Origin of the sequence: Pusillimonas caeni (assembly GCF_003545815.1) — a bacterium.
GTDB lineage: Bacteria > Pseudomonadota > Gammaproteobacteria > Burkholderiales > Burkholderiaceae_B > Pusillimonas > Pusillimonas caeni.
Genome location: NZ_PDUW01000001.1, coordinates 54595 through 111446, shown reverse-complemented (window position 1 = coordinate 111446; position 56852 = coordinate 54595). Strand labels below are relative to the sequence as shown.

The 56852-nt window shown below is 63.4% G+C and carries 52 protein-coding genes, 1 tRNA gene and 1 pseudogene (2 of these 54 only partly in view); 38 read left to right on the top strand and 16 right to left on the bottom strand.

What is annotated here, in order from left to right; translation table 11 throughout:
* The 6 genes and pseudogenes from murJ to CSC67_RS21700 all read left to right on the top strand — a co-directional run.
* Positions 1–145 carry the 3' end of a murein biosynthesis integral membrane protein MurJ gene (murJ, locus tag CSC67_RS00545; protein WP_118992573.1) on the top strand. 1190 nt of this gene lie to the left of the window's left edge, so the window shows 145 of its 1335 coding nt (coding positions 1191–1335); its start codon lies beyond the left edge, outside the window; the stop codon is at positions 143–145.
* A 55-nt stretch (positions 146–200) separates the two neighbouring features.
* The gene (locus CSC67_RS00540) at positions 201–1295 is read left to right on the top strand and encodes a glycosyltransferase family 4 protein (RefSeq protein WP_118992572.1); all 1095 of its coding nucleotides are present in this window, start codon (positions 201–203) and stop codon (positions 1293–1295) included.
* Positions 1296–1339: 44 nt separating this feature from the next.
* Positions 1340–3253 (top strand): asparagine synthase (glutamine-hydrolyzing), encoded by a 1914-nt coding sequence (gene asnB, locus CSC67_RS00535; RefSeq protein ID WP_118992571.1) that lies wholly within the window; start codon positions 1340–1342, stop codon positions 3251–3253.
* On the top strand, positions 3250–4353 hold the full coding sequence (locus tag CSC67_RS00530; RefSeq protein ID WP_118993145.1) for a glycosyltransferase family 4 protein: 1104 nt from the start codon (positions 3250–3252) through the stop codon (positions 4351–4353). The genes asnB and CSC67_RS00530 overlap by 4 nt, the downstream gene beginning before the upstream one ends.
* Before the next feature lie 9 nt (positions 4354–4362).
* Positions 4363–5400: pseudogene (locus CSC67_RS21705) on the top strand (glycosyltransferase); the annotation flags it as partial.
* A 135-nt stretch (positions 5401–5535) separates the two neighbouring features.
* Positions 5536–6768: a glycosyltransferase family 4 protein gene (locus CSC67_RS21700; protein ID WP_342447666.1), complete on the top strand. Its 1233-nt coding sequence runs from the start codon at positions 5536–5538 to the stop codon at positions 6766–6768.
* Positions 6769–6884: 116 nt separating this feature from the next.
* On the opposite strand, the gene CSC67_RS00520 is transcribed toward CSC67_RS21700, so the two are convergent.
* Complete coding sequence (locus CSC67_RS00520; RefSeq protein ID WP_118992569.1) at positions 6885–8270, bottom strand: phosphomannomutase/phosphoglucomutase; 1386 nt, start codon at positions 8268–8270, stop codon at positions 6885–6887.
* Positions 8271–8420: 150 nt separating this feature from the next.
* On the opposite strand from CSC67_RS00520, the gene CSC67_RS00515 reads away from it, so the two are divergent.
* Positions 8421–9884, top strand: a complete 1464-nt coding sequence (locus CSC67_RS00515; RefSeq protein WP_118992568.1) for an FAD-binding oxidoreductase — start codon at positions 8421–8423, stop codon at positions 9882–9884.
* Here CSC67_RS00515 and fahA read toward each other — a convergent pair.
* From fahA to CSC67_RS00490, 5 genes are all read right to left on the bottom strand, one after another.
* Positions 9830–11143 carry a fumarylacetoacetase gene (fahA, locus tag CSC67_RS00510; protein ID WP_118992567.1) on the bottom strand — a complete coding sequence of 438 codons (1314 nt, stop codon included), beginning with the start codon at positions 11141–11143 and terminating at the stop codon, positions 9830–9832. The two genes, CSC67_RS00515 and fahA, sit on opposite strands and share 55 nt — an antisense overlap.
* A gap of 58 nt (positions 11144–11201) precedes the next feature.
* Positions 11202–12503: a homogentisate 1,2-dioxygenase gene (gene hmgA / locus CSC67_RS00505; protein ID WP_118992566.1), complete on the bottom strand. Its 1302-nt coding sequence runs from the start codon at positions 12501–12503 to the stop codon at positions 11202–11204.
* Positions 12504–12580: 77 nt separating this feature from the next.
* Positions 12581–13726 carry an ABC transporter substrate-binding protein gene (locus tag CSC67_RS00500; protein ID WP_118992565.1) on the bottom strand — a complete coding sequence of 382 codons (1146 nt, stop codon included), beginning with the start codon at positions 13724–13726 and terminating at the stop codon, positions 12581–12583.
* Positions 13727–13799: 73 nt separating this feature from the next.
* Positions 13800–14858 carry an aromatic ring-hydroxylating dioxygenase subunit alpha gene (locus CSC67_RS00495; protein WP_118992564.1) on the bottom strand — a complete coding sequence of 353 codons (1059 nt, stop codon included), beginning with the start codon at positions 14856–14858 and terminating at the stop codon, positions 13800–13802.
* Positions 14842–15903, bottom strand: a complete 1062-nt coding sequence (locus CSC67_RS00490; RefSeq protein ID WP_118992563.1) for an aromatic ring-hydroxylating dioxygenase subunit alpha — start codon at positions 15901–15903, stop codon at positions 14842–14844. Before CSC67_RS00490 ends, CSC67_RS00495 begins: the two co-directional genes overlap by 17 nt.
* 123 nt (positions 15904–16026) lie before the next feature.
* Between CSC67_RS00490 and CSC67_RS00485 the strand changes: the two genes are divergently transcribed.
* Positions 16027–16872, top strand: coding sequence for an IclR family transcriptional regulator (locus tag CSC67_RS00485; protein WP_167752698.1), 846 nt, complete (start codon positions 16027–16029; stop codon positions 16870–16872).
* Positions 16873–16918: 46 nt separating this feature from the next.
* On the opposite strand, the gene mutM is transcribed toward CSC67_RS00485, so the two are convergent.
* Positions 16919–17746 carry a bifunctional DNA-formamidopyrimidine glycosylase/DNA-(apurinic or apyrimidinic site) lyase gene (gene mutM, locus CSC67_RS00480; RefSeq protein WP_118992561.1) on the bottom strand — a complete coding sequence of 276 codons (828 nt, stop codon included), beginning with the start codon at positions 17744–17746 and terminating at the stop codon, positions 16919–16921.
* A gap of 85 nt (positions 17747–17831) precedes the next feature.
* On the opposite strand from mutM, the gene CSC67_RS00475 reads away from it, so the two are divergent.
* The 22 genes from CSC67_RS00475 (at position 17832) to CSC67_RS00375 (ending at position 40249) form a co-directional block, all read left to right on the top strand.
* Positions 17832–19595: a tetratricopeptide repeat protein gene (locus CSC67_RS00475; protein WP_245220077.1), complete on the top strand. Its 1764-nt coding sequence runs from the start codon at positions 17832–17834 to the stop codon at positions 19593–19595.
* Complete coding sequence (gene lolB, locus CSC67_RS00470; RefSeq protein WP_118992559.1) at positions 19595–20182, top strand: lipoprotein insertase outer membrane protein LolB; 588 nt, start codon at positions 19595–19597, stop codon at positions 20180–20182. Before CSC67_RS00475 ends, lolB begins: the two co-directional genes overlap by 1 nt.
* 7 nt (positions 20183–20189) lie before the next feature.
* Positions 20190–21128 (top strand): 4-(cytidine 5'-diphospho)-2-C-methyl-D-erythritol kinase, encoded by a 939-nt coding sequence (ispE, locus tag CSC67_RS00465; RefSeq protein WP_118992558.1) that lies wholly within the window; start codon positions 20190–20192, stop codon positions 21126–21128.
* A gap of 1 nt (position 21129) precedes the next feature.
* A tRNA-Gln gene (locus CSC67_RS00460) sits at positions 21130–21206 on the top strand.
* A gap of 115 nt (positions 21207–21321) precedes the next feature.
* A complete protein-coding gene (locus CSC67_RS00455; RefSeq protein ID WP_167752697.1) occupies positions 21322–22272 on the top strand; it encodes a ribose-phosphate pyrophosphokinase in 951 nt (316 codons plus the stop codon).
* Between the two features lie 105 nt (positions 22273–22377).
* Positions 22378–23010, top strand: coding sequence for a 50S ribosomal protein L25/general stress protein Ctc (locus CSC67_RS00450; protein WP_118992556.1), 633 nt, complete (start codon positions 22378–22380; stop codon positions 23008–23010).
* A gap of 178 nt (positions 23011–23188) precedes the next feature.
* Positions 23189–23794: an aminoacyl-tRNA hydrolase gene (gene pth / locus CSC67_RS00445; RefSeq protein WP_118992555.1), complete on the top strand. Its 606-nt coding sequence runs from the start codon at positions 23189–23191 to the stop codon at positions 23792–23794.
* Entirely contained in the window at positions 23794–24567 is a 774-nt protein-coding gene (locus tag CSC67_RS00440) for a CPBP family glutamic-type intramembrane protease (RefSeq protein WP_118992554.1), read from the top strand. Before pth ends, CSC67_RS00440 begins: the two co-directional genes overlap by 1 nt.
* Before the next feature lie 53 nt (positions 24568–24620).
* Positions 24621–25712, top strand: coding sequence for a redox-regulated ATPase YchF (ychF, locus tag CSC67_RS00435; protein WP_118992553.1), 1092 nt, complete (start codon positions 24621–24623; stop codon positions 25710–25712).
* 232 nt (positions 25713–25944) lie between these two features.
* Positions 25945–28335, top strand: a complete 2391-nt coding sequence (gene hsdR / locus CSC67_RS00430; protein ID WP_118992552.1) for an EcoAI/FtnUII family type I restriction enzme subunit R — start codon at positions 25945–25947, stop codon at positions 28333–28335.
* A gap of 25 nt (positions 28336–28360) precedes the next feature.
* Positions 28361–29836, top strand: a complete 1476-nt coding sequence (locus CSC67_RS00425) for a type I restriction-modification system subunit M (protein WP_118992551.1) — start codon at positions 28361–28363, stop codon at positions 29834–29836.
* A complete protein-coding gene (locus CSC67_RS00420; RefSeq protein WP_118992550.1) occupies positions 29833–30873 on the top strand; it encodes a PDDEXK nuclease domain-containing protein in 1041 nt (346 codons plus the stop codon). Before CSC67_RS00425 ends, CSC67_RS00420 begins: the two co-directional genes overlap by 4 nt.
* Positions 30866–33244 (top strand): restriction endonuclease subunit S, encoded by a 2379-nt coding sequence (locus tag CSC67_RS00415; RefSeq protein WP_118992549.1) that lies wholly within the window; start codon positions 30866–30868, stop codon positions 33242–33244. Before CSC67_RS00420 ends, CSC67_RS00415 begins: the two co-directional genes overlap by 8 nt.
* Positions 33245–33349: 105 nt before the next feature.
* On the top strand, positions 33350–34306 hold the full coding sequence (locus CSC67_RS00410) for a COG2958 family protein (protein ID WP_118992548.1): 957 nt from the start codon (positions 33350–33352) through the stop codon (positions 34304–34306).
* A gap of 12 nt (positions 34307–34318) precedes the next feature.
* On the top strand, positions 34319–34687 hold the full coding sequence (locus tag CSC67_RS00405; protein WP_118992547.1) for a hypothetical protein: 369 nt from the start codon (positions 34319–34321) through the stop codon (positions 34685–34687).
* A gap of 26 nt (positions 34688–34713) precedes the next feature.
* Positions 34714–34992, top strand: a complete 279-nt coding sequence (locus tag CSC67_RS00400; protein WP_135227412.1) for a hypothetical protein — start codon at positions 34714–34716, stop codon at positions 34990–34992.
* Complete coding sequence (locus CSC67_RS21430; RefSeq protein WP_209304244.1) at positions 34985–35428, top strand: RNA-directed DNA polymerase; 444 nt, start codon at positions 34985–34987, stop codon at positions 35426–35428. The genes CSC67_RS00400 and CSC67_RS21430 overlap by 8 nt, the downstream gene beginning before the upstream one ends.
* 49 nt (positions 35429–35477) lie before the next feature.
* Positions 35478–35642, top strand: coding sequence for a hypothetical protein (locus tag CSC67_RS21425; RefSeq protein ID WP_209304243.1), 165 nt, complete (start codon positions 35478–35480; stop codon positions 35640–35642).
* A 731-nt stretch (positions 35643–36373) separates the two neighbouring features.
* Positions 36374–37351, top strand: coding sequence for a TRAP transporter substrate-binding protein DctP (gene dctP / locus CSC67_RS00390; protein WP_118992545.1), 978 nt, complete (start codon positions 36374–36376; stop codon positions 37349–37351).
* Positions 37352–37366: 15 nt separating this feature from the next.
* Complete coding sequence (locus CSC67_RS00385) at positions 37367–37900, top strand: TRAP transporter small permease (RefSeq protein ID WP_118992544.1); 534 nt, start codon at positions 37367–37369, stop codon at positions 37898–37900.
* 15 nt (positions 37901–37915) lie between these two features.
* Positions 37916–39229 carry a TRAP transporter large permease gene (locus CSC67_RS00380; RefSeq protein ID WP_118992543.1) on the top strand — a complete coding sequence of 438 codons (1314 nt, stop codon included), beginning with the start codon at positions 37916–37918 and terminating at the stop codon, positions 39227–39229.
* Positions 39230–39307: 78 nt separating this feature from the next.
* On the top strand, positions 39308–40249 hold the full coding sequence (locus tag CSC67_RS00375) for a complex I NDUFA9 subunit family protein (RefSeq protein WP_118992542.1): 942 nt from the start codon (positions 39308–39310) through the stop codon (positions 40247–40249).
* A 24-nt stretch (positions 40250–40273) separates the two neighbouring features.
* On the opposite strand, the gene CSC67_RS00370 is transcribed toward CSC67_RS00375, so the two are convergent.
* The 4 genes from CSC67_RS00370 to CSC67_RS00355 all read right to left on the bottom strand — a co-directional run bounded on the left by CSC67_RS00370 (position 40274) and on the right by CSC67_RS00355 (position 44544).
* Positions 40274–41710 carry an NAD(P)(+) transhydrogenase (Re/Si-specific) subunit beta gene (locus CSC67_RS00370; RefSeq protein WP_118992541.1) on the bottom strand — a complete coding sequence of 479 codons (1437 nt, stop codon included), beginning with the start codon at positions 41708–41710 and terminating at the stop codon, positions 40274–40276.
* Positions 41707–42018, bottom strand: coding sequence for an NAD(P) transhydrogenase subunit alpha part 2 (locus CSC67_RS00365; RefSeq protein WP_017523956.1), 312 nt, complete (start codon positions 42016–42018; stop codon positions 41707–41709). Before CSC67_RS00365 ends, CSC67_RS00370 begins: the two co-directional genes overlap by 4 nt.
* On the bottom strand, positions 42018–43136 hold the full coding sequence (locus CSC67_RS00360) for a Re/Si-specific NAD(P)(+) transhydrogenase subunit alpha (RefSeq protein ID WP_118992540.1): 1119 nt from the start codon (positions 43134–43136) through the stop codon (positions 42018–42020). Before CSC67_RS00360 ends, CSC67_RS00365 begins: the two co-directional genes overlap by 1 nt.
* Before the next feature lie 124 nt (positions 43137–43260).
* Positions 43261–44544 carry a bifunctional O-acetylhomoserine aminocarboxypropyltransferase/cysteine synthase gene (locus CSC67_RS00355; protein WP_118992539.1) on the bottom strand — a complete coding sequence of 428 codons (1284 nt, stop codon included), beginning with the start codon at positions 44542–44544 and terminating at the stop codon, positions 43261–43263.
* Between the two features lie 288 nt (positions 44545–44832).
* Here CSC67_RS00355 and CSC67_RS00350 point away from each other — a divergent pair, with 288 nt between their 5' ends.
* The gene (locus CSC67_RS00350) at positions 44833–47478 is read left to right on the top strand and encodes an AsmA family protein (RefSeq protein ID WP_167752696.1); all 2646 of its coding nucleotides are present in this window, start codon (positions 44833–44835) and stop codon (positions 47476–47478) included.
* A gap of 70 nt (positions 47479–47548) precedes the next feature.
* Here the strand turns inward: CSC67_RS00350 and CSC67_RS00345 are convergent, their stop codons facing one another.
* The 3 genes from CSC67_RS00345 to CSC67_RS00335 form a co-directional block, all read right to left on the bottom strand.
* Entirely contained in the window at positions 47549–47803 is a 255-nt protein-coding gene (locus CSC67_RS00345; RefSeq protein ID WP_118992537.1) for a YfhL family 4Fe-4S dicluster ferredoxin, read from the bottom strand.
* Positions 47804–47871: 68 nt separating this feature from the next.
* Positions 47872–48375 carry a pantetheine-phosphate adenylyltransferase gene (gene coaD, locus CSC67_RS00340; RefSeq protein WP_118992536.1) on the bottom strand — a complete coding sequence of 168 codons (504 nt, stop codon included), beginning with the start codon at positions 48373–48375 and terminating at the stop codon, positions 47872–47874.
* Positions 48372–48995 carry an RsmD family RNA methyltransferase gene (locus CSC67_RS00335; protein ID WP_118992535.1) on the bottom strand — a complete coding sequence of 208 codons (624 nt, stop codon included), beginning with the start codon at positions 48993–48995 and terminating at the stop codon, positions 48372–48374. Before CSC67_RS00335 ends, coaD begins: the two co-directional genes overlap by 4 nt.
* Positions 48996–49048: 53 nt before the next feature.
* On the opposite strand from CSC67_RS00335, the gene ftsY reads away from it, so the two are divergent.
* The gene (gene ftsY, locus CSC67_RS00330) at positions 49049–50434 is read left to right on the top strand and encodes a signal recognition particle-docking protein FtsY (RefSeq protein WP_118992534.1); all 1386 of its coding nucleotides are present in this window, start codon (positions 49049–49051) and stop codon (positions 50432–50434) included.
* Between the two features lie 15 nt (positions 50435–50449).
* Here ftsY and CSC67_RS00325 read toward each other — a convergent pair whose 3' ends face one another.
* Positions 50450–52033 carry a CYTH and CHAD domain-containing protein gene (locus CSC67_RS00325; protein WP_118992533.1) on the bottom strand — a complete coding sequence of 528 codons (1584 nt, stop codon included), beginning with the start codon at positions 52031–52033 and terminating at the stop codon, positions 50450–50452.
* A 241-nt stretch (positions 52034–52274) separates the two neighbouring features.
* On the opposite strand from CSC67_RS00325, the gene ribBA reads away from it, so the two are divergent.
* From ribBA to CSC67_RS00295, 6 genes are read left to right on the top strand one after another with little or no spacing between them, the layout of a single operon-like run.
* Positions 52275–53438: a bifunctional 3,4-dihydroxy-2-butanone-4-phosphate synthase/GTP cyclohydrolase II gene (gene ribBA, locus CSC67_RS00320; protein WP_118992532.1), complete on the top strand. Its 1164-nt coding sequence runs from the start codon at positions 52275–52277 to the stop codon at positions 53436–53438.
* A gap of 12 nt (positions 53439–53450) precedes the next feature.
* A complete protein-coding gene (gene ribH / locus CSC67_RS00315) occupies positions 53451–53981 on the top strand; it encodes a 6,7-dimethyl-8-ribityllumazine synthase (protein WP_118992531.1) in 531 nt (176 codons plus the stop codon).
* Positions 53935–54459: a transcription antitermination factor NusB gene (nusB, locus tag CSC67_RS00310; RefSeq protein WP_425337622.1), complete on the top strand. Its 525-nt coding sequence runs from the start codon at positions 53935–53937 to the stop codon at positions 54457–54459. The genes ribH and nusB overlap by 47 nt, the downstream gene beginning before the upstream one ends.
* Before the next feature lie 42 nt (positions 54460–54501).
* Positions 54502–55458: a thiamine-phosphate kinase gene (thiL, locus tag CSC67_RS00305; RefSeq protein WP_118992529.1), complete on the top strand. Its 957-nt coding sequence runs from the start codon at positions 54502–54504 to the stop codon at positions 55456–55458.
* A 12-nt stretch (positions 55459–55470) separates the two neighbouring features.
* Positions 55471–55986: a phosphatidylglycerophosphatase A family protein gene (locus CSC67_RS00300; RefSeq protein ID WP_118992528.1), complete on the top strand. Its 516-nt coding sequence runs from the start codon at positions 55471–55473 to the stop codon at positions 55984–55986.
* Positions 55983–56483, top strand: coding sequence for a CinA family protein (locus tag CSC67_RS00295; protein ID WP_118992527.1), 501 nt, complete (start codon positions 55983–55985; stop codon positions 56481–56483). Before CSC67_RS00300 ends, CSC67_RS00295 begins: the two co-directional genes overlap by 4 nt.
* Before the next feature lie 88 nt (positions 56484–56571).
* Here CSC67_RS00295 and pyrF read toward each other — a convergent pair whose 3' ends face one another.
* Positions 56572–56852, bottom strand: the 3' end of a protein-coding gene (pyrF, locus tag CSC67_RS00290; protein ID WP_118992526.1) for an orotidine-5'-phosphate decarboxylase. Its footprint extends 547 nt past the window's final position; 281 of the gene's 828 nt are visible here — the last part of the coding sequence; its start codon lies beyond the right edge, outside the window; its stop codon occupies positions 56572–56574.

Genomic DNA, 56852 nt, shown 5'->3' with positions numbered 1-56852 from the left:
CGGCAATTTCGCGATCAAGGCCGTCATGAATCAGGTGCTTGCGCCGGTCATGGGCACTGCGGGCATCATGCTCGCAACCAGTTGCATGTACGCCTTGTCGTACAGTTGTTATGTCTTCGTCGCGCTGCGCTCGCCCGCGCGCTGAGCCCGTTCATCAAAGGTTTCAATTGTCCCGCTCTTCCGTACGTTCTTTTCACCTGATGATAGTCATCCACTCGCTGAGCGGCGGCGGCGCCGAGCGTGTGGCGGTGGACCTGGCGGCCTACTGGGTCGACCGGGGTTTTCGTGTTTCGCTCGTGACCCAGGCCGATGCAACGAGCGATGTCTATGACGTCGACACGCGCGTCAAGCGCATCGTGATGGGCACGGCCGGCGAAAGCAGGGGAGCGCTGGCCGGCGGCCTGGCCAATCTGCACCGCGTCTGGAAATTGCGCAGGCTGATCAGGCGCGAGAAGCCGTCCGTGGTGCTGGGCATGATGACGACGTCCTCCGTATTGGCCGTGATGGCCGCCCGTGGACTGCCTTGCCGCGTGATCGCGACCGAGCACACCCATCCTCCGGCCCAGACGATAGCGCCCATGTGGCAGCGGCTGCGTCGGTGGGCCTATCCAAAGGCGGCGCGCGTGGTCGCGCTGACGTCCGGCACCGCCGCATGGATAGAAGAACATGTGCCGGGCTCCCGCCTCAGCGTGATACCCAATGCCGTGCGCTGGCCCATGCCGGTCGAAGAGCCGATGGTGGAGCCCCCGGCGCGCTACGGCAGGCGCAGGCTGCTGGCGGTGGGCCGCTTGCATGAGCACAAGGGCTTCGATCTGTTGATCGACGCATTTTCCCAGTTGGCCGGATACTTTCCCAACTGGGACCTGGTGATCCTGGGCGAAGGAGACTGCCGCGACGCGCTGCAGGCGCAGATCGAAGCGGCCGGCCTAGAACAGCGTGTTTCCATGCCGGGCCGCGTGGGCAATGTCGGCCAGTGGTATGTCGAATCCGACCTGTACGTGCTCAGCTCCCGCGTCGAGGGCCTTTCGAATACCTTGCTGGAGTCGATGGCCAGCGGTCTGGCGCCGGTGGCGTTCGATTGCGAAACGGGACCGCGCGAAATCGTGCGGCATGGCATAGACGGCGTGCTGGTCGATCCGCCGGAGGACGTGGAAGCCCTGGCCGCGCATCTGTCCGACATGATGGGAAATGAAGAAAAGCGGCGCTCCTGCGCCCGGCGTGCCGTCGACGTGCTCGACCGCTTCTCGACCGCGCGGGTCATGGCATTGTGGGAAGAAGTGTTTCGCGCCCGTTGAGCGTGTTGCGCGTGGCATGGAAAAATGGCAAATAGGCGATAGACATGTGCGGAATCCTTGGGGCCTGGGGCCCGATGCCGGAAAAGCGAGCCGCGATCGGCAGCGGCTGCGATCGCATGCGCCACCGGGGGCCGGACAGCAACGGCTTCTGGGAGGATGAGGCAGCGCAGATCGCCCTTGGGCATGTGAGGCTGGCCATTCTCGACCTCACCGAGGCCGGACATCAACCCATGGTGTCCCACGACGGCAGAAACGTCCTGACGCTGAACGGCGAAATCTATAACCATCAGGACCTGCGCCGCCGCCTCGAGCGCGAAGGGCATATGCCGGCCTGGCGGGGACACTCGGATACGGAGACGCTGGTCGAGGCCGTTTCGGCCTGGGGAATGGAAAGGGCCTTGCAAGAGACGGTGGGCATGTTCGCCCTGGCGCTCTGGGACCGCCATGACCGCAGCCTGTACCTGGCGCGTGACCGCTTCGGCGAGAAACCCCTGTATTACGGCTATGCCGAAGACGCCTTCGTGTTCGGTTCCGAACTCAAGGCCATGGCCGGCCTGCCCGGCTTCGACCGCCGCATCGAACCGCAGGCGCTGGCGCTGCTGATGCATCACAACTACATTGCCGCGCCTTTCAGCATCTACGCGGCGATGCGCAAATTGATGCCGGGCACGTGGCTGCGCCTGGATGGAGACTTGCTGGCGTCGAAGGCGCTGCCGCAGCCCCGGGCGTATTGGTCCGCCGAAGCCGTGGCGCTGGAGGCGGCGGCCGATCCCTTGGAATTCGGCTCGGATGCCGAGGCCATCGACGCCCTGGAGCGGGTGATGAGCACGGCGGTGCAAGGGCAGATGCTGTCCGATGTGCCGTTGGGCGCCTTCTTGTCCGGCGGCATCGATTCTTCCACCATCGTGGCCCTGATGCAGGCGCGAGGGGGCGGGCAGGTCAATACCTTCTCGATCGGATTCGATGTGGCCGCTTTCAACGAAGCCGAGCATGCCAAGGCGGTGGCCGCGCACCTGGGCACGCGCCATCACGAACTTTATCTGTCGGCCCAGGATGCGCTCGAGGCCGTGCCCGCGGTGGCGGGCATATACGACGAACCCTTTGCCGACTCCTCGCAGATTCCGACGATATTGCTGGCGCGCATGGCGCGCCGCGACGTCACGGTGGCGCTGTCCGGCGACGGCGGCGACGAACTGATGGGCGGGTATTCGCGCTATGTCCGGGCCGCCGCGTGGTGGGCGCGGCGCGAGAAGCTGCCGCAGGCATTGCGGGGGCCCCTTGCCCTGGGCGCGCGCGCCATGGGCGGCGCCGCGCCCCTGGGCGCCATGCGCGAGCAGGCCGGCAAGCTTGCGCGGGTTCTGCGGGCCGAGCACAGCGGGCGCTTCTACAGGCAGTTCGTGTCGTACTGGAAGCGGCCTGAAGAGGTCGTGATCGGGGCAAGCCTGCCGCCAGGGCCCTTCGATCAGGCGTCCGAGCTGAAGTTCTTGGATCACATGACCTGGCTGGACACCGTCGGCTATCTGCCCGACGACATTCTGGTCAAGGTGGACCGGGCCGCCATGTCCGTCAGTCTTGAAACCCGCGTGCCCTTGCTCGACCATCGCGTCTATGAATTCGCGCGCCGCCTGCCGTGGCACTACAAGAACCGCGACGGCCAGGGAAAATGGCTGCTGCGCCAGCTCTTGTACCGCCATGTGCCGCGCGATCTGGTCGACCGGCCCAAGAAGGGGTTCGGCGTGCCGCTTGGCCTCTGGCTGCGAGGCCCCCTGAAAGACTGGGCCTATGCGATGCTCGAGCCCGAGCGGCTGAAGGCGCAAGGCCTGTTCCATGCGCGGCCCATTCTGCAGAAATGGCGCGAGCATCAATCGGGGCGCCGCGACTGGAGTCCGCACCTGTGGGGCGTCCTGATGGCGCAGGCCTGGCTGGACGAGTCCGAATCGTGGGGGCGCGGGCCATGAAGATCCTGTTCCTCGTCAGCTCTTTGAACACCGGGGGCGCCGAGCGGGTCGCCACCACATTGGCCAGCGCCTGGGCCAGGCGCGGCGACGACGTAACGCTGGTGTCCACTTTCCCTCGGCGCGGCACGTGTTTTTATCCGCTCGACGCGGGCGTCAAGCTGGTGTGGATCGCCGACCGCCTGAACGGCGCCGGCCATCCGCTGCGCGTCACGGCAGCCAAGCTGCGCATTCTGCGCAAGATGATGGTGGACGAAGCGCCCGACGTCGTGATCTCTTTTCTGACCAACGTCAATGTCATGGCGCTGCTTGCGCATCGGGGGCTGAAAGTGCCCATCATCGTCTGCGAGCGCACCAACCCGGCGGCGGCGAGCAATAGCGGAGCGGTATTGCGCGTGCTGCGCCGGCTGACATATCCGCGGGCCGACGTCGTCACAGTGCAGACGGAATCCAGCGTCGAACCGTTCCGGCGCATGGTGCCCGGCATACGCCGGCTGGAGGTCGTCTCCAATCCGCTGCCGCCCGAGCTGCTCGAGCGGCCGCTTCGCCCCATGGTTTCGGTGGGACGCAAGCGCTTGACGGCCATGGGCAGGCTGGTGCCCGCCAAGCAGTTCGATCTCCTGATCGAAGCATTTTCGCTGTTGGCGCCCCAGCATCCGGACTGGGACTTGGTAATCTGGGGCGATGGGCCGATGCGCGATGCCCTGGTGCGCCAAGTGGCGGGCCTGGGCCTGGATGATCGCATCTCCCTGCCGGGCCGCAGCGATGCGCCCTGGGACGAGCTCTCGAAGGCGGACGCCTTTGCCCTGACCTCGGCGGTGGAGGGCTTTCCCAACGTGCTGCTCGAAGCCATGGCCCTGGGCTTGCCCTGCATCGCCTTCGACTGCCCCAGCGGCCCCGCCGAAATGACCCGGCAGGGCGAGGATGCGCTGCTTGTCCCCGTGGGCGACACCGCCGCCCTGTGCAAAGGCCTGGAGCGCCTGATGCGGGAGCCCGCGCTGCGCGCCGACCTGGCGCGGCGAGGCGCGGAGTCGGTCAGGAAGCGCTATGCTCTGCCGCAGGTGCTCGAACGCTGGGACGACATCATGAAGCAGGCTGAATAAAGGACGCTCATGGCAGACGCTCAATTGCACGTCGTACACATTATTTCGGGGCTGGGACAGGGCGGGGCCGAGACCGTGCTGCATCGCCTGGCGACCGCGCCGGAACAGACGACCCGGCATACCGTGGTGTCGATGGGCGACGAAGGTGTTTTCGGACCCAGGCTGCGTGCGGCCGGCATACGGGTGGTGACGCTGGACATGCCCGCAGGCCGGCTGACCTGGCGCGGATTGCGGCGGCTGCATCGCTTTCTGCGCGCCGAGCGGCCCGACGTGGTGCAGACCTGGATGTATCACGCCGACCTCATCGGCGGCATCGTCGCGCGATGGGCGGGCATCCGCGCCGTGTCCTGGGGCATACGCAATTCGGGCGCCAATCTCGAAAAAAGCAGTCGGCTGACCCACCTCATCGCCTGGGCCTGCGCACGGCTCTCGGGCCTGGTGCCCGCCGGCATCATCGCCTGCGCTCAGGACGCCGCGGTCCGCCACCAGGCGCGCGGCTATCGGGCCGACCGCATGGCGGTGATCCCCAACGGCTACGACCTGTCGCGATGGGTGCCCCGGCCGGGCGCCCGCGAGAGGCTTCGGCGCGAGTGGGGCATTGCGGAAGAGGTACCGCTGATCGGCAGCGTCGCGCGCTGGAATCCCCTCAAGGACCACGCCAACCTGCTGGAGGGATTCGCGGCATGCGCGCGTTCAGCGCCGCATGCGCGCTGCGTCCTGGTGGGCCACGGGCTGACGCCGGACAACGAGGCGCTGATGGCCCTCATCGACCGCTGGAACCTGCGCGACAAGGTCATTCTGCTGGGCCGCCGGGACGACGTGCCGGACGTCATGGCGGCGCTGGACCTGCATGTGCTTTCCAGTTGCGCCGAAGGGTTTCCCAATGTCGTGGCCGAGGCCATGGCCGCGGGCGTGGCCTGCGTCGTCACCGACGTGGGCGATGCGGCGCGCATCGTGGGGGACTTCGGCTGGGTGGCGCCGCCCCAGGACGGCGCCGCGCTGGGGCGGGCCATGGAAGCGGCCCTGCGCGAACGGGGCACGCCGGCCATGGCGGAGCGCCTGCGGCAGGGCAGGGAGCGCGTCGAGTGCCTGTACAGCCTGCCGGCCATGGTCTCGGCCTACGAAGCCAATTGGCGGCAGTTGGCCGCGCGGCGCCGGACGGCGCCGTCCGTCGCGGCCGGCATGGCTCGATCGGACCAGGCGCTCGATGCGGGAACCGGCTCGGGACCGGCGACGCGCTCGGCCTCGGACGCGCGCCGCCTGCTGTATGTGGTCAACAATCCCGCCTTCTTCCTCTCGCACCGCCTGCCCATCGCGCTGGCCGCCCGGGACGCCGGCTACGAAGTGCACGTGGCGACGATGGCGGGGGCGGCCTCGGCCGACATTGTCTCGCATGGCCTTCATCATCACGAGATTCCCATGTCGCGCAGCGGCAAGAATCCGCTGCAAGAGTGCGCTACCCTGTTCGCGCTGTGGCGGCTGTATCGCTCGCTGCGGCCCGACGTCGTGCATGCCGTCACCATCAAGCCGGTGCTGTACGGCGGCATTGCGGCCCGATTGGCGGGCGTGCCCAGCTACGTCGCCGCCGTGTCGGGCCTGGGCTTCATCTTCATGCGCAAGCGCGGGGGCTTCGATTTCCTGCGCTGGGCGGCGCTGCTGCTCTACCGCCTGGCCCTGGGACATCGCAACAGCCGCGTCATCTTCCAGAACACCAGCGACCGGGACGTGCTGCTCGAAGCGGGCGCAGTCCGCCAGCAGCAGGTCGAGCTCATCCGCGGTTCGGGCGTGGATCTGGACCACTTCGCGGCCCTGCCCGAGCCCGAAGGGCCGGTCGTCGCCGTCATGGTGGCCCGCCTGCTTGCCGACAAGGGTGTGCGCGAATTCGTCGAAGCGGCGCGCATGGCGTCGGGGCGTGCGGATCGCATGCGCTGGATGCTGGCCGGCAGCATGGACAGCGGCAACCCCGCCAGTATTTCCGACCAGGAGCTCCAGCGCTGGCGCGACGAGGGGGTGGTGGACTACGTGGGCGAGCAGAGCGACGTGGCCGGCCTGTACGCGCGTTCGCACATTGCCGTGCTGCCCTCCTATCGCGAAGGGCTGCCCAAGTCGCTGATCGAGGCGGCCGCCTGCGGCAGGGCTGTGGTGACCACCGACGTGCCGGGCTGCCGGGACGCCATCGAGGCGGGGCAGACGGGGCTGCTGGTGCCGCCGCACGACGCCGCCGCGCTCGCCTCGGCAGTGCAGCGCCTGGCCGACGATGCAGCGCTTAGAAAGCAATTTGGGGAAGAGGGCAGGCGCCTGGCCGAACGCGCCTTCGACGTCAGGCAGGTGGTGCAAAGACACCTCGACCTGTATGACACGTTGATCGCGGCGGCGGGCGCCACCCGCAAGTTCGAGCCTTCAGATCTGGATTGAGTCGCTATGCTGGATACTTCCGTTTTGTCCGGAATTGCGTCCTGCGGCCGAGCAGGCTGGGGCCCTTTGCATCCCGTTCCTTGCCTTGACGGCTGCGCTGGCCGTAAGAAGCCGATCTAAAAAGGAAGCCTGGCTTCTCCCGCCAGCGGGGTGAGCGCCGCGCGGAACTCCTGCTGGATGCGGTCCAGGGCCTCTTGGCTGTCGGCTTCGAAGCGCAGCACCACCACCGGCGTGGTATTGGACGCCCGCGCCAGGCCGAAGCCGTCGGCGTATTCGGCCCGCACGCCGTCTATGGTGTTGATGCTTTCAGAGGAGGGAAACCTGCCTTCGGCCTGCAGGCGCTCGATCAGCGCGTGCGGCTGGCCTTCCTGCATTTCCAGCTTGAGCTCGGGCGTGGAAATGTCCTTTGGCAGGGCCTCGAGCACCGCCGAAGGGTCTTGGCTGCGAGCCAGGATCTCAAGCAGCCTCGCCCCGGTGTACAGGCCGTCGTCGAAGCCGTACCAGCGTTCTTTGAAGAAAGTGTGGCCGCTCATTTCGCCGGCCAGCGGCGCTTCGGTTTCGGCCAGCTTGGCCTTGATCATCGAATGACCCGTTTGCCACATCAGCGGCCGGCCGCCGGCGGCCGAGATCGATGCGGCCACGTGGCGGCTGCACTTGACGTCGAAAATGATGGTGGCTCCGGGCACCCGCGACAGCACGTCGCGCGCGTAGAGAATCAGTTGGCGGTCGGGCCAGATGATCTCGCCCGACTTGGTGACCACGCCCAGCCGGTCGGCGTCGCCGTCGAAGGCCAGTCCGATCTCGCAGTCGGTGTCGCGGACATGGCGGATGAGATCCTGCAGGTTGTGCGGGTCGGCCGGGTCGGGGTGGTGGTTGGGAAAGCGTCCGTCCACTTCGCAGTACAACTCGTCCACTTCGCAGCCCAGGGCCCGGACCAATTGCGGCGCCACGGCGCCGCCCACGCCGTTGCCGCAGTCGATGGCGATCTTCATGGGCCGCGCCAAGGCGATGTCGGAAACGATGCGCTTCACGTAGTCGTCGACGAGGCTCAGGCCGCGGCGCGTGCCGGGCGTGACTTCGCCTGTCGGGTCCAGGCCGCGCATCACCTGCTTCAGTTCCTGGACGTCGGCGCCGTGCAGTGTCTTGCCGCCCATCATCATTTTGAAGCCGTTGTAGTTCGAGGGATTGTGGCTGCCGGTGATGGCCACCCCCGAACCCGTGTGCTGGGTATGGGCGCCGAAGTAGACCAGGGGAGTCGGCACCATGCCGATGTCCAGGGAGTCGACGCCCTCGGCATTGATGCCCTCTTGCAGGGCCTCGGCCAGTTCGGGGCTGCTGAGCCTGCCGTCATAACCCACGACCAGGGTGTCGATGCCTTCCCGCCGCGCCCGCAGCGCCAGCGCGCGGCCCAGCAGGCGGGCGAATTGCGCGTCGATCTGTTCGGGGACGGTGCCGCGGATATCGTAAGCTTTGAAGACGGCATCGGGCAGGTTGGAGGTCATCACGAGTTTCCTTTCATTCAGATAGCGTTGCAGCGTGTCGGCCGATTATGGCACAGCGGCCGTGGACGGAGCTTCGGCGGGGCCGCCGGCGCCGGTAAGGGCTAAAATGAAACCGGGCGGGTTGCGCCCGATGCAAAGCAAAGGCAAGCAATGACACAACTGAATGACCTCGTTCAAATCCTGGGTTCGGCCAACGTGTTGACCGGCGCCGACGCCGACTCCTACGTCGAAGACTGGCGCGGACGCTACCGCGGCCGGGCGCTGGCCGTGGCCAGGCCGGGCAACACCCAGGAAGTGGCCCAGGTCGTCAAGTGGTGCATAGCAAACAAGGTGCCCGTCGTGCCGCAGGGGGGCAATACCGGCCTGTGCGGCGCGGCGACGCCCGACGCCAGCGGATCGGCCCTTGTGCTTTCGCTCGGACGCCTGAACCGCATCCGCGGCATCGACACCGACAACGACACCATGGAAGTCGAAGCGGGCTGCATATTGCAACAGGTGCAGCAAGCGGCGCGCGAGGCGCAAAGGCTGTTCCCGCTAAGCCTGGCGGCCGAGGGCAGCTGCACCGTAGGCGGCAATCTGGCGACCAATGCCGGCGGCACGCAGGTGCTGCGCTACGGCAATGCGCGCGAGCTCGTGCTGGGACTGGAAGTCGTCACTCCGCAAGGCGAAATCTGGCATGGCCTGCGGGGCCTGCGCAAAGACAACACCGGCTACGACCTGCGCGATCTGTATATCGGCAGCGAAGGCACGCTGGGCATCATCACGGCCGCCACGCTCAAGCTCTACCCCCTGCCCGTGGCCCAATGCACGGCGCTGGTGGCCCTGAATTCCGTCGACGACGCGGTGGCTCTGCTGTCGGTGGCGCGCCGCGGTTTCGGCGCGGCGCTGACGGGCTTCGAGCTGATCGCCGGGTTCTGCCTGCATCTGGTCAACCGGCAGTATCCGCAGCAAAGGCTGCCCTTCGAGGGCGATTCCGCAACCATGCCCTGGTATGCCCTGCTCGAGATTTCCGACAGCGAAAGCGCCGATCATGCGCGCGAACGCTTCGAGGCCATCGTGGGCGAAGCCTTCGAAGCCGGTCTTGTGGCCGACGCGATCATTGCCGAGAACATCGCGCAAAGCAAGGCCTTGTGGCATTTGCGCGAAAGCATTCCGCTGGCCGAGAAAGACGCCGGCAAAAGCATCAAGCACGACGTGTCGGTGCCGGTGTCCAGGATGTCGTCCTTCATCGCAGCGACCAATGCCGCCCTGCAGGCGCGCTTTCCGGGCATCGAGCATGTCATCTTCGGGCATCTGGGCGACGGCAACCTGCATTACAACGTGGCGCGCGGGCAGGCCTTTTCCGAAGACGAGCTTTTATCGCATCAGGACGCCGTCTACGAGATCGTGCACGACAACGTCCACAAGCTGGGCGGCTCGATCAGTGCGGAACACGGCGTGGGGCAACTGAAGCGCGACGTTCTGCCGCGCTATAAAGACCCGGTCGAAATGGCCCTGATGCATCGGATCAAGCAGGCGCTCGATCCGCAAGGCCTGATGAACCCCGGCAAGGTGCTGGCTCAGCCCGCGGGCAGCACGGTGGCCGCGCAGTCGCCGAATCCGATCGAAGGATAGCCTTCTTTCCGGCAGTAGGCGTGCATGATGACGCGATCGTAGTCTTCCAGGAAGCAGCGGTCTTCGCCCCAGGGCAGCGCGACGCATTCCTTGCCTCCCCGGGTGGTTTCCAGCAAAGAGCCTTCCTGGCCGGGCGCCGGCCCCGAAAGCGTGCCGGTGCCCAGCAGGTCGCCGGGCCGCAGGTTGCAGCCGTTCACGGTATGGTGGGTGATCAGCTGCGCAATGCTCCAATACGCCTCTTTGAAATTGCTGCGTGCCAGTACATGGGGCTCGTGCCGGCCGGCGCGCGACTTGCGCGTGCTGAGGGCCACTTCGAGCTGGATGTCGATGGCGCCCGCGGCGGAGTTCTGCTCGGAAGCCAGGTAGTCCAGCGGCTGCGGATCGTCGGCGGGACGCTTGAAGGGAGCTCGAAAGGGCGCCAGGGCTTCCAGCGTGACCACCCAGGGTGAAATCGTGCTGGCGAAATTCTTGGCTAGAAAAGGCCCCAGCGGCTGGTATTCCCAGGCCTGCAGGTCGCGCGCCGACCAGTCGTTCAGTATGCAAAGCCCGAACACATGTGATTCGGCCTCGTCCATGGCGATGCGGCGGCCCTGGACATTGCCGCAGCCCACGAAGACGCCCAACTCCAGTTCGTAGTCCAGGCGCTGGCTGGGGCCGAACGAGGGGGTGCGGGCGTCGGCCAGGGGCCGGGTCTGCCCCATGGGGCGGAGAAAGTCGGCGCCCGAGACATTGATGCTGGAGGCCCGGCCGTGATAGCCGATGGGCACCCATTTGTAGTTGGGCAGCAGGGGGTTGTCGGGCCTGAAAAGGCTGCCCACCGCCGTGGCGTGGTGCAGGGAAATATAGAAATCGGTGTAGTCGCCGATGTGCGCCGGGAGCTTGAACTGGGCCGTGGCGTGTTCGCTCAGCAGCGGTTCCAGCCTTTCGCGATGAGGCGAACCGGCGCGCAGCGCGCGCGACAGGGCCAGCCGCAGGGCCGACCAATGCTCGGCATCCAGGCCCATCAGCGCATTGAGCGAGTCGCCCCGGCAGGCGTCCAGCGCCCGCGCGGCGGGACCGCTGAACGGCTGCTGCTCGGCCAGCGCGCGCAGGTCGAGTATCTGCCGGCCGATGGCAACGCCCGGACGGAAGTCGTCGCCGTCGGCGGGCTTGTAGATGGCATAGGGCAGATTCTGTACCGGAAAGCGGCAGTCATGCTCGTTGGCCGATTCGACCCAGCTCTTCAGGTCGGGTTGATGGGTTTCGTTCAGCGCGGTCATGATGTCTCCGGGTTGGGGGCCGCATGCGTGACGTCTCGGGCGGCCCAGGGGGGCGGCGTCACGGCTGCCTGGGATCGAAACGCTTGGACAGGTTCTGCCAGCACTGCAGATAGTCCTTTTGCAACAGGGGTGAATCGAGCGCCTGGGCGGTGGGATGGATGACGCGCCGCGTTTCGAACATGAAGGCCAGGGTATCGCGCAGGTATTGCGGCTTGCCGGTATCCAGGGCCAGCGCCTTGGCGAAGGTGTCGGCGTCCGGACCATGGGCGGACATGCAGTTGTGAAGGCTGGCGCCGCCCGGCAGAAAGCCCTCTGTCTTGGCATCGTACACGCCCTGGATCAGGCCCATGAATTCGCTCGCCACATTGCGATGGAACCACGGCGGGCGGAAGGTGTCTTGCATGACCAGCACGCGCGGCGGGAAGACGACGAAATCGACGTTGGCGGTGCCAGGTGTGTCCGAGGGCGAGGTCAGCACCGTGAAGATGCTTGGATCGGGGTGGTCGAAGCTGATGGAGCCCACCGCATTGAAGCGGCTGAGCTCATATTTGTACGGTGCATGCGTGCCATGCCAGGCCACCACGTCGAGGGGAGAATGGTCCATCGAAGCGCGCCACAGTCGGCCGCCGAACTTGGCGATCAGTTCGTATTCGCTGTCGATGTCCTCGTACCAGGCCACGGGAGTCTGGAAGTCGCGGGCGTTGGCCAGGCAATTGGAGCCGATCGGCCCGAGCTCGGGCAGGCGCAGCGGCGCGCCGTAGTTTTCAAGCAGATACCCGCGGGCCGTGTCGTCGTGCAGTTCGACGCGGAAGCGGATGCCGCGCGGAATGACGGCGATTTCAGCGGGAGCCACATCGATCAGGCCCAGCTCGGTGGCAAGCCGCAAGCGGCCCTGCTGCGGCACGAACATCAGCTCGCCGTCGGCGTTGTAGAAGTGCCGGCCCTGCATGCCCGCGTTGGCGGCATACAGATGAACGGCCACGCCCGAGAGATCGTCCGGGCTGCCGTTGCCCGCCCAGCTGCGCACGCCGTCGATGAAATCGGTGGCTGTCTCGGGCAGGCCCATAGGGCTCCAGCGTAGCGGCTCGGGAGGAGTGGGCGCGTCGCCGAAGCGGCTGGCCCAGCCATGTGCTTCATAAGGGGTGAACGCGGTCTGCCCGGCCGCCGCCGGGCGGATGCGATAGAGCCAGGAGCGGCGGTTCTCCACGCGCGGAGCGGTGAAGGCCGTGCCGGACAGCTGCTCGGCATACAGTCCATAGGGACAGGCCTGGGGCGAGTTGCGCCCCGGCGGCAAGGCCCCCGGCAGCGCCTCGGTGGCCCAATCGTTGCAAAAGCCGGTCTGGTACTGCAGGGAAGTCATGGTAGATCTCCAGAAGGGGAGGGGACTTCTATGGAGGTGCTTCCTCGATGGCATATTATCATCGCGAGGAGCCCGGATTATTCATCCACCAGCCATTTCCCCTGATGAATCCGCACGATGACGCGGGCGCGCTCGTCCAGGCCCACGTGATCGTCGGGCGTCATGTTGTACACGCCTTGCGTGCCGCTGAAGCCGCGCGTGGCCTCCAGCGCATCGCGCAGGGCGGCGCGGAATTCGCGGGTGCCGGGGCGGGCCGTCTTCAAGGCGACGGGTATGGCGTGCTCCAGCAGCAGATAGCTGTCGTAGGCGTTCGATATGAAGGTGGTGACGGTGCCTTTGCCGTAGGCTTGCTCGTAGCGCGAAATAATGTCCAGCGACAGCTTGCGCGAGGGGCTTTCGGGCAGCTGCTCGGCGACCAGCAGCGGCCCGATGGGCAGATAAGTGCCTTCGCAGTCCTTGCCGCATACGCGCAGGAAATCATTGTTGGCCACGCCGTGAGTCTGGTATATGCGGCCGGTGTAGCCGCGCTCTTTGAGGGCCTTCTGGGGCAGCGCGGCCGGCGTGCCCGAGGCCGCGATCAGGATGGCATCGGGCTTTGTGGCGATCAGCCGGAGCGCCTGGCCGGTGACGCTGGTGTCGGTGCGCTGAAAGCGCTCGCTTGCGGCGATCTTCAGGCCTTCGGCCTGGGCGAGCGGTTTGAGCGCATGCCAGTATCCTTCGCCCGTGGCGTCCGAGAAGCCGATATAGCCGACGCTCTTGATGCCGGTGCGCACCATGTGCTGGACGATGGCTTCCACCATCATTGCGTCGTTCTGCACCGACTTGAAGACCCATTTCTTCTTCTCGTTCATGGGCTCGATGATGGCGGCGCCCGCTCCCATGGCCATCAAGGGCGTGCCCGTCTCCGCGGCGACTTCGGTAATCGCGATTGAATTGGGCGTGGTCGTCGATCCGATGAGCGCGTCGACCTTGTCGTCGTTGACGAGCTTGCGCACGTTCTTCACCGCCGTTGTGGGGTCCGACGCGTCGTCCAGCATGATGTATTGGATCGACTGGCCGGCCACGCTGTCCGGCAGCAATTGCAGGGTGTTTTTCTCGACCGTGCCCAGGGAAGCGGCCGGGCCCGTCTCCGACACGGTGATCCCTATCTTTATCTGGGCGGACGCGGTGTGTGCCGCGCCCAAAGCGGTTGAAAGCAATATTGCGGCGATGGCCAGTTTCATGATTGTCTCCGGTAGTGTTATTGAGTCGTTGCCCGTTTGTCGAGTCGTTGCCGGGCTGGAAGAATCCCGGGCCTCATCCCGGCGCGGGAGGCGGCCCTTCCTGTGCGATCAGGCGGTCCAGGATGCGGCGGTACCGCACCGGTCCCGCGTCGATGGAGAGCAGGGTGGGGGACAAGGGCGCGGATGCGCGATCGATCGCGCGCTGCTGGCCGCGTATCATGGGTTCATCCTGCTCGGCGAAGGCATAGCGGCGCAGTTCGCCCAGTTTGCGGCCTATGGCCTCTTTCTCGGCTTCCGGAAAGGGCAGCGGGTTCTGGCGTATGGCAACGAAATGGTAAAGCGTGCTGCGTTCGGTCTGGGGGGTAAGAAGGTGGATGCCGTAGATGCCGGTGCCCTGCTCGCGCGCGTCGCCCACAGCCTTGACCCCGGCGTCGTTCAGCAGATTACAGGGCGCGGTCCAGCGCATCGACGCCCATAAGTCGACCGGCTCGCCATCGCGGCGAAACAGCATGTCGAAAAGCCCGGGCGGCGGCACATCGGGCATGTAGCGGCTGACCGTGAGGCTTTGGCCCGCTTCTTGGAGGTCGATCTGGGCGTCCACCGTCTGGGCGTTGCCCAATATGCCGTCATGCAGGAACGAGACATGGCTTAGATCGAGCAGGTTGTCCACCACCAGCCGATAGTCCACGTTCATCTCCAGATGATCGCGCATGCTGGTCACGCCCGGGTCCGCGCGGTCCAGCAGTGAATAGTCGGGAATCGCGGACAGGTCGGGCTCTTGTTCGCCCGGCCACACCCAGATCACCGTATGCTTTTCCACCGCGGCGTAGCGGCGGACCTGCAGCCCCGCGGGCCGTCGACCGTCGCCGTGGGGATTGCGCACGCAGCGGCCCTGCATGTCGAACTCCAGGCCGTGGTAATTGCAGCGCAAGAGCCGTCCGTCGCCGCAGACGCTGCCCAGGTGCAGGGGCGCGAAGCGGTGCGGGCATCGGTCCTGCAGGGCCGAGACCGAACCGTCGGGCGCCCGGATCAGCACCATGTCCTCGCCGAGCAGGGTGCGCGGCGTCGGCGTGCCGGGCCGCAGGTCCTGGGACCACATCGCCGCATACCATCCGTTACGTAGCCATGTCATGGCTTCCTCCTTTTACCCGTTCGTCGCGAATCATGCGCTGCAGGATGGAGCGGAACTGCATCAGCGCCGCGTCCGCCACGATGGCCACCATGTCTCCTTCGGGGCGGCTGTCGATGATGCGCTGCTGGGCTTCGATCATGCGGCGGTCTTCTTCGAAGGCGGTGACCACGCTTTGGTAGATGCTGTCGGTCACCGAGGCATCGTCAAGGGCGAAGTTGTGCGGGACCGCCCAGAAATAATGCGTGGTGGATGCGGTCTCGGGGGTCAGGGCCTGGCAGCTGCGAAACTCGAGCGCATCGTGGCGCTTGCCTTCCCGGGCGCCCGTGTCCGCGGCCTGTACGCCCGAATCCATCAGCAGCACGCCGGGCACCCAGAAATCGTAGATGTACCAGCGGTCGACATCCCCCGGGAACCGCCCCACTTTTTGATGGAAGGGCGCCGGCTGGTCGTCGAGAACCCAGCGTTCGACGTTCACGCCCCGCTCCATGCGGCGGATGGCGGGACGTTGTCCGGCCAGCGCGTCGGTGCCTCCCAAAGTGTCCGGATGGACGAAGGTGAGATGGGAGAAATCGAGCAGGTTGTCGATGATATAGAGATAGTTGGCCTGATAGTGCATGTAGCCCGGCTTCATGCGCCATTCCGGGCTGTCCAGCGAAAAGGTATCGGGAATCAGATCGGGGTCGGCCTTGTCGGCATCGCCCATCCAGATCCAGACCCAGCGCTTGCTTTGCACGACGGGATACGTGCGCACGCGGGCCTTTTCGGGTATCTGCGGCTGCCCCGGGATTTCGATGCAGACGCCCCGCGCGTCGAACTTGAGGCCGTGATACATGCACCGGATGGCGCTGCCTTCCTGGCGTCCGAGCGACAGCGGCGCCCAGCGATGACAGCAGCGGTCTTCCAGGGCCGCCACCTGGCCGTCCTCGCTGCGATAAAAACAGATGTCCTGGCCGAGGATCTTGCGGCTGAGCAGCTGGCCCGGCACCACTTCGTGGTCCCAGGCAGCCACATACCAGCTGTTGTACAGAAATTCGCCTGTCTCCATGAGTGCACCCTGGTTTTCATCTAATTAAATGCGCTTAACATGGTTATAAGTTAGTGGTAACGCTTAACATTGTCAAGCGAATTTACTAGAATGGCATGCAGCCATCTACGCCACAGGATTCTTATGTCGCCCAGTCCCAAAATACCTATTTCAGGTCGATTGCGAAGCAGCGCCCCAAGAAGGGATCGTGCCGAAGCAACGCAAGACGACCAGGAAAAGCCCCAGAAGGGCATTGCATCGGTGGAAACCGCCATCAATCTGCTGCGGATCGTGGAAACGGCGGGCCAGCCCATGGCCTTGAAGGAAATCGCGTCGGCCGCTCGATTGAGCACCGCCGCCACGCACCACTATCTGGTCAGCCTGGTGCGGACCGGCCTGGTGCGCAGAAACCCGGCCACCAGCCAATACGAGCTGGGCCAGTATTCACTGCAGTTGGGCCTCACGGCGCTGCGCCGCCTGGACCTGGTGGAGGCCGCCAGCGAGGCCCTGCGGCAACTGCGCGATCAAACGGGGGAAAGCTGCTTCTTCTCTGTCTGGGGAAGCCATGGCACCACCATCGTGAAATACCTCGAAGGCGTGCATGCCGTGACCGTCGAGGTCCGGCTCGGGCTGGTGCTGCCCCTGCTCGGGTCGGCCACGGGGGCGGTCTTTCTCACCTGGCTGCCCGATGCGGCGCTCAAGCCGGTGCTGGACAGCGAATATGGGCGCGACGGCCCGATTCCCGCGAAGCGGATCGAGCGCATCCGCGCCCAGGTCCGGCGCGACGGCTTCGGCATCACGCAAGGCGGCCTGCTGCCGCGCATCGGGGCTCTGGCCGGCCCGGTCTTCAATCACGAGGGGGAACTGGCGGGCGCCTTGACCATATTGGGATGGAACGACGAGCTGGACACGTCGCGCGAAGGCAGGCCGGCGCAGGTCCTGATCGAACAGGCGCGCGAAGTGTCGGCCAGGCTCGGCCACCTCGGCTGACAGCCGAAGCGGCGGATTCATCGCGCCGCCTGGTTGGCGCTGCTGTCTATCGGCGCTGGCAGCGCGGACAATAATAGGTGGCGCGCTGGCCCTGCACGATGCGGCGGATGGGCGTGGCGCAGACCCGGCAGGGTCGATTCTCGCGGTCGTAGACCGCCGCATGTATCTCGAAATACGACCCCGGCTGCCCGGTGGCATTGACGTAGTCGCGCAGGGTGCTGCCGCCGGATGCCAGGGCGTCGTGCAGGGTGGCCCTGATGGCTTGGCACAATCGCTCGCAGCGCTGCAGCGACAGGCGGCCCGCGGGGGTCGAAGGGTGGATGCGGGCGCGGAACAGGGCTTCGGAGGCATAGATGTTGCCGACGCCGACTACGATACTGCCGGCGAGCAGGGCCTGCTTGATGGCCACGCGCTTGCCGCGCAGTTGGGCATGCAGAAAGGCCGGCTCGAGCTCGGGCCCGAAAGGCTCCACGCCCAGCTTGGCCAGCAGGGGGTGAGCCAGCAGGGGGCCGTCGCGGCTGTCGTGCCACAGCACCGCGCCGAAGCGGCGCGGATCATGCAGCAAGAAGCGGGCGTGGTCGAATATCCATTCGATGTGGTCGTGCTTGCGGCGGGGCTCGTCCAACGGCGCGCTGCGCAGCGAACCCGACATGCCCAGGTGGACGATCATGGTGCCGTGGTCGAAGTTCAGCAGCAGGTACTTGCCGCGCCGCTCGCAGCTTTGAACGACCTGGTCGGCCACGCGGGCGGACAGGTCGGCGGGCACCGGCCAGCGCATGCGCGGTTCGTGGACCAGCAAACGGCGCAGCGGACGGCCGGGCATGATCGTCGCAATTCCGCGACGCGTGGTTTCAACTTCTGGGAGCTCGGGCATGGCAGGGTGCTAACATCGCTAAATCTGATAATGTATTTTCGCCATTTTGCGCTTTCCGTATCGGCGCCGCAGCGGCGGTTCATGAATGAAACTATCCAGTCTTCTGTTTTGGGCAGTATCGGCAAGTTTGTGTGTACAGTTTCCCGCTGAGGGGCGTGCGGCGCAAGACGAGGTCGTCGAGCAGATACGCTTGCGCGCCGGCGAGCCGCCGGCGATAGGCCTCACATCCGAACTGCTGTACCGCATACTGCTGGCCGAGATCGCCGCCCAGCGCGGCGACTTCGACGTCGCCAGCGCACAGTTTCTGAGCCTGGCAAAGGATACCTCCGATCCGCGCCTGGCTCAAAAGGCGTTTCGGGCGGCCATCATCGACCGCAACATGGCGCGCGCGAATGAAGCCGCGCAGCAGTGGGTCCTGCTGGCGCCGGGCGATCCCGAGGCGGTGGCCAGCTCGCTGGCCCTGGCGGCGTCCAACGGGCAGACGGCCGGCATGGCCTCGGCTTTATGGAAGCGCATCGAGCAGGCCGACGACAAGAGCACGGCCATCCTGCAGGCCGCGGCCATCATTTCCAAGCTCAACGACAAGAACGTGGCGCTGGACGTGCTCGAGCGCACGCTGCGCGCGCCCGTCCGCTCGCTTCCGATCTCGCACGTGGTGCTGGCGGATGCCGCCTGGGCGGCCGGCGACCCTGCGCGCGCGCTCGAAGAGGCCCGCCAGGCGCAGTCGCTCGACCCCAGCCTGGAGTCGGCCGCCCAGCGCGTACTCGAATACGGCATGAGCGTCGACCCCGAAGCGGCGATGACCGAGGCCCGCGCCTTCATACAGGCTCATCCGGATGCGGCCAAGATCCAGCTTCTGCTGGCCAACCACCTGGTGCGGCGGGGGGATTTCGACGGCGCCCTGAACGTGGTGCGCACCCTGCGCCAGCGCACGCCCGAGGACTTCGACCTGCTGTACACCGAGGCCGAGATCAATTTCCGGGCCGACCGGCTCGAGGCCGCGCGCAGCCTGCTGCTGCAATACGTCAACGTGCAGACCCAGCGGCGCCAGGCGGTGGACGACCGTGTGACGGACGCCATGGGAGACACTTCGGACGCCCGCCTGATGCTGGTCAAGATCGCCGAGAAGCAGGGCGACCTGGCCGAGGCCATACGCCAGCTCGAACAGATCGACGATCCGTCGCTGGTGTTCCAGGCGCGCATCCACAAGGCGGTGCTTGAAAGCCGGCAAGGCAATCTGGCCCAGGCCCGGCGCACCATCGATGCGCTCAAGCCGGCCGACGACCGCGAGCGCGCCGTCATCGCCCTGACGATGTCCTCCATACTGCGCGAGGCCGGCCGCACCGAGCAGGCGGTCGAAGTGCTGGTCGAGGCCGACAAGAAGCTTCCCGATACGTCCGAGATCAAATATGACCTGGCCATGCTGTACGAGCGGCAGGGCCGCTTCGAAGAATTCGAGGCGCTGATGCGGCGTGTCATCGAGCTTCAGCCCGACGACGCCAACGCCTACAATTCGCTGGGCTATACCTTCGTCGACCAGAACACCCGGCTGGACGAGGCCCGCGACCTGCTCGAGCGGGCCCTGGAGCTCGAACCCGACAACCCCTACATTCTCGACAGTGTGGGCTGGTACTTCTATCGCGTGGGCGACTACGAGGCTGCGCGCGAATACCTCGAACGCTCATACGAACTGATGCCGGCGGCCGACGTCGCCGCCCATCTGGGCGAGGTGCTGTGGCACCAGGGGCGGCGCGACGAAGCCCGCCGGATATGGCGCGCCGCGCTCGCCAAGGACGCCGACAACGAAGTGCTCAATAAAACGATGCAACGCTTTGGGGTATCGCGCTGATGCTTGACACATTCCTTCCCGCGCGCCGCCGTCTGATGGCGGGCGGCTTGTCCGTGGCCGTGGCGATGCTTGCCGGCTGCGCTTCGCCGCCCAGCATCGAAGGCGCCGCCGACGGGCCGTCCTTCGATCGCGGCGGCCGCTTCGCGCTGCTGGTCGAGTACCGCGGCGGCAAGCAGGACGCCGTGCAGGGCGGATTCGCCTGGCGCGACACGGCCGCCGGGCAGCGGCTGGACCTGGCCAATCCCCTTGGCAACACGCTGGCGCGTATCGACGTCCAGCCGGGTCGCGCGCTGCTGACGCGCAGCGACGGCACGACCGAGACGGCCGCCGACCCCGACGCGCTGGTCGAACAGGTGTTGGGCAGCCCCATCCCCGTGGGCGGCCTGCGCGACTGGTTGCGCGGACGGCTTGCGCCGGGGCCTTCCGAGCATGTCGAGAAAGGCGCCGACGGCCGCCTGTCCCGCTTTGCGCAAAACGGCTGGCGGGTCGAGCTGTCCCGCTACGACGAGCTCGGTCCCCGCCTGCTGCGCCTGCGCCGCACCGAACCCGCCCGCGACATCAGCCTGCGGCTGGTAATTGATCAATAGCCGGCTTATGCGTCTTTATGACGTTCCGGCGCCGGCCAAGCTGAACCTGTTCCTGCACGTCACCGGGCGTCGCGAGGACGGCTATCATCTGCTGCAAACGGCTTTCCGTTTCGTCGATCTGTGCGACACGCTGCACTTCGAGCGGCGCGGCGACGGCCTGATCGCGTGCGATAACGCGCTGCCCGGCTTGCGAGCCGAAGAGGACCTGATCGTGCGGGCGGCCCGGGCGCTGCAGCAAGCCGCCGGCATCAAGTGGGGCGCGCAGATATCGTGCGAGAAGCGCATCCCGGCGGGGGGCGGCCTGGGAGGCGGCTCCAGCAATGCCGCAACCGCCCTGATCGCGTTGAATCGCTTGTGGGACACCGGTTTGAGCCGCCGGCAACTGATGGAACTGGCGCTGCCGCTGGGCGCGGATGTGCCCGTATTCGTCTTCGGCCGGCCGGCCTTTGCGGAAGGCGTGGGCGAGGTGCTGACGGACATCGAGCTGCCCGAGCGGGCCTACCTGATTGCGCGGCCCGCCCAGCATGTTTCCACCCCGCACGTTTTTACCGACCCTGGCTTGACACGGGATACAAAAAGCATCAAAATAACGGTCTTTGCTGATTGGCAACTTGAACAGCAAGCGAAGCAGATGCAGGCGGGCCAAATACAGGGCATGCGGGCTGGTTTTTTTGGCCGCAACGACCTGGAGCCAGTGGTTAGGGCCCGGTATCCCACGGTTGAAAAAGCGTTGGCTTTTTTGGCCGAACACGGAATACCGGCACGCATGACCGGTTCAGGGGCCTGTGTTTTTGCCGAGTTTGTAACGTATGATCAGGCTGTGCTGAATCAGCAAAAAATAATCGGTAAAATACCTTACTGTGGCGACACGGTTCCGGTCATCGATGCAACGTGGGCCTGCCATGGGTTGCTCGATCACCCCCTGAGGTATTGGACCAAAGATTAATTGGGGAATCGCCAAGCTGGTTAAGGCACTGGATTTTGATTCCAGCATGCGAAGGTTCGAATCCTTCTTCCCCAGCCATTTTCACGCAGCCATGGTTGACGGCCATTGGCGCATACAACAAGCTGTTGAGTCAGCGCGCTTCACCGGCGCGCGTCAACAGCTTTATTATTGACGCCACGGAATCTCATCCATCATGGCAAATGACAGATTCATGATCTTCACCGGCACCGCCAACCCCCGTCTGGCGGTCGACGTTGTCAATCATCTGGACATGTCGCTCGGCAAAATGACCGTAGGCCGTTTCTCCGACGGTGAAGTCATGGTCGAAATCAACGAGAACGTGCGCGGCAAAGACGTTTTCGTCCTGCAGCCCACCTGTGCTCCCACCAACGACAACCTGATGGAAGTCATGGTCATGGTCGATGCGCTGCGCCGGGCATCGGCAGGGCGCATCACCGCGGCCATCCCCTATTTCGGCTATGCGCGGCAAGACCGCCGGCCGCGCTCGGCGCGGGTCGCCATCTCGGCAAAGGTCGTGGCCAACATGCTGCAGGTCGTGGGCGTCGACCGCGTCATGACGATGGACCTGCATGCCGACCAGATACAGGGCTTTTTCGACATTCCCGTCGACAACGTCTATGCCGGCCCGATTCTGCTGGGCGACATCTGGCGCCGCAACTACAAAGACGTGGTGGTGGTTTCCCCCGACATCGGCGGCGTGGTCCGGGCGCGGGCCCTGGCCAAGCAGCTCGAGGCCGACCTGGCCATCATCGACAAGCGCCGCCCGCGCGCCAACGTGTCCGAGGTCATGAACATCATCGGCGAGATCGACGGCCGCACCTGCATCATCATGGACGACATGGTCGACACCGCCGGCACGCTGTGCAAGGCCGCGCAGGCCCTGAAAGAGCGCGGTGCGCGGGCCGTCTACGCCTATTGCACCCATCCCGTCCTGTCGGGCGGCGCCGTCAATCGCATCAACGAATCCGAGCTCGACGAACTCGTGGTCACCGACACCATCCCGCTGTCCGAAGAAGGCAGCGCCTGCGGCAAGATCCGCCAGCTGTCCTGTGCTTCGCTGCTGGGCGAAACCATGCTGCGCATTTCCAACGCCGAGTCGGTCAGTTCGCTGTTCGTCGAGTAAGCCCATCCGCCTTCCTGCTGGTCGCGGCAGGAAGGCGATAGCGCGCAGCGCCATGCGCTGCGTTTTTGAACGGGGCATCAGCCCCTTATGTTTTGGAGTACATCCATGAAATTCAACGCCACCCCGCGTAGCGTACAAGGTACGAGTGCGAGCCGCCGCCTGCGCCACGCTGGCCGTGTTCCCGCCATCGTCTACGGCGGCACCGAGCCGCCCGTCAATATCGAGCTGGATCACAACGAGATCTTCCACGCCCTGCGCAAAGAAGCCTTCCACGCTTCCATTCTCGACATGCAGCTCGAAGGCAAGACCCAGCAAGTGCTGCTGCGCGCAGTGCAATGGCATCCGTACAAGCCCCAGGTCCTGCACGTCGATTTCCAGCGCGTCCTGGCCCAGCAGGCGCTGACCACCAAGGTGCCCCTGCACTTCATCAATGGCGACTCCTCGCCCGCGGTCAAGGTAAGCAAGGCCATCATCAGCCACGTGCTGACCGAGCTTGAAATCCACTGCCTGCCCGCCGACCTGCCCCAGGCCATCGAAGTCGACCTGAGCTCCCTCGAAGCCGGCGCGACCCTGCACCTGGCCGATATCCAGCTGCCCAAGGGCGTGACCTTCGTGGGCCAGGGCGAAGCCGCCAACCCCGCGTTGGCCACCGCGCTGGTCAAGGGCGGCGGCGCATCGGCTGACGACGCCGAGGGCGGCGAAGACGCTGCTTCGGGCGACGAACCCGCGGCCGAGTAATTGCTTCCGCGCATGGGCGCCGGGGCGGGCCATGCCCGCCGACGGCGCCGACGACCCCCTCTGGCGCGCGCCATAGGGGGTTTTGCTTTTGTGCTTTACGATAGCGCTTTTGCATCATGAGCTCGTTCGGACGCGCAGTTCGCGTGTCCGTGGGCAGCACATCAATAAAGACAGTGTTATGAAACCAGCTATTCGCCTCATCATCGGCCTGGGCAATCCCGGCCCCGAGTACGAAGCCACGCGGCACAACGCGGGGTTCTGGCTTGCGGATCAGCTGGCCGACGACCTGCATGCTTCGTTTACGCTCGAGAAAGGCTTCTCCGCCTGGGTGGCGAAAGCCCGCGTCGATGGCGAAGCGGTATTGCTGGCCAAGCCGACCACCTTCATGAACCGTTCCGGCCAGGCGGCCGGTGCGCTGATGCGCTTCTACAAGCTCACGCCCGCACAAGTGCTGGTGCTGCACGACGAGCTCGATCTCATGCCGGGCCAGGCCAAGATCAAGCAGGGCGGGGGGCACGCCGGCCACAACGGGCTGCGGGACATCCAATCGGCTTTCTCCACCCCCGACTTCTGGCGTCTGCGCATCGGCATCGGCCATCCGCGCTCGCTGGGCCTGGCGCAGCAGGTCGTGGGCTTTGTGCTGGCTCCGCCCCGGCGCGACGAACTGCTCGAGATCGAAAAGGCCCTGGAACGCAGCCGGGTCGTCGTGCCGGCGCTGTTGCGGGGCGATTTCGATCAGGCCATGCAGCAGCTTCATGGCGGCAACAGTGTGCAGGGCGTTTGATGTCTGCCGCGCCTGACGGGGCCCGCGCGATGACGTTTCGCCAGGAGTGGCGCGACTTCCTGCGCTTCGTCGTCAGGCCGCGCGCCGCGCCGCGCCTTCCGCGCCGGCCGGGCCACGGCGAGTGGCTGGACTGGTTTCCCGATGTGTCGGCGGGCCGCCTGCTTCGGTGGGCCGTTGTGCTGTGGGCGATCAACCTGCTGTTTCTCGGGCCGATCGCCCTCGCTGCGGCGGGCGCCGGCGGCGCCGAGCACCGGCTCGACCTTGGCAACATCCCATGGCTGCAAGCCCTCATCTGGGCGCCCATCGTCGAAGAGTTGACGTTTCGCCACGGACTGCGCCAGCCGGGCAGAGCGGTCTGGCTGGTTCCGGCCTGCGTGGTCGCCCTATTGGCAGGCCCCAAATGGTACGCGGTGGCCCTGGTGGGCGCCGTGGTGCTGCTGTGCTGGTGGCCGTATTTGCGGCGAGCCCCGGCAAGACCGGCCGCCTTGCCCTGGCGCTGGCGCCGCGCCTATTTGCGCGTGTTTCCCTGGGTGGTGCATGGCTCCTGCCTGCTGTTCGCCGCGGTGCACCTGAATAACTTTTCGTTGAACCAGACGCCGTGGTGGCTGATGCCGCTGCTGGTGCTGCCCCAGTGGCTGACCGGCCTGGCGCTGGCATGGCTGCGCGTACGGCGCGGCATAGGCGCCAGCATGCTGCTGCACGGCATGTTCAATGGCGGACCTTTGCTGGTGGTATGGCTGGTCCTGCAATGGATGCCCCTGCCGCCAAGTTAGAATAGCCCCTATTTGCTTGCGATTTTTCGCTCTATTTATTTTTCAGGACTCCCATGGCTTTGCAATGCGGCATCGTTGGCCTGCCCAACGTCGGAAAATCTACTTTGTTCAACGCCCTGACCAAGGCGGGCATTGCGGCGGAAAACTATCCCTTCTGCACCATCGAGCCCAATGTGGGCGTGGTCGAAGTGCCCGATGCCCGGCTGGCGGCGCTGGCTGAAATCGTCAAGCCCGAGCGCGTTCTGCCCGCCGTGGTTGAATTCGTCGACATCGCCGGCCTGGTCGCCGGCGCGTCCAAGGGCGAGGGCCTGGGCAACCAGTTCCTGGCCAACATCCGTGAAACCGACGCCATCGTCCACGTGGTGCGCTGTTTCGAGGACGAGAACGTCGTCCACGTCGCCGGCCGCGTCGATCCGATCTCCGACATCGAGGTCATCAACACCGAGCTGGCCCTGGCCGACCTGGCGTCCGCCGAGAAAGCCCTGCAGCGCCATCAAAAGACGGCCCGCTCCGGCGACAAGGACTCCATCAAGATGGTGGCCGTGCTCGAGAAAATCATTCCCGTATTGAACGAGGCGCGGCCCATCCGCTCGCTGGCGCTCGAAGAAGACGAACTCGCCCTCATCAAGCAGTTCTGCTTCATCACCGCCAAGCGCTGCATGTACGTGGCCAATGTGCGTGAAGACGGCTTCACCGGCAACCCGCACCTGGACGCCGTGCACAAGTACGCCGAGGCCGAGCACGCGCCCGTGGTGGCCGTGTGCGCCGCCGTCGAGGCCGAGATCGCCGAGCTCGACGACGAGGACAAGGCCGTGTTCCTGGAAGACATGGGCATGGACGAGCCCGGCCTGAACCGCGTCATCCGCGCAGCGTATTCCTTGCTGGGACTGCAAACCTATTTCACGGCCGGCGTCAAAGAGGTGCGCGCCTGGACCATCCACATCGGCGACACCGCGCCCCAGGCCGCCGGCGTCATCCACACCGACTTCGAACGCGGCTTCATCCGCGCGCAAACCATCTCCTACGACGACTACATCGCCTGCAAGGGCGAGCAGGGCGCCAAGGAGGCTGGCAAGATGCGGGCGGAAGGGAAGGAGTATGTGGTGAAGGACGGGGATGTGTTGAATTTCTTGTTCAACGTCTAAGCAGCCGGTGCTGAATCTTCAGGTTGATACTCGCTATGCAAATAGAGGTAATAGCCAACTGAAAATAGGGTAACGATGCGTGGGATTACCCCATTTTCGAGAGGACGCTAATGGCATTCGAGCCCTGTGATACTTGTTATCGAGGATAATTGTCACGAATCGATACAGTGCTAGCCCAGTAGCAGGGCAAGCAGGCACGGATAGAAGTGTCAGCATGGAGGGATGACAGGCTATGAATAAGCAGGCGCTCAGCGAACGCGACATCTGCACCAAGTTCATCACGCCGGCTTTGGAACAGGCCGGATGGGACGTCCTGACCCAAGTGCGCGAAGAATTCCTGCTGACCAAGGGCCGCATCATCGTGCGTGGCAAACTGCACACACGCGGTCAGCATAAGCGCGCCGACTACGTGCTGTTTCACAAGCCCAATCTGCCCATCGCCGTCATCGAAGCCAAAGACAACAAGCACGCTGTTGGCTCGGGCATACAACAGGCTCTTGGCTATGCCGACATGCTGCAAGTACCTTTCGTGTTCAGCAGTAATGGCGATGGCTTTCTGTTTCACAACAAGATCGCCAAGGACGGTGTGATCGAGCGCGAACTGAGCCTGGATGAGTTCCCCAGTGCCGATACGCTGTGGCAATGGTGGGCAGAGCATCAGGGGTTGAGCACGCAGCAACAGGCTCTGGTAGCCCAGGACTACTACAGCGATGGCAGCAACAAGACGCCCCGTTACTACCAGTTGCTCGCCATCAACAAGACCATTGAGGCGATTGCCAAGGAGCAGAAGCGCATTCTGCTGGTGATGGCCACGGGCACAGGCAAGACCTACACCGCCTTCCAGATCATCTGGCGGCTGTGGAAGTCGCGTGCCAAGAAACGCATCCTGTTCCTGGCGGACCGCAACATCCTGGTCGATCAGACCATGACCAACGACTTCAAGCCGTTCGGCGCGGCGATGACCAAGATCCAGAAGCGGCAGGCCAACAAGTCGTATGAGATCTATCTGTCGCTTTACCAGGCCGTCACCGGTAACGAAGAAGAACGGAACATCTACAAGCAGTTCAGCCCGGAATTCTTCGATCTGGTCGTGATCGACGAATGCCACCGAGGCAGCGCCGCCGAAGATTCTGCCTGGCGCGAGATCCTGACGTATTTCCATTCCGCCACACAGATCGGCCTGACCGCTACGCCCAAGGAAACCAGGGACGTATCCAACATCGACTACTTCGGCGAGCCCATTTACACCTACTCGCTACGTCAGGGCATCAATGATGGCTTTCTCGCACCCTACAAGGTAGTGCGCATCGACCTGGACAAAGACCTGACCGGCTGGCGTCCCGACAAGGGCATGCTCGACAAGCACGGCAACGAGATCGAAGACCGGATCTATAACCAGCGTGATTTTGACAAGACGCTGGTACTGGAACAGCGCACGCACATGGTGGCGCGCAAGATCAGCGAATACCTGAAGGCCAGCAACCGCTTTGACAAGACCATCGTCTTCTGCGACAACATCGACCATGCCGAACGCATGCGCCAGGCGTTGGTCAACGAGAACGCCGACCTGGTGGCGCAGAACCATCGCTATGTCGTGCGCATCACCGGCGACAATGAAGAAGGCAAGATGGAGCTGGACAACTTCATCTTCCCGGAAAGCAAGTATCCCGTCATCGCGACTACCTCCAAGCTGATGACTACGGGCGTCGATGCCCAAACCTGCAAGCTCATCGTGCTGGATCAGCGCATCCAGTCCATGACCGAGTTCAAGCAGATCATTGGTCGCGGAACGCGTATCAACGAAGACTTCGACAAATACTGGTTCACTATCCTCGATTTCAAGAAAGCGACCGAGCTGTTCGCCGATCCTGCTTTCGACGGCGATCCCGTGCAGATCTATGAGCCAGGCCCCGGCGAGCCACCGCTTCCGCCGGATGAAGAAGATGAGGAGGCGTCGCCTGACGATGAATCCACCTATCCCATGCCGGACGACAACCCCACGTCTCCTGGCGGCGTAGCCGAGCCCCTGCCAGGCGAGGAAGGCAGCAATGTGCGCCGTTACGTTGTCGCCAACGTCGAGGTCAAAGTGGTGGCCGAGCGGGTGCAGTACTTCGACGCCAACGGAAAACTGATCACCGAGTCCCTGAAGGATTACACCCGCAATACCCTGGCCAAAGAATTCGCATCGCTCGATGATTTTCTGCGCCATTGGAGCAGGGCCGAGAAGAAGCAGGCCATCATCGACGAGCTGGCTCAACAAGGCATCTTCTTCGAGGCTTTGGCCGACGAGGTGGACGAGCAATCAGGCAAGGATTTCGACCCTTTTGACCTGCTATGCCACGTAGCTTGGGACCAACCCCCACTCACGCGCAAGGAGCGGGCCGAGCAGGTCAAGAAGCTCCATTACTTCGCCAAGTACGGCGAGCAGGCGCAGAAGGTGCTCGAAGCCCTGCTCGACAAGTATGCCGACGAAGGCGTGGCCGCCATCGAGGAAACGCAAATTCTCGCTATCGCTCCCTTCAACCGTCTGGGCACACCGATCGAACTGGTGCGTGCCTTTGGCGGCAAGACCCAATACCAACAGGCCGTGGGCGAGCTCGAGCGTGAGCTCTACCGTGCCTGACCAGAACTAGACCCAGGAAGTATTCATGTCACTTGCAACTCTCATCAAAGCTATCCAGGACATCATGCGCAAGGATGTCGGCGTCGATGGCGACGCCCAGCGCATCAGCCAGATTTGCTGGCTGTTGTTCCTGAAGATTTTTGACGACAAAGAACAGGAGTGGGAACTGACCCAGTCCAGCTACCGTTCGCCGCTGCAAAGCCGCTTTCGCTGGAGCAACTGGGCCAAGGATCCGGAAGGCATGACTGGCGAAGAGCTGATCGACTTCGTCAACAACGACCTCTTTCCTTCCTTGAAACAGCTTGCCACCAAGGCCGGCGTGTCCGCACAAGGCCGGGTGATCGGCTCGGTGTTCGAGGATGCCTACAACTACATGAAGTCGGGCACGCTACTGCGCCAGGTGATCAACACCATTGAAGAGGACGTGGATTTCAACTCGTCCAGCGACCGGCACCTGTTCAACGACATCTACGAGAAAATCCTCGCCGACCTGCAGTCGGCCGGCAACGCGGGCGAGTACTACACGCCACGCGCGGTCACGCAGTTCATGGTCGATATCCTCGACCCGAAACTCGGCGAGAGCATTCTCGACCCGGCTTGTGGTACGGCTGGCTTCCTGATTTGCGCTGTTGAGCATGTAAAAAAGCAAGAAGCGACCACCGACGACCGCAAGCTTTTGGCTGAACACATTCGTGGTGTTGAGAAGAAGCCCCTGCCGCATATGCTGGCCACGACCAACATGATGCTGCATGACATTGGTATACCCAAGATTGATCATCGAAACACGCTGGCACGCCCCCTTCAGGACTACAGCCCTCGTGAACGGGTAGACATCATCATCACCAATCCGCCGTTCGGTGGTATGGAAGAGGATGGCATCGAAAAGAACTTCCTCGCCAAATATCGAACTCGCGAGACTGCCGACCTGTTCATGGCGTTGATCATGCACCTGCTCAAACGCGACACGGGCCGTGCCGCCGTGGTGCTGCCGGATGGTTTCCTGTTCGGTGAGGGGGTGAAAACTACGCTCAAGCGCGAATTGCTGGAAGAGTTCAACCTGCACACCATCGTGCGTTTGCCCAAAGGCGTGTTCGCCCCCTATACCAGCATCGCCACCAACATCCTGTTCTTCGAGAGGGGCGGCCCCACCAAGGACGTATGGTTCTTCGAGCACCCCTACCCGGAAGGCTACAAGAGCTATTCCCGTTCCAAGCCGCTGACCATTGAGGAATTCGATCTCGAGAAAACCTGGTGGGGCGGCCCGCAGCGTAAGGGACGCAAGACTACCGAGCATGCCTGGAAGATCTCTGCCAAGGATCTGGCTGCGCGCAACTACGACCTGGACTGCAAGAACCCGCACGAGGTGGCTGTCGAACTGGGTGATCCGGACGAACTGATGGCCGAATACCAGGGCATCACCCGCCAGTTGCTGGCCGCCCAGCAAGCGCTGAGAACCGAACTGCTGGCCGCGCTCAAGACCACCAGCGGGGAGACAGAATGAGCGACAAGCCCGTGTCCCTCATCCCAGCGCCGGAAGGTTACGCCAACTGGTTGGGCGCGCTGAAGAACCGCATCCACAGTGCCCAGCAGCGGGCCGCGCTGGCCGTCAACCGCGAACTGGTGCTGCTCTACTGGCAGATCGGCCGTGACATCCTGCAACGGCAGGCCGAGCAGGGCTGGGGGGCCAAGGTCATCGAGCGGCTGGCGCACGACCTCAGGACCGCCTTTCCCGAGATGAAGGGCTTTTCCCGCGCCAACCTGATGTACATGCGCTCCTTTGCCGACGCCTGGCCGGACGCGGCAATTGTCCAACAGGCTGTTGGACAATTGCCCTGGGGCCACAACCTGGTGCTGCTGGCCAAGCTGAAGCAGCCAGAACAACGCCTGGCCTACGCCCAGCGCGCCGTGGAACACGGCTGGTCACGCGCCACACTGGAAATCCATATCGAATCCCGCCTGCTGGAGCGGGAAGGCCAGGCAATCACCAACTTCGCTGACCGTCTTCCAGCGCCGGGAACCGATCTGGCCCGGCAATCCCTCAAGGATCCCTACCTGTTCGACTTCCTGGATATTGGCCAGGAAGCCAACGAGCGGGAAATCGAGTCAGCGCTGGTCAAGCACATCACCCAGTTCCTGTTGGAGCTGGGTGCGGGCTTCGCCTTCGTCGGCCGCCAGATCCATCTGGAAGTGGGGGGGGACGACTTCTATATCGACCTGTTGTTCTACCACCTCAAGCTGCGCTGCTACGTGGTCATCGAGCTGAAAGCCGAGAAGTTCAAACCAGAACACCTCGGCCAGTTGAGCTTCTACCTCACCGCCGTCGATATGCAGGTCAAGGCCGAACAGGACAACCCCACCATCGGCCTGTTGCTGTGCAAGAGCAAGAACACCGTGGTGGCCGAATACGCATTGCGCGACAAAACCCAGCCCATCGGTGTGGCGGAATACCAATTGATCGAATCCCTGCCTGAAGAGCTACAAACCAGCCTGCCCAGCATCGAACAGATCGAGCGCGAACTGGGGGGCGAGCATGAATAAGCACTTCACCGAAATGCTGGAAAAGCATTTCGACTCCGCTTTTGCCGCACCTGATGGCATCAAGAAACTGCGCGAGCTGATCTTGACGCTGGCCATGCAGGGCAAGCTGGTGCCGCAAAATCCGAATGACCAGCCCGCCAGCAAGCTGCTGAAAGAAATTGAGGTTGAGAAACAGCGGCTGGTGAAGGAAGGCAAGATCAAGAAACCCAAGCCCCTGCCACCGGTGATGGAAAAAGAAAAGCTTTATTCGCTACCGCAGGGATGGGAGTGGACTCGAATCGGCGCTATTGGCAATATTTTCAACGGCAATAGCATTAACGCTGGAGAAAAAGAATCAAAATATGTCGGTGTCGAGGGATTGCCTTACATAGCAACCAAGGATGTCGGTTACGGCTTCGAGGCCCTGGACTATAACAATGGAATTTACATTCCTCTGGATGAGGAAAAGTTCAGGGTAGCCCACGAAGGCGCCGTGTTGATTTGCGCGGAAGGTGGCAGTGCCGGGAAAAAGTGTGGTCTGACCGATCGCGATATCTGCTTTGGCAACAAGCTCTTTGCCAATGAACTGTATGGACGGATCCCGTCACGATTCATCCTCCACGTTTATCTGTCTCCTATTTTCCGTGCATCATTTATAGCCGCGATGACAGGAATCATTGGCGGCGTTTCCATTGCCAAGTTTGTCGAGATACCCATCCCGCTCCCGCCACTTGAAGAGCAACACCGCGTTGTCTCCAAAATTAACGAACTGATGGCTCGTTGCGATGAGCTGGAAAAACTGCGTACTGCACAGCAGGGAGCACGTCTGACCGTTCATGCCGCAGCTGTCAAGCAACTGCTGAATATCGCCGAACCCGACCAGTACCAGCGCGTTCAAGCCTTCCTCGCCGAACATTTCGGCGAGCTCTACTCCGTCAAAGAAAACGTCACGGACCTGCGCAAAGCTGTCCTGCAACTAGCAGTGATAGGAAAGCTTACTAAATGCAGCAAAGATGACAGCGCCGTAAGCGAACTTTTGAAGAAGATTAAGTCTGAGCGGCTGCATCTAAAAGTTCGCGGTACAACCTTAAAACGAATTGAACCAAACAGGCTTGGCTATTTCATTCCAGAGCATTGGTCCATATTGCCCTTGGGTGAGATTTTGATCTTCGGCCCTACCAATGGGTACTCACCCAGAGCTGTTGATTACGAAACTAACGTTAAATCATTAACATTGAGTGCAACAACGTCTGGCACCTTCAGGGATGAGTGCTTCAAATTTATTGCGGAAGAAATCCCCGTTGACTCGGAGCTTTGGTTGCAGGAGGGGGATATCCTCGTGCAGCGTGGAAACACGCTTCAATATGTCGGCGTTCCGGCTATTTATCGCGGACAGCGAAATACGTACATTTATCCAGACCTAATGATGAAGTTGCGTATTTCTACCGAGCTCAACAAGGATTATGTTTATTTTGTGATGAGTGCCACACCGAGTCGTGATTTTCTTCGTGATCGAGCGTCCGGCACATCCGGAACAATGCCGAAAATAAATCAAAAAACATTGAGTAGCCTTCCGATTCCGATACCTCCATTAGAGGAACAGCATCGCATCGTCAAAAAAATTAACGAGCTGATGGCCCTATGCGACTCTCTAGAACAGCAGATCGACGCGACCACTGACAAACAAACCGAATTGCTGAGCAATCTGATTCGTGCGCAATCGCAAGGCAACGCAGCGGAAGGCCCCCAGCGAGCATCGCATACAAGAGCCCAAGTTATTGACCTCGCCGCCTACCGTGCCAACATCGGCTGCTATGCGTTCAGCAAACTCGCCAACGCCCAGTACTTCGGTCGAACCGCCGCCGCCAAGGTGATGTATCTGGCGCAAGCACACGTCGGCTTGGAACTGAATCTGAAACCCGAACGTAAAGCTGCCGGGCCACTGGATCCTTGGATTTATGATTTTGAGCGGCAAGGTCAAGACAAGCGCTGGTTCGAGGTCAATGAAAAGACCTTGGCCAACGGCAGGAAAAAGACGGAATACCGCTGCTTGTCTGCGTTGTCGGAGCCAGCAGCGAAAGCCGAAGCACTGATGTCGCCCGGCCAGAAGACTAAATTTGACCGCCTGATCTACGCTTTGGCAGACAAGAAGACCGAAGAAGTCGAGATCATAACCACACTTTTCGCGGTCTGGAACGATTTTCTGATCGATGGTGTTCAACCGACGGATGCACAGATCATCTCCGATGTTCGCGAGAACTGGCACGAAAGCAAAGCACGCTTCACCCCAGCCGAACTTGGCCGATGGCTTGATTGGCTGGGCAGGGAGAACATCATTCCTCAAGGACTGCTACCAAGGACCATGCAGCAATCAAGATTAGATATCGACTAGTGACGACTTTTTAATCGTGCCGAAGGTTGGGAAAAGATCCATGTCGTGCATGTCAATGTGAATCTTCAGCGGTGAGATCATGGCGGTGAATAATGGAGAAATAACGTGGCGCTGAATCTCTCGAAAGCGGTAGTGGGCTATTTACAGGCGCGGCCCGAGGAAAAATTCACTGCCAGGCAGATCGCCGAGTGGGTGTTCGCCACTTACCCCGCGGAGTGCCAGGAAAAACGGGCTAATAGCCGAGGTGACTACATCAAGTCGGATGCGAATTTGGTGCAGCAGCTTGTCGCGGAAATTAGCTCGCAACGCCCCCGTATGCAAACGAAGCATCCAGCTCTGAAAACTACGGAAGGACGACCGCGTAAGTACTACTACTCGGAGAAGTCGGACAGTGCCGAGGTGGCCGCCGCCGAGGGTGAGGGGACTTTGGCAGCAGCAGGTGCCGGTACTTCGGTGCTCGATGAACACGCACTGTACCCACTGCTTTCACAGTATGTCTGGGAAGAGTTCGGCATCTTTTCCAAACGCATCGACGAGAAGCGCTCATCGAACAAGCGAGGGCCGAATGGAAATCGATGGCTGTACCCGGACATGGTCGGCATGGAAGACTTAGGTGTGGACTGGCACCGGGAGGTGCGGGACTGCGTGAAGCAGTATTCCGACAAGCGCACCAAACTTTGGTCGTTTGAGGTCAAGCTGCTGATCAATCGCTCGAATGTGCGTGAGTGCTTTTTCCAAGCGGTATCGAACTCGTCGTGGGGTAACTTCGGCTACTTGGTCGCGGCGGAAATCAGTGGGCAGGACACACTGAAAGAGTTACGGATGCTATTCGCGGCGCATGGTATTGGTTTCATCAAGTTGGATGTGGACAACCCCGCTGACAGCCAAGTGCTGATTCCCGCGCGTGAACGCGATGAAATTGATTGGGACATGGCTAACCGGTTGGCCACGGAGAATCGAGATTTCCTGAACTATGTCAAATTGGTCAAGCAGTTTTACCAGACTGGCGAGGCGCGCTCGAAGGACTGGGATGTGCCCGAAGAAGAAGACTCAAGCCAGTAACGAGGTGACCACATGACCAACCTGCAATATCTGGGCCTCGCCTATCGAAAAGCGAAAGTTGATCTCTACTATTCATCCCATGCCTATCTGGATGCAATTGCAAGCTATGAAGAAAATTTGCATTCCAACCTTTCCTTGTTGCAGGAAAAGATCAATGGCGAGGATGAAATCTGGGTGACATCATCGAAATTAATCGGGACTTGGACACTGGCCACCAAGTCTGTCGAGATGGACTGCTGGGCGAAGCACAAGAAAGAAAATAACAATGGACTGATTTTCTCCTCACCCACTGATGAGTGGGAACATGCGCTGAGAGCCTTGGCGGAGAAGGAGATGCCAGAAAAGCCCAAAGCCCAAAGCCCAAAGCCGAATTCCGAATAATGGCCCGATGCAGCCTGGACTTTCATGTGCTCTCCACCTTATGGATGCTGGAAGTCGGGCATTTGTTCGATGCTAAGTTGAGCGAGTGCGCATATGGCAACCGCTTGCGCCGTACTCAAGACGGCAAAGGCATCAATAAGCTGTCGCTTGGTTCGTTCCAGCCTTATCTGAAGCCCTTCCGCGACTGGCGTGACAAGGGCATTACTGCCATGCGTACCGCGCTGGATGCCGACAAAAAGATCGTGGCATTAACGGCGGATGTCAGTTCCTTCTTATCACGAACTGAATCCCGGCTTCATGCTTAATCCGGATTTTGTCACCGATGTACTGAAACTTGAGCTAACGCAATTCCAAGTCAAGCTCCATCGTTTGTTCATTCGTGCCCTGCAGGCGTGGGCAGCGGCAACACCGCTGAAGAAGGGGTTACCCGTGGGGCTGCCAGCATCGGCCATCGTTGCCAACATGGCGCTGGTTGAGCTGGATCGCTGTATAGAGCAACAGGTTGCACCCCTCTATTACGGGCGCTACGTCGATGACATCTTGCTGGTCATGGAAAACGGCGCGAACTTTGCCTCGACGGCGGTGCTGTGGGAATGGCTGTTTGAACGGTCGCAGGAGACGTTAGGCTGGGTGGATCAAGGCAAAAACAGATTGGCTACAAGCCGACGTACCTCAGCGAAGGTGAAGGGAAGAGCCAGGTGCATTTCGCCAATGGCAAGAACAAAGTATTCATCCTGGTAGGCGAGACGGAGAGGCCGCCGACAACCTGCGCAAGGCGGATGCGTTGACCATGCGTCGAGCTGGCTTCGCCATCAAACTGCGCGACTTCGAAGCCTATGAACGCGATCTGTTGCCCGAAGCCTGGACAGCACATCGTCGTGCGTTCTTCCGTGCCTTCACCCAGCACGTGCTCGTGTTACCGCAGTTTTTCGACCTGGCTGTCTATCTGCCCTGAGTCATTCGCCTCGCCACGGCATGTGAAGACTTTGCAGATCTACGCCGGATCATCGAAGCGCTACAGAGACTCTGCCAGCAGGTACAGGAGCAATGCGACATCGTTGTCAAAGCGTGGCCCGAAAGGGAGGATAGGCCGAACGCTGCGGAGATGCTGGGGCGCTGGAAAGGGCAGCTCTTTACCAGCATCCGAGAAAGCATCACAGCCGCATTCCCACCCCGCTTATCCAAAGCGGGCAAGCAGGCGTGGCAAACCTATATGGCCAACTGTCATCCTGCCATCGACCTGAATGTCTTTCTGGCGTGGCCATTATCCGTCAAAGGCTTTCAAACACGACGCGCGCTCTACACGTCGAGAAAGCCAGGCACATGGCGCGCCCAAACCCACTGTTTCCACCCGTCACAAGAATTCAGCGATCATGAAGATCGAGCTTCATCATATTTGCCTTGTACTCACCTTGTACTTATTGAAAGCTATTGCAATGTAACAGCAACTTCATCCGTCAAGATGGGTTTTTTGACGTTTTCAAGCACGGACATGGGAAGTGCCACTGGGGCATTTTCGCAGGCCCCGCAAAGGCGATGGTGCGTTTTTTGCCGCCAGCCTACGTACACAAGATGGCTTTTCCATGACGCCCATCAACCCACTTCATGGGGCAAGCCCTAGTGACAACGCCGTTTGCTTTGTGCCAGAATTGATTGATACATAAACAAATAAACAGGAGACCCCCCATGAAGACACTCACCAGGATAGCGGGCGTGGCCCTGGCTGTCGGAACCTTGTTCGCCGCGGCCCCGGTCAGCGCGAAAGAGGTTGTCCTTCGTGCTGTCAGTTCGTTCCAGCAGGGTTCGCTTATCGAGCGTCCGTTTGCCCGCTTTGTCGAAAAGGTCAACGCCGAGGGCAAGGGTCTGGTGCAGATCAACTATATGGGCGGGCCTTCGGCCATGCCTCCGTTCGAAGTGGGCAATTCGCTGGCCTCGGGCGTCATCGACGTCGCCTTCGTCACCGCGGCGTTCTACACCAATCTGCTGCCCGCCGGCGACGGTCTGAAACTGACCGAATACTCCATCCAGGAACTGCGCAAGAACGGCGGCTGGGAATACATCAACGAACTGCACAACAAAAAGATGAACGCCTGGTACCTGGCCCGTACCGGCGACGGGGTGCCGTTCCACATGTATACGAACAAGCCGGTCGAAAAAGCCGATCTCAGCGGTTTCACCTTGCGGGTCACCCCGGTCTACCGAGCCTTCTTCGAAGCGCTCAAGGCCAACAGCATCCAGACTCCGCCTTCCGAGGTCTACACCGCGCTCGAGCGGGGCGTGGTCGACGGCTATGGCTGGCCCATCCAGGGCGTGCTCGACCTGGGCTGGCAAGAGGTCACCAAGGCGCGCGTCGATCCGGGTTTCTACACTGTGGACGTCAACATCCTGGTCAATCTCGACAAATGGAAGTCCCTCACGGACGAGCAGCGCGCCTTCCTGAACAAGATGGCCGAGTGGGTCGAGTCCACCAACGCCGAGAACGAGCAGATCAACGCAGAAGAAGCCAAGAAGCAGGCCGACGCCGGCATGACGGTCTATACGCTCGAGGGCGAAGAGCGCCAGAAGTGGCTCGACACGGCGCGCGAGGCCGGCTGGGCCCAGGTGCTCAAGGCTGCTCCCGACGATGGGCCGCGCCTGCGCGAATTGCTCTCCAAGTCCAAGTAGCAAAGGTGCTTCCGCATGACTAGACCGGGGACGGGCGCGGCGGGCTCCAACAGCGCAATAGTCAGGGCCTACGACGCCCTCATCGTAGGCCTGGCCATCATTGCGGGGGCCATCTTCGGCCTGATGGCCTTCTTCATCGGCGCCGACGTGGTGGTGCGCAACCTCACCGGCGGCGGACTGGCCTGGGTCATCGAGCTCATGGAGTACGCCATGTACGTGGCGACCGTCTTCGCCGCGCCCTGGGTGCTGCGCGAAGGCGCCCACGTCTGTGTCGACGTCGTCACGTCCAACCTGCCCAGGCGCCTCCGGCATGGGGTCAATGCCTTCGTCTGCCTGCTGGGCAGCGTCATCTGCTTCGTCATCTGCTACTACAGCGCCCTTGCCACCGAGAGGGCCTTCGAGCGGGGCAGCCAAATCTACAAGACCTTCACCATCCCCGAGTGGACGATAAGCGCGTTCGTGCCTTTCGGCATGTTTCTCGTCGCCATCGAGTTTCTGCTGTTGTTCAGGGGCGAGCTTCGCATCCTGGCGCATGCTTCTGCGCGGTAAACGGAATACGCCTACATGGACTGGATTTCTGCTCTGTTGCTGCTGACGGGATCATTGGTGGTCCTGCTCATGCTGGGCTTGCCGGTGGCCGTTACTTTCTTCGGCGTCAACATCATCGGCGCCATTGTGTTCCTGAATGGCGAGATCGGCCTCATACAGATGACCCGCAACGTGGTCACGGCCATCACCAACTACAACCTGGCGCCGATTCCGCTGTTTATCCTGATGGGCGAGATCCTGCTGCATACGGGCATGGCGTTCAAGGCCATCGATGCAATCGAGCGCCTGATCACCAAGGTGCCCGGGCGTATGGCGGTGGTGACCGTGGCGGCGGGAACCGTGTTTTCGGCCCTGTCGGGCTCCAGTATCGCCAATACGGCCATGCTTGGGCGCTCGCTCATGCCCATCATGCTGCAGCGCGGCTACCACCCCACGCTGTCGATGGGCCCCATCATGGCGACAGGCGCCATCGCCATGCTGATTCCCCCCTCGGCGCTGGCGGTGCTGGTGGGCAGCCTGGCGGGCATGTCGATCTCGCGGCTGCTGCTGGCCGGCATCATCCCGGCGCTGCTCATGTCGCTGCTGTTCTTCGCCTACATCGTCGTCCGCGCCAAGCGGCGTCCCCAGGACGCACCGCCCGACGATCCGGTCGAGCGCACACGCGCTGAACGCTGGAAGCCCTTTCTTGTCTATGTGGTGCCGCTGTCGGGCATACTGATCGTGGTGGTGGGCACGCTGATCCTGGGCATCGCCACGCCGACCGAATCGGCCGGCCTGGGCGTCATCGCATCCGTTGTGGCCGCCGCGGGCTATCGCAGTCTTTCATGGCAGGCCATCAAGACCACCCTGGCCGAAACGGCCAAGACCAGCACCATGATTCTCTTCATCATCATGGCCTCGACCACATTCAGCCAGATCCTGGCGTTCTCGGGCGCCACCAGCGGTGTGGTGACGCTGGTGACGGGGTTCGGGGCCGACCCGCTGGTAGTGCTGATCATGATGATGGTCGTATTGCTGATCCTGGGCTGCTTCGTCGATCAGGTCAGCATGGTCATGATCACGGTGCCTCTGTTCATTCCCATCGCGCATGCAGTGGGTCTGGACCCGATCTGGCTGGGCGTGATCTATCTCATCACCATGGAAATGGGTTTCCTTACTCCGCCGTTCGGCCTGCTTTTATTCGTCATGAAGGGCATCGCCCCGCCCGAGATCCGCATGTCGACCGTATACAAGGCTGCCGTGCCCTTCCTGGCGATCGAGATGTTCGTCCTGGTGCTGATCCTGATCTTTCCGCAAATCGCCCTATGGATGCCTAGCCTAATACGTTAGGCGCATAGGCGCTCCCGCTTGCGCGCAGCGGCGTCTCGGCCGAAAATGGCCTTGTGACATTGGACAGCGGGGGGCTGGATGCGCGTCTTGGTGATTGGCGGAACCGGGTTTATCGGACAACATCTGGTCGCATGCCTGGTCAGGGCCGGGCATGCCGTTCACGTTCCTACGCGCCGCTATCAAAGGGGGCGCAATCTTCTGGTCTTTCCGACCCTTACTCTGTTCGAGGCCGACGTCCACGACGATGCGGTGCTCGAGCGCCTGCTCTCCGAAACCGACGCGGTCGTCAACCTCGTAGGCGTCCTGCACAGCAAGCCGGGCAGGCCTTACGGGCTCGAGTTCGAGCGGGCCCATGTGGAATTGCCGCGGCGCATTGCGGCGGCCTGCCGCGAGGCGGGCGTGCGGCGCCTTTTGCATGTCAGTGCGCTGGGCGCCGATGCCCAAGGCCCAAGCGGCTATCAGCGCTCCAAGGCGGCGGGCGAAGAAGCGGTCAGGGCCGAGTTCTCATCCTACCCAGAAGGCGCTTTGACGATATTCCGGCCTTCGGTCGTGTTCGGCCGCGAAGACAATTTCATGAATCTGTTCGCCCGCCTGGCAAGATGGCTGCCCGTCATTCCCTTGGCCGGGGCAGGGGCGCGCCTGCAGCCCGTGTACGTGCGCGATGTCGCGGCGGCCATGGCCAATGCGCTGGAAAACTCGCAAACCTATGGCAAAACCTATACGGTGGCGGGCGTGTCGCAATACACTCTGGCGGAACTCGTGCGCCTGGCCGCAAAATGGAGCGGCCGGCCGCGTCCGGTCTTGCCCGTGCCGCATTTCGTGGGCTATACGCAGGCCCTGTTGTTTGAATTCCTGCCTGGCCAGCCCTTGATGTCGCGCGACAACCTGGATTCGCTCAAGGTGGACAATGTCAGCGACGAAGCCATGGCCCCCGAGTTGGGCGTGGTTCCCACGCCGCTGGAATCCGTGGCGCCCAGCTATCTGCGGGGCGGAAAACCCGACCGCGGGCCCGTGCACTGACGGGCCCGGGCCGAAGCGGGGCGCCTACTCCACCGCCTTGACCATGTCCTCGAGCACCTTCTTGGCGTCGCCGAACACCATCATGGTCTTGTCCATGTAGAACAGCTCGTTGTCCAGGCCGGCATAGCCTGCCGCCATCGAGCGCTTGTTGACGATGACGGTGCGCGCCTTGTAGGCCTCTAGAATGGGCATGCCCGCGATGGGCGATTGCGGGTCGGTCTTGGCCGCCGGATTGACCACGTCGTTGGCGCCCAGCACCAGCACGATGTCCGTTTGCGAGAACTCGCTGTTGATGTCTTCCATTTCGAAGACCTGGTCGTAGGGCACCTCGGCCTCGGCCAGCAGCACGTTCATGTGGCCCGGCATGCGGCCCGCCACCGGATGGATGGCATATTTGACGGTGACGCCCTTTTCGGTGAGCTTTTCGGCCAGTTCCTTCAGGGCGTGCTGGGCGCGCGCCACGGCCAGGCCGTAGCCCGGCACGATGGTGACGGTTTCGGCGTTGCCCATCAGGAAGGCCGCGTCGTCGGGGCTGCCCGACTTGACGCTGCGCTGCTCTTGCGCGCCGCCTTGCGCCGCGCCGCCGTCCGACCCGAAGCCGCCCAGAATCACGTTGAAGAACGAGCGGTTCATGGCCTTGCACATGATGTAGGACAGGATGGCGCCCGACGAACCCACCAGCGAGCCGGCGATGATCAGCATGGGGTTGTTGAGCGAGAAGCCGATACCCGCCGCCGCCCAGCCCGAATAGCTGTTCAGCATGGACACCACCACCGGCATGTCGGCGCCGCCGATGGGGATGATGATGAGCACGCCCAGGATGAAGGCCAGCACCGTCATGATGATGAAGGGCAGCCACTCTTGCGTGCCCATGAACCACAGGCCGCAGGCCAGCATGACCAGGGCGATCAGCAGGTTCAGCATGTGCTGGCCGCCGAACACGACCGGTGCGCCCTGGAACAGGCGGAACTTGTACTTGCCGGACAGCTTGCCGAAGGCGATAACCGAGCCCGAGAAAGTGATGGCGCCCACGAAAGTGCCGATGAAGAGCTCGAGTCGGTTGCCCACCGGCAGCCCCTCGCCTTCGGCCGCGATATTGAAGGCATGCGGTTCGGCCACGATGGCGATGGCGATGGCCACGGCGGCCAGGCCGATCATGCTGTGCATGAAGGCCACCAGTTCGGGCATCTTGGTCATTTCGACCCGCTTGGCCATGATGGTGCCGATGGCGCCGCCGATGAGCAGGCCCAGCACGATCCAGCCCAGTCCGACGGCGGCCGAGCCCTCGCCCGACAGGCTGACGATCAGGGCGGCGGTGGTCAGCACCGCGATGGCCATGCCGACCATGCCGAATACATTGCCGCGCCGCGAGGTGGTGGGATGGGACAGGCCCTTGAGCGCCTGGATGAAGCAGACCGAAGCCAGCAGGTAGAAGAAAGTGACGAGATTGATTGAGATCACGATTTGCCTCCGGCCTTCTTTTCTTTCTTCTTGAACATCTCCAGCATGCGCCGGGTGACCAGGAAGCCGCCGAACACATTGACTGCGGCCAGCGCCACGGCGAATACGCCCATATAGCGCGCCAGACCGCCTTCGGTCAGGCCGGCGGCCAGCATGGCGCCCACGATGACGATGGCGGAAATGGCGTTGGTGACCGCCATGAGAGGAGTGTGCAGTGCGGGCGTGACGTTCCAGACCACGTGGTAGCCCACGTAGACGGCCAGCACGAAGATGATGAGATTGAGCAGGGTGGGATTGATGGCTTCCATCAGGCGCTCCTTAGTACGTTGCCATCGAGGGTCATCAGGCAGGCCGCGACGATCTCGTCCTCGCGTTGTATGGCCAGTCCGCCTTCCGCGTCGGTGATGAGTTTGAGGAAGTCGAGCACGTTGCGCGCATAGAGGGCCGAAGCGTCCGTAGCCACCAGGGCCGGCAGATTGCTGTAGCCGATGAGGGACACGCCGTGCTTGACCACCACCTGGTCTTTTTCCGACAGCGGGCAGTTGCCGCCGCGCTCGACCGCCAGGTCGACGATGACGGACCCGGGCTTCATGCCCTGAACGGTTTCCTCGCTGATGAGCGTGGGCGCCGGTCGCCCCGGTATGAGAGCCGTGCTGATGACGATGTCGGCCTGCTTGCAGCGCTCGGAGACCAGGGCGGCTTGCCGCGCCATCCAGGCGGCCGGCATGGGACGCGCATAGCCGCCCACGCCTTGGGCGATCTCGCGTTCTTCGTCGGTTTCGAAAGGTACTTCGATGAACTTGGCGCCCAGCGACTCGACCTGTTCCTGCGCGGCCGGCCGGACATCCGACGCCTCGACCACCGCGCCCAGGCGCTTGGCGGTGGCGATGGCCTGCAGCCCCGCCACACCCGCTCCCAGCACTACCACCCGCGCGGCCTTGAGCGTGCCCGCGGCCGTCATCATCATGGGGAAGATGCGCCCGTACTGATTGGCCGCCAGCATGACGGCCTTGTAGCCGGCCAGGTTGGCCTGGGAAGAAAGCACATCCAGGCTTTGTGCGCGGGTGATGCGCGGCGCGGCTTCGAGGGCGAAGGAAGCTAGCCCGGCCTGCGCCAGGGCCTGCAGGCCTTCTTGGTTGAAGGGATCGAGCATGCCCACCAGGACCGTATTGGCCTTCATGTGGGCCAGTTCCGCCGCCGACGGCGAGCGCACCTTGAGCACCAGGTCGGCGCCCAGCGCATCCTGGCTGCTGCCCAGCGTGGCGCCGGCGGCCTGGTAGGCCTCGTCGGTATAACTGGCGGCGGCGCCCGCACCGGCCTCTACCAAGACACTGTGCTTGCCTGCGATGTACTTCTTGATGGTTTCTGGCGTTGCGGCGACGCGTGTCTCGCCCGCCGCGCTTTCGCGCGGAATGCCAATCAGCATGATGTTCCCCCGGAGTTTACGGCTCTTGGTATGTGGCTCGTGTTTTTAGATCGTTAACTATAACCGAAGTGGGGTTGCGGCCCGCCGCGACGGACGGGGCGCCGGCCCTGGCGGACGGGCAGCGTCAACCCTTGCCGGCGTCGAGTGCCTGCGAGATGTCGGCCAGGATGTCGTCGATGTGCTCGATGCCGATGGACAGCCGGATCATGTCTTCGCCCACGCCGGCCGAAGCGAGTTCTTCCGGGCTGAGCTGGCGGTGGGTGGTGGAGGCCGGATGGCAGGCCAGCGATTTGGCATCGCCGATATTGACCAGCCGCAATATGAGTTGCAGCGCGTCGATGAACCGGGCGCCGGCCTCGAAGCCGCCCTTGATGCCGAAGGACAGGATGGCCGCGGGCTTGCCGCCCAGGTCGAAATACTTCTTGGCCAGGCCGTGCTCGGGATGATCGCTGAGCCCGGCATACTGCACCCATGCCACTTGCGGATGCTGCTTGAGGAATTCGGCGACCTTCTGGGCGTTCTCGGTATGGCGTTCCATGCGCAGGGACAATGTCTCGATGCCCTGGAGAATGAGGAAGGCGTTGAACGGCGACAGGGCGGCGCCGGTATTGCGCAGGGGCACCACGCGGCAGCGGCCTATGAAGGCGGCCGGGCCCAGGGCCTCGGTGTAGACCACGCCGTGGTAGGACGGGTCGGGCTCGTTCAGCATGGGAAAGCGCTGCTTGTGCTCGGCCCACGGGAACTTGCCCGAGTCGACGATGGCGCCCGCCAGCGTGGTGCCGTGGCCGCCCATGTATTTGGTCAGCGCATGCACGACGATGTCGGCGCCATGCTCGAACGGCCGGCACAGAGCCGGCGAGGCGACGGTGTTGTCGACGATGAGGGGCACGCCGTGGCGGTGGGCTGCTTCGGCAAGCGCCTGGATGTCGACCACATTGCCGGCCGGATTGCCGATGGTTTCGCAGAACACGGCCTTGGTATGCTCGTCGATGAGGGCCTCGAGCGCTGCGATATCATTATGGGGAGCGAACTTGACGGTAATGCCCTGGCGCGGGAAGGTATGCGCGAACAGATTGTAGGTGCCGCCGTACAGCTTGCTGACCGACACGATGTTGTCGCCCGCCTGGGCGATGGCCTGAATGGCGTAGGTAATGGCCGCCATGCCCGAGGCGACGGCCAGCGCCCCCACGCCGCCCTCGAGGGCCGCCACGCGCTCTTCGAGTATGGCGTTGGTGGGGTTGGTGATGCGGGTGTAGATGTTGCCCGGCACCTTCAGGTCGAACAGGTCGGCCCCGTGCTGGGTGCTGTCGAAGGCGTACGAGGTGGTCTGGTATATGGGCACCGCCACCGATTTGGTGGTGGGGTCGGGCTTGTAGCCGGCGTGTACGGCAAGTGTCTCGAGTTTCATGCTTGTTCTAATAGGGCTGGTATGGGATGGAGCGCAGCATAACAACAAAGCTGCGCCGGGTGAACCTTAAGCGACGGAAATCTTGTTATATGGCCAATGAACCGAACCGGCCTTTGTCGGTCTTATACGAAAACTATAAGATAGCGTATTTGGGATCTGCCACGTTTCGCAATGCGCAATATTCCGCCTAGAAGAACCCTCGGTCACGCGGCCGCCAGGGTAGATTAGCATTCACCGTATCGATTGTGTCATATGTCTGGGGTAAACCCCGGCACTCCGAGGAAGCAAATGAAAGTTGGGTTCAAACGCGCGTTGATGGGCTTGATCGCACTGGTGGTCCTGGCTCTGGGGGCCCTCGCGATCTTCCTGCTGACGTTCGATCCCAACGCCTATAAAAGCAAGTTCGAAGAGTTTGTCTACGAACGCTACCAACGCACCTTGTCCATCGAGGGCGACATCGAGCTCTCGATGTTCCCGCGCATCGGCCTGTCGGTGCAGAACGTCTCGCTTTCGAACCCGGGCGATAAAGACGACCTGTTCGCATCCATCGACAGCGCGCGCTTTGCCGTGGCCATCTGGCCTCTGCTTTCCAACCGTTTCGTGGTGGACCACGTGGCGATCAGCGGATTCAAGGCCTGGATCCGCCGCGACGAGCAGGGCGAATACAACTTCCACGATCTGTTCGAAGGCGCGGCCGGGCCGCCCGAGCCCATCGCCTTGGCACCCGAGCCTGATGCCGCTCTCGAGCACGAGCATTCGGTGGGCGTCCTGAAAGAAGCCTTTGCCCAGCCCCTCGCGGAAGGCGGCGTCAAGCCCGTCGAGCCCCGCAAAGAAGCGGCGCTGCACGTGGATATCGCCGGCCTCGAGCTCAAAGGCGGCGAAATCCATTATCTGGACGTGAAGCGGGCCAAGGCGGCCCGGCTGGTCAATCTGCAGCTCAATACCGGCCGCATGACTTTCGACCAGCCTTTCGAGGTCGCCATGCGGGGCGCCTTGCAGGGCGAAGACCCTCTGGCCGACGCGACGGTCGAAGGCCAGGCGCTGGTCAAGATCGACCCTTTGCTTGAAACCTATTCCGCCCAGAAGCTGAACCTGCTCGTGTCCGGCCAGGTCGGCCCGCTGGACGCCAAGACCGTCGCCCTGCGCGGCAATTTCGCCTACAACGGCTATTCGCGCATGGTGGACGCCAGTGGCGTCGAAATGCTGGTGCAGGGCGCCACCCAGGGAGAACTTCCCATCAGCGACCTGAATGCCACCCTGACCATGCCGCGGCTCAAGGTCGACCAGACCCATTCGGAATTCAACATCGAAAAGATGTCGCTGCGGGCCACCGGCGGCCTGCCCGACAAGAATTTCGATCTGGCCTTCGATGCGCCGCGGCTGTCGATCTCGCCCGAAACCGCCGAAGGCGAGGCCGTGGCCGGCACCATCAAGCTCGAGGGCAGCCAGTCGCTGGGGCTCAAGCTGGGCATGAACGGTCTGGGCGGCGATGCCTGGAACCTGTCGCTCAAAGAGCTCAAGGTCGATGGCAGCCTGAAGGACGGCGACCACCTGATGCTGGTCAATATGTCCACTCCCGTGCAGTGGGACGTCATCAACGAGAAGGGCACGTTCTCGGCCATCAAGGGCGATGTCACCATCCAGGACAACACCGAAGAACCCGCCAGCACCTTCGAGTTTCCCCTTATCGGCAGCCTGCACGCCGATCTCTTCAAAGACGAAATCAGCAGCGAGATCAATGCCGTGCTCAATGGCGCGCCGCTGAACTTCAACTTCAAGGCCATCGAACTGTCCGACCCCAAGCTGCGCTTCGCCTTGCAGGCCGACATGCTCGATTTCGACAAGCTCTTTCCCATGCCCAGGCCCGCGCCGGCGCAGGCCGCGCCGCAGGGCGAGCCCGCGACCAAGGCCGAAGAAGGCGCCGACGCCAAGAAGGCTCCGGAGGCGGCGCCCGAGGACGAGCCGGAACAGCAGCCGGCGCCCATCGACCTGACCCTGCTCAACGACATCGACGTGGCCGGAACCGTAAAGCTGGGCGGCCTGAACCTGCGCGGCCTGGAAGCCCGCAACGTCAACATGTCGGTCGCCGCGCGCGAGGGCAAGCTCAGCGTAAGCGGAATATCGGCCAATCTCTACGAGGGGTCGCTCACCGGCGCGCTGACCGCCGATTCCAAGAACCAGTTCACGGGCGAGCTCGATCTGAAGCAGGTGTCGATGGGGCCTCTGCTGCAGGCGCTCAGCGGCAGCGACCGCGTCAGCGGCGTCGGCAGCCTGGCCCTCGACCTCAAGACCCAGGGCGCGACGGTGCCTGCGCTCAAAAGCGGCCTGGCCGGAAGCGCGCGCCTGCAGGCGCGCGACGGCGCGATCCGGGGCATAGACCTGAATCAAACCCTGGCGCAGGTGGGCGGGGTTCTGACGACGGTGCTCGATGGCGAAGGCCCCGATTTGCAGACGGGCTTCGACCTCGGACGCCGCACGCAATTCAATTCACTCGATGCGTCGCTGGCCATCAAGAACGGCGTGGCCGATGTGCAGAAGCTCGATTTCCGCACGCCGCTGCTGCGTGTGACCCAGGGCAAGCCGGCAAGCGTCGACCTGGTCGGAAGCCGGCTCGATCTGCTGGCCAATGTACGGGTGGTCAACGCGGGGGGCGGCGAGGGTGAGCCCAATCTGTCCGTCCTCAGGGGCATGACGGTGCCGGTGCATGTCACGGGCGCCACGGCAGCGCCGGAATTCAACGTTCAATGGAAGCAGATGGGCGGCAGCCTGGTCAAGAACGCGATCGAGCGCGGCCTGCTCGACCTCGTCGAGCGTCATGTGCAGGAGCGTCCGGCGACGCCCGCTCAACCTCTCCAGCCTGACGCTGCGGCGCCGGCCGGCGAAGATCCGGTCAAGAGCCTGGGCAAGGCGCTGAAGGGATTGCTGGGCAACTGAAGCGTGTCGATGGGGCCGGGCTCATCGGCAACAAACGCCTGAACCGGCCGCCGGCGTGGCTTGGCCGTGTCTAGACGGCCAGCTTCACCAGGCGTTGATACTTGTTCATCAGCGCCTCGGCGCCTTCGCGATGGGCGGGGTCGACTTCGATGCATTCGACAGGGCACACCACCTGGCATTGCGGCTCGTCGTGGTGGCCGACGCATTCGGTACAGAGATCGGGATTGATCTCGTAGATCTCGGCCCCCATGTAGATGGCGGTGTTGGGGCATTGAGGCTCGCAGACATCGCAATTGATGCATTCGTCGGTGATACGCAATGCCATGGCTGTTCCTGCAAAAAGACGGATGCGCCTATTTTAGTCCTGTTGCCTGTCGAGGGCGAATCGACCGCTCAGGCGCCCGCCTTGGCTTCGCGCAGGGTCCTGGCTTTCTCGTGCAGCCAGCGCTCGACCGAGGGAAACACGAATTTGCTGACGTCGCCGCCCAGCAGCGCGATCTCGCGCACGATGGTGCCGGAGATGAACTGATATTGATCGGAGGGCGTCATGAACAATGTCTCGACCTCGGGCAGCAGATGGCGGTTCATGCCGGCCATCTGAAACTCGTATTCGAAGTCGGACACCGCGCGCAGGCCGCGCACGATGACGCGGGCGTCCTGCTCGCGCACGAAGTCCTTCAGCAGCCCGGCAAAGCTCTTGACCTCGACATTGGGATAGTGGCCCAGCACTTCTTGAGCGATCTCGACCCGTTCTTCGACCGTGAAGAAGGGCCTTTTGGCTTGGCTGTGAGCAACCCCCACGACGACATGATCGAACAGACTGGCCGCGCGACGAACCAGATCTTCATGACCACGGGTAAGGGGATCGAACGTTCCGGGGTAGACGACAGTTATCATGGGGTTTCCGATGGGAAGGGAGTTTCTGTGGGGGAAAAAGAGCGATTATTGTCTTTTTCTTGCAGTGCAGCAAACTGGAGCAGTCCGAAATGGACCTGGCCGGCCCGGCTTTGCCGGATCACAGAGTATTCATCGGGCACTTCGGCCAGCGATTCGGCCTCGACATAGACCAGCCCTTCGGGGGTGAGGAATTGCGGCAACTGGTTCCAGAGCCGGGGCAGCCAGCCCTGGCCGAACGGCGGGTCGAGCAGCACCAGGTCGTAGCGCGTGGCGTCCAGTCGCTTGACCACCATGGCGGCGTCGCCGGCGTGAATACGGACATTCTGCGCGGCCAATTTGGCGCGCAGCGCCCGCAAGGCCGCCACCGCCGCCGGATTGTTCTCGACCATCTGCACATGCCGGACCCCGCGCGAAGCCGCCTCGAAACCCAGGGCGCCGGTGCCGGCGAAAAGATCCAGCACCTGCTTGTCTGAAAACTGCCCGCCCCATAGGTGATGCAGCCAGTTGTACAGCGTTTCGCGTACCCGGTCGGGCGTGGGGCGCAGGCCCGGGGCGTCGATGACCGAGATTGGAGTGCGCCGGTAATCACCGCCTACAATACGGACGAGATGTTTCTTCATGTTGATCCGGGTTTCCCGTATCGCTCAAAGCTATTTACGGTAGTGTAAAGCCTATGTTCAGTTTTTTTAAAAGAAAGAAGTCGCCCGAGGCCAAGCTCAGGGACGACGAGGCGCCGCTGGACGGCAGCCGGGACGCCTCGGACGCGGGGGCCGAGGCTGCACAGCCCGACGTGCGGCAGGCGCAAGCCGAAGCCGCCGCCCAGGAACGGGAGCAAGCCGAGCGCCTGGCGGCTGAGCGCGCCGAGGCCGAGCGACTGGAAGCCGCCAGGCTCGAAGCAGAGAGAGCGGAAGCCGCGCGCCTTGAAGCGGAAAGAATCGCCGCCGAACGCCTTGAGGCCGAACGTGCCGAGGCCGCGCGCCTGGAAGCCGAACGCATCGAAGCCGAGCGGCTTGAAGCTGAACGGCTCGAGGCTGAACGCGTGGAGATCGAGCGCCTGGAGGCCGAACGGATAGAGGCCGAGCGAATAGAGACCGAACGCCTGGAAGCGGAGCGCGCCCGCGCCGCCGAGGCCGAGAAGGCGCCGGCCAAGACATCCTGGCTTTCCCGCCTGACCAGCGGGCTTTCGCGCACGGGCCAGAACATCAGCAGCCTGTTTGTGGGCGTGAAGGTCGACGAGGCCCTGTTCGAAGAGCTGGAAACGGCCCTCATCATGGCGGACGCCGGCGTGGAGGCGACCGAAAAACTGTTGACCGCGTTGCGGGCCCGCGTGCGCAAGGAGAAAATCGCCGACGCGGCTCAGGTCAAGGCCGCGCTGCGCGACCTGTTGGCCGAGCATCTGGCGCCGCTCGAAAAGCCGTTCCCCATCGATCGCGCTTCGCCGCTGGTCATCATGATCGCGGGCGTCAACGGGGCCGGCAAGACCACCTCCATCGGCAAGCTGGCCAACGCCTTCCAGCGCCAGGGCAAAAGCGTATTGCTGGCCGCCGGGGACACGTTCCGCGCGGCCGCCCGCGAGCAATTGATCGCCTGGGGCGCGCGCAACAATGTCACCGTCATCGCCCAGGACGGCGGAGACCCCGCTGCCGTGGCGTTCGACGCGGTCAACGCGGGGCGCGCGCGCAGCGCCGACGTCGTCATGGTCGATACGGCCGGCCGCCTGCCCACCCAGCTGCACCTGATGGAGGAACTCAAGAAGATCAAGCGCGTCATCGGCAAGGCCGACGGCCAGGCGCCGCACGAGGTGCTGCTGGTGGTGGACGGCAATACGGGCCAGAACGCCATCTCGCAGATCAGGGCGTTCGACGCGGCCATAGAGCTTACCGGTCTGGTGGTGACCAAGCTGGACGGCACGGCCAAGGGCGGCGCGCTGGCCGCGGTGGCCGCGGGCAGCCAGGGCGTAAGGCCTGTGCCGGTCTATTGGATCGGCGTGGGCGAAGGCCTGGAGGATCTGCAGCCCTTCGTGGCCCGCGAGTTCGCAACGGCCGTCGTCGGAGAATAAGCCGGGCCTGTCAGCCTAGGCGGAGGTCTTTTTCCGGCGCTTTCGCCGGGCGGCATGCAGCTGTTCGAAGACCGCCTGGGCCAACTCCACTTGATGCGCCTGCATGGCGCGCAGCCATCCTATGGCGAACCAGGGGGCGGGCGAGCCTTTGTCCAGGCCTTGATAGTATTCTTCGGCCACGTAGAAGTCGTTCAAGTCGCCCAACACGTCCTGAATATGGGTGAGGGCGGCGGCCAACGCCTCGGTTTCGTGCCTGGGCAGCAGGCTGGAGCCGAAATCCAGGCCGTAGCGTATTGATTTGATCCGTTTGCGCACGGCGTGCTGCTGATCCACGGAAAGCTCGTTGAAGCGGCGTCCCTGCTTCAGGATGCGTGTCCACCTGTTGTCCAGCCGTTGCCGGATCAGGGCGGCGAGTTCCGGCGAACCGGCGGATTTCGCGGCCTTGCGTTTCCCGCCCTTGGGCGCCGGACTCTTGTTTGCGTCCGCCACGCTCACCAGGTGCTGCAGCAGCGACAGCAGCATGGACTGGAATTCGACGCCGCCGGCGGTGGCCCGCATCAAGGCCGTGGCCGAATCGCCGGGGCTTGCCGCGGGTGCGGCGCCTTCGGGCATGCCGGCCTTGCGCAGCATCGGTTCGATATGCAGGCGGATGACATCCTGATTGCGCGCTTCGCCCAGCAGCCCGAAGTAGGTCTTGAGCGCCTGCTCGGCGGCCGGCTGGACGGCCGGCGCCATGTCTTCGAACAATTTCCAGCAAGAGCGCAGCCTTCTTATGCCGACGCGAAGCTGATGAACGTAGGCGGCCTGGCGGTCGTCCTCGGCGCCGGCCGTGTCCACCCCAGCCAGGAAGGCGGCGTTGGCCGCGACCTGCAACAGGCATTCGCCTGCGCAGGCCGCATAACCCTGGGCTGCCGTCATGCCGGGGGAAAGCCGGACCCGGGCGGCACGGCGGGCCGGAAACAGCGCGGCGGGCGGCGCGCTGTCGTCGTCGAGCGACAGCGCGCCCGGTTCGGGAAATTTGGGCGCCAATGTCGCGAGCCGGTCGCCGCGCTCCGCCTTGCTGCGCGTTTCGAGTATGAGTCCGTACCGGACGAGCCACTCGCGCCCCATTTCGAAGACGGCGTCCATGCTCCCGGACACGAGCTCGAACTCGACCTCGCTGACGGGCAGGCTCCAACCCCGCGAGTGGATGGCGCCATCGTCGTGGGCGATCTCGATCACCGCGTCGGCCCGTTCGACCAGCAGCACGCGCCGCAGCACACGGGTTTCGTAGCGCAGTTCCAGGGGCTCGTCGAGCCGCGCGAAGAAGCCGGCCAGCGGCTCCTCATCGTAGAGCGAGAGGTCCAGGGCGCCCTGCTGGCGGACGTGATTGAGCTCGGTGCGGGATAGGGGATCGCCGCCGGGCGCCTTCAGGGTCTGTATCCAGCGCCTGCCCTCGCGGCGGACGCGCAGTGCGATGCCGGCCCGCGCCAGCGCCCGCGAGGGCGTATCGAAATACAGGGCGCGCAAGGTGATCTGGCGGGCCTTTTGGGCGCGCATGGCCTTGGCCACGCCGGCCTTGACCGCGGCGGGAACGTGAAGGCTGAGTTCTCTTTCCATGCTGCTCCAGGACAAAAGGGCATTCCGGATGTGACCCCGGGGGCGCACATGCGTTTGCCGCAAGCAAGAGACGGATAGTATCTCTGAATTATTACCGGATGTGCGGTTTTTTCAAGGCGCGCCGCGGCTTTGCGGGGCGGGCGGCCCGTGCGCTGCAAGAATGCCCGGTTCGGGCGACAATACGCAGGAATTCGCCTGCGCCAGGCGTTAAAATGAACGACCTTCCATCGAGTCTTTTGTCATGAGCAATCTGTCCGCGGCGCAAACCGATAGCGCGCAAAGCTACGATATCGCCCCAGTTCCGGAAATCATCGCCGAATTGCGGGCTGGCCGCATGGTCATCCTGGTCGACGAAGAAGACCGCGAGAACGAGGGCGACCTGGTTCTGGCCGCCGAATACGTCACGCCCGAGGCCATCAATTTCATGGTCACCCATGCCCGCGGGCTGGTGTGCCTCACCCTGACCGAAGAGCGCTGCCAGCAGCTCGACCTGCCGCTGATGGCCAGCCGCAACGGGGCGCGCTTCGGCACCAATTTCACGCAGTCCATCGAGGCCGCCGAAGGCGTCGAAACCGGCATTTCGGCCGCCGACCGGGCCCGCACCATCCAGGTGGCGGTGGCGCGCAACGCCAAGCCGTCCGACCTCGTCCAGCCGGGCCATATCTTCCCCGTACAGGCGGTGCGCGGCGGCGTGCTGGTGCGGGCGGGCCATACCGAGGCCGGCTGCGACCTCACCGCCCTGGCGGGGCTTACCCCGGCGGCGGTCATCTGCGAGATCCTCAAGCCCGACGGCGCTATGGCGCGGCTGCCCGACCTCATGGTGTTCGCGCGCGAACACGGCCTGAAAATCGGCACCATCGCCGACCTCATCCAGTACCGCAGCGAACACGAGTCCATGGTCGAGCGGGTCGGCCAGCGCAGCCTGCAAACGCCCTGGGGCGAATTCCAGGCGGTCGCCTACCGCGACCTGGCTTCGGGGGCGCCCCATCTCGCCCTGGCGCGCGGCGACATCACGCCCGAGGCCGAGACTCTGGTGCGCGTGCACGAACCCACGACCATGTTGGATATCCTTTCGGCCGATGCCACGGCGCACAGCTGGACGGTGCCCAGCGCCATGAAAGCCATCGCCGAGGCGCCCTCGGGGGTCATGGTGCTGCTCAATTGCCAAGGCTCGGCCGAGCTGCTGTTCGATCAGTTCGGCGCCTGGGACAAGCCCATGGCGCCCAGCGCCGCGGCCGACGGCCAGCGTTTCGACTTGCGCACCTATGGCATCGGGGCGCAAATTTTGCGCGACCTCAATGTGGGTCGCGTGCGCCTTTTGGCGCGGCCACGCAAAATGCCCAGCATGACCGGCTTTGCCCTGACCGTAACCGGTTACGATAGTGAACCCACCCCTTCCGCCTAAAAGGAACCAGACATGAACCCTTATACTTTATCGCCTGACCTGAACGGAGAAGGCCTGCATTTGGGCATTGTCCGCGCGCGTTTCAACGAGGACATCGGCCTGGCCGAGCTGGATGCCTGCCTGGCCGAGCTGGCCGAACTGGGCGTCGACGAACGCGACGTCATGGTGGTGACGGTTCCCGGCGCCCTCGAAATGGGGGTGGCCCTGGCGCAAATGGCCGAAACTTTCGAGTTCGACGCCCTCATCGCCCTGGGCGCCGTGGTGCGCGGCGAAACCTATCACTTCGAGATCGTCAGCAACGAAAGCGCGGCGGCCATCAGCCGCATTGCGCTCGAAACCGGCATTCCGGTCGCCAACGGGGTGCTGACCACCGAAAACGAAGAGCAGGCCCATGCCCGCGCCGCCGAAAAGGGACGCGACTGCGCCCGCACGGCGGTCGAGATGGCCAATCTCACGGCGGCGCTCGAACCCGAGTCCGACGATGACGATGAATATGATGACGACGACTTCGACGACGAGGACGAAGATTTTGACGAAAGGTAAAACGCAGGGCGGCGCGGCGCGCGCCAACCCTCGCAGCGCGCGCCGCCGCGCGCGCGAATTCGCGCTGCAGGGCGTCTACGCCTGGCTCTTGCGCGGCGATGAAGGCGTGCAGGAAGCCGGCGCCATCGACGCCCATTTGCGCGACGACGAAGAATTTCCCGAAGCCGACGCAAACTGGTTCAAGACGCTGCTGCACGGTGTATTGCGCGAGGCGCCTGACCTGCGCGAGCGCTTTGCCCCTTATCTCGACCGGCCGCTCGAAGAGCTGTCCCCCATCGAGCACGGCATTTTGCTCATCGGCAGCTACGAGCTCATCCACCATGTCGAGGTGCCTTACAAGGTGGCCATCAACGAGGCGGTCGAACTGGCCAAGTCCTTCGGCGGCACCGACGGCTTCAAGTTCGTCAACGGCGTGCTCGACCGCATGGCGGCCGACGTCCGCTCCGTCGAGGTCGAGGCGGCGGCGCGTCCCCGCTAGCAACGGCGGGCCGGTGGCCATGTCACGGCAGGCAGAGAGCCATTGAACGAATTCGATCTCATCCGGCGCTATTTCTCCCGGCCAGTGCCGCCGGGCTATCTGGGCGCGGGCGACGATTGCGCTCTGCTGCCCATAGGCGCCGGCAAACAGCTTGCCGCCAGCACCGACCTGCTCATCGAAGGCCGGCATTTCCTGCCGGATGCCGATCCCGCCTCATTGGGGCACAAGGCCCTGGCGGTCAACCTCTCCGACCTTGCCGCCATGGGCGCTCAACCGCTGGGCTGCATGCTGGGGCTTTCCCTGCCCAAGATCGACGAGGCCTGGCTAAAGGCTTTCTCCGAGGCCTTTCACGCGCTTGCCGACGCGGCGGACTGCCCCTTGGTGGGCGGGGATACGACCCGCAGCCCTGACGGCATCGTCATCAGCGTCACCGTGTTCGGCCAGGTGGAGCCGGGCAGGGCGCTGCGCCGGGACGCCGCGCAACCGGGCGACGACATCTGGGTCACCGGAACCCTGGGGGCGGCGCATGCCGCCCTGCAATGGCTCACCGGGCAATGGCCGGCGCAGCCGGCCCTGCTTGCCGCCACCCGGGCGGCGCTCGAGCGTCCCTGCCCGCCCTGGGGCTTTGCGCAGAAGCTGCCTGGGCTGGCCCATGCCGCGCTGGACGTTTCCGACGGGCTGCTGCAGGACCTGGGGCATATATTGGAGGCCAGTGGCTGCGGCGCCCGTCTCCATTATGAAACCCTGCCCGTGGACGCCGCCCTGGCGCATCTGGACGAGGCGCAGGTGCGCGAGGCCGTGCTGTCGGGCGGCGACGTCTACCAGTTGTGCTTTACCTCTCCACCCCAGAACCGCGACGGCATTGCCGAGCTGGCCCGGACCTCGGGTGTCAGGGCGACACGCATAGGCGTGATCGAAAGCGCGGCCGGGCTGACGGTACAGGATGCCGCCGGCGGACGGCTCCCGATTTCGTCGCGGGGCTTCGATCATTTTGCCTGACAGGACGCCTTAATGTCTCCCACGCCTTCCGATTCCCGCAGTGCTCAGCCCGTTTCGCTGGGCTGGGTCTTTCGCTCTCCGAGCCGGGTCGTGGCTTTCGGGCTGGGCAGCGGCCTGCTGCGCCCCGCGCCCGGCACCTGGGGCACGGCCTTGGGATGGCTGCTTTGGGTGGCCGTGGTGTCCCGCCTGCCCGACGCCGGCATCGCCGCCGTGCTGCTGCTTTCGTTCGCCTATGGCTGCTGGGCCTGCCATCGCGTGGGCCGCGAACTAGGCCGCCCGGACGACGGCGCCATGGTGTGGGACGAGATCGTGGCCTTCTGGCTGGTGCTCTGGCTGATACCGGAGCAACTGGGCGTCCAGGCGCTCGCCTTCGTCATCTTCAGGTTTTTCGACATCGTCAAGCCGCCTCCGGTCCGCTACTTCGACAGAAGGCTGAAGAACGGCCTGGGCGTGATGTGGGACGATATTCTTGCCGCGGCCTATAGTTTGCTGGTACTGGCCATTCTGGTCCGCCTGGAGATCCTATGAGTGACACCCGAACCATCGCCGCCCAGCGTCTGGGCCATCTGCTTTCCGACCGCGATTGGATGCTGGCTTGCGCCGAATCGTGCACGGGCGGGCTGTTCAGCGCCGCCGTCACCGATGTGGCGGGCTCCAGCCAATGGTTCGAGCGCGGCTTCGTCACCTACAGCAATACCGCCAAGATGGAACAATTGCGCGTGGGGGCGGATACGCTGGAACGCTTTGGCGCCGTCAGCGAAGAAACGGCCATGGAGATGGCGGGCGGTGCGCTCGAAGCCAGCCATGCCGACTTTGCGGTGGCCACCACCGGCATTGCCGGCCCGGGCGGCGCCGTGCCGGGCAAGCCGGTGGGCATGGTGTGTTTCGGCTTCGCTCAGCGCAGCGGCCAGGGCATCACCACGCGGGCCATGACCCGGGTGTTCGAAGGCGACCGCGCCCAAGTGCGCGCGGCCGCGGTGGAGTTCGCCTTGAACACCGCCATCGAGCTCATCGAACCCGAATAGCGGCACGGCGCGCCTTGCGGTACCTGTGCTGCGTGGACGGTCGACGCAAAGCGCCCAGGCCGTTTGGGGCCGATTTCGGGCCGGGATTCTACAGCGCCGAGCGAGCCTTGTTGATGGCGTCCCGGGTGTCCAGTGCCGCCTTGGCCGCGGCTTCGCGCCAATCGTCGCCCGCGCCCGCATAGATAATGGCGCGCGAAGAATTGATCATCATGCCCGTGCCATGGGAGGAGCATCCCGCCTTGACCGTGGCGTCGATATCGCCGCCCTGTGCGCCGATGCCGGGCACCAGCAGGGGCATGTCGCCGACGCGTTGACGCACCTGGGCCAGTTCCTGCGGAAACGTAGCCCCGACCACCAGTGCACATTGGC

Coding starts and splice junctions, on each gene's coding strand:
- CSC67_RS00540 (WP_118992572.1), top strand. CDS start 201: ATGATAGTCATCCACTCGCTGAGCGGCGGCGGCGCCGAGCGTGTGGCG.
- asnB (WP_118992571.1), top strand. CDS start 1,340: ATGTGCGGAATCCTTGGGGCCTGGGGCCCGATGCCGGAAAAGCGAGCC.
- CSC67_RS00530 (WP_118993145.1), top strand. CDS start 3,250: ATGAAGATCCTGTTCCTCGTCAGCTCTTTGAACACCGGGGGCGCCGAG.
- CSC67_RS21700 (WP_342447666.1), top strand. CDS start 5,536: ATGGCTCGATCGGACCAGGCGCTCGATGCGGGAACCGGCTCGGGACCG.
- CSC67_RS00520 (WP_118992569.1), bottom strand. CDS start 8,270: ATGACCTCCAACCTGCCCGATGCCGTCTTCAAAGCTTACGATATCCGC.
- CSC67_RS00515 (WP_118992568.1), top strand. CDS start 8,421: ATGACACAACTGAATGACCTCGTTCAAATCCTGGGTTCGGCCAACGTG.
- fahA (WP_118992567.1), bottom strand. CDS start 11,143: ATGACCGCGCTGAACGAAACCCATCAACCCGACCTGAAGAGCTGGGTC.
- hmgA (WP_118992566.1), bottom strand. CDS start 12,503: ATGACTTCCCTGCAGTACCAGACCGGCTTTTGCAACGATTGGGCCACC.
- CSC67_RS00500 (WP_118992565.1), bottom strand. CDS start 13,726: ATGAAACTGGCCATCGCCGCAATATTGCTTTCAACCGCTTTGGGCGCG.
- CSC67_RS00495 (WP_118992564.1), bottom strand. CDS start 14,858: ATGACATGGCTACGTAACGGATGGTATGCGGCGATGTGGTCCCAGGAC.
- CSC67_RS00490 (WP_118992563.1), bottom strand. CDS start 15,903: ATGGAGACAGGCGAATTTCTGTACAACAGCTGGTATGTGGCTGCCTGG.
- CSC67_RS00485 (WP_167752698.1), top strand. CDS start 16,027: ATGTCGCCCAGTCCCAAAATACCTATTTCAGGTCGATTGCGAAGCAGC.
- mutM (WP_118992561.1), bottom strand. CDS start 17,746: ATGCCCGAGCTCCCAGAAGTTGAAACCACGCGTCGCGGAATTGCGACG.
- CSC67_RS00475 (WP_245220077.1), top strand. CDS start 17,832: ATGAAACTATCCAGTCTTCTGTTTTGGGCAGTATCGGCAAGTTTGTGT.
- lolB (WP_118992559.1), top strand. CDS start 19,595: ATGCTTGACACATTCCTTCCCGCGCGCCGCCGTCTGATGGCGGGCGGC.
- ispE (WP_118992558.1), top strand. CDS start 20,190: ATGCGTCTTTATGACGTTCCGGCGCCGGCCAAGCTGAACCTGTTCCTG.
- CSC67_RS00455 (WP_167752697.1), top strand. CDS start 21,322: ATGGCAAATGACAGATTCATGATCTTCACCGGCACCGCCAACCCCCGT.
- CSC67_RS00450 (WP_118992556.1), top strand. CDS start 22,378: ATGAAATTCAACGCCACCCCGCGTAGCGTACAAGGTACGAGTGCGAGC.
- pth (WP_118992555.1), top strand. CDS start 23,189: ATGAAACCAGCTATTCGCCTCATCATCGGCCTGGGCAATCCCGGCCCC.
- CSC67_RS00440 (WP_118992554.1), top strand. CDS start 23,794: ATGTCTGCCGCGCCTGACGGGGCCCGCGCGATGACGTTTCGCCAGGAG.
- ychF (WP_118992553.1), top strand. CDS start 24,621: ATGGCTTTGCAATGCGGCATCGTTGGCCTGCCCAACGTCGGAAAATCT.
- hsdR (WP_118992552.1), top strand. CDS start 25,945: ATGAATAAGCAGGCGCTCAGCGAACGCGACATCTGCACCAAGTTCATC.
- CSC67_RS00425 (WP_118992551.1), top strand. CDS start 28,361: ATGTCACTTGCAACTCTCATCAAAGCTATCCAGGACATCATGCGCAAG.
- CSC67_RS00420 (WP_118992550.1), top strand. CDS start 29,833: ATGAGCGACAAGCCCGTGTCCCTCATCCCAGCGCCGGAAGGTTACGCC.
- CSC67_RS00415 (WP_118992549.1), top strand. CDS start 30,866: ATGAATAAGCACTTCACCGAAATGCTGGAAAAGCATTTCGACTCCGCT.
- CSC67_RS00405 (WP_118992547.1), top strand. CDS start 34,319: ATGACCAACCTGCAATATCTGGGCCTCGCCTATCGAAAAGCGAAAGTT.
- CSC67_RS21430 (WP_209304244.1), top strand. CDS start 34,985: ATGCTTAATCCGGATTTTGTCACCGATGTACTGAAACTTGAGCTAACG.
- CSC67_RS21425 (WP_209304243.1), top strand. CDS start 35,478: ATGCGTCGAGCTGGCTTCGCCATCAAACTGCGCGACTTCGAAGCCTAT.
- dctP (WP_118992545.1), top strand. CDS start 36,374: ATGAAGACACTCACCAGGATAGCGGGCGTGGCCCTGGCTGTCGGAACC.
- CSC67_RS00385 (WP_118992544.1), top strand. CDS start 37,367: ATGACTAGACCGGGGACGGGCGCGGCGGGCTCCAACAGCGCAATAGTC.
- CSC67_RS00380 (WP_118992543.1), top strand. CDS start 37,916: ATGGACTGGATTTCTGCTCTGTTGCTGCTGACGGGATCATTGGTGGTC.
- CSC67_RS00375 (WP_118992542.1), top strand. CDS start 39,308: ATGCGCGTCTTGGTGATTGGCGGAACCGGGTTTATCGGACAACATCTG.
- CSC67_RS00365 (WP_017523956.1), bottom strand. CDS start 42,018: ATGGAAGCCATCAATCCCACCCTGCTCAATCTCATCATCTTCGTGCTG.
- CSC67_RS00360 (WP_118992540.1), bottom strand. CDS start 43,136: ATGCTGATTGGCATTCCGCGCGAAAGCGCGGCGGGCGAGACACGCGTC.
- CSC67_RS00355 (WP_118992539.1), bottom strand. CDS start 44,544: ATGAAACTCGAGACACTTGCCGTACACGCCGGCTACAAGCCCGACCCC.
- CSC67_RS00350 (WP_167752696.1), top strand. CDS start 44,833: ATGAAAGTTGGGTTCAAACGCGCGTTGATGGGCTTGATCGCACTGGTG.
- CSC67_RS00345 (WP_118992537.1), bottom strand. CDS start 47,803: ATGGCATTGCGTATCACCGACGAATGCATCAATTGCGATGTCTGCGAG.
- coaD (WP_118992536.1), bottom strand. CDS start 48,375: ATGATAACTGTCGTCTACCCCGGAACGTTCGATCCCCTTACCCGTGGT.
- CSC67_RS00335 (WP_118992535.1), bottom strand. CDS start 48,995: ATGAAGAAACATCTCGTCCGTATTGTAGGCGGTGATTACCGGCGCACT.
- ftsY (WP_118992534.1), top strand. CDS start 49,049: ATGTTCAGTTTTTTTAAAAGAAAGAAGTCGCCCGAGGCCAAGCTCAGG.
- CSC67_RS00325 (WP_118992533.1), bottom strand. CDS start 52,033: ATGGAAAGAGAACTCAGCCTTCACGTTCCCGCCGCGGTCAAGGCCGGC.
- ribBA (WP_118992532.1), top strand. CDS start 52,275: ATGAGCAATCTGTCCGCGGCGCAAACCGATAGCGCGCAAAGCTACGAT.
- ribH (WP_118992531.1), top strand. CDS start 53,451: ATGAACCCTTATACTTTATCGCCTGACCTGAACGGAGAAGGCCTGCAT.
- nusB (WP_425337622.1), top strand. CDS start 53,935: ATGACGACGACTTCGACGACGAGGACGAAGATTTTGACGAAAGGTAAA.
- CSC67_RS00300 (WP_118992528.1), top strand. CDS start 55,471: ATGTCTCCCACGCCTTCCGATTCCCGCAGTGCTCAGCCCGTTTCGCTG.
- CSC67_RS00295 (WP_118992527.1), top strand. CDS start 55,983: ATGAGTGACACCCGAACCATCGCCGCCCAGCGTCTGGGCCATCTGCTT.